Here is a 57671-nt window from a genome sequence, read left to right on the forward strand (position 1 = left end):
CATGCGCATGCGGCGCGCGCTTGGCGAAATACGCATCGAAGGCGTCTCTACCAACCTGCCGCTGCATCGGGAAATATTGGAAGACCCGGCCTTCTCCGAAGGCGGCACGGATATCCATTACCTCGAACATTGGCTTGCAGCGCGGAGTTCAAAATGAAGCGACAGTCCGTTTCGATATCCCGCTATAGCGAGCCCGGCATCATTGCCGATCTTGCCGCTCACCTTGAGCGCAACAACGTGTCCGCCATCGAAATAGAGACGCCGGATGGGTCACTGAAGATCGTCGCCATGACAGGGGGCCAGGCTCCTGCCGCGCCGCGGCCCGCTGAGACGGCCAGGGCGCCGGCAGAGACGGGGGAAATCCTTGCCCGCGCGCCGATTGCCGGCATCTTCACCCCAGCGCATCCGCAACGTGCCGACCGTCCGGTTCAGACAGGAAAATCGGTAGTGAAGGGAGAAATCGTTGCATTCGTGACAGTTGGACCGGTGATCGTTCCGGTAGTCGCCGACAGGGCCGGCACCGTCACCGAAGTGGTGGCAGAGGCCGGCGCGCTTGTCGGATATGGCTCCACCCTTCTCAAGACCGAAGCATGATGGTGACGTCGATGAGCAATACCTCGCTGAAAATGCCCCACCTTTCCCCCGCCCATCTCGGCCTGCCGAAAATCTCGATGATCGGCAACAAGACCTTTCTGATCGAAGCGCCCGGCGAACTGGATTTGCCCGCGCAGCGGCGCATATGGGCGCTGACGCGCGCGCTGAAGGACCGCCCTGACGTGCTGGAACTCATACCCGGCATGACCAACCTTCTGATCGTGCTACGTCGCACGCCGGAGGATGCCGGGCGTTTGCAGGACGAGCTTCTCGACATCTGGCAACGCACCAGCGAACTTGATCTTCTGGGCAAGACCATCGAGGTGCCGACCACCTATGGCGGTGAGCACGCCATCGACCTTGCCGCGATCTGCGATTATTCGGGCCTGCCGGACAGGGAAGTCGTGCGCCTGCATTTTGAGCAGACCTATACGGTTTTTGCCGTCGGCAGCGCGCCGGGCTTCGGTTATCTCGGCGGTCTCGATCCGCGCATTTTCATGCCGCGCAAGAAAGTTCCGTCGCTTCGCATGTTGAAGGGCATGGTGACGATTGGCGGCATGCAGTCCGGTATCTCGGTTCTGACCGGGCCGAATGGCTGGAATTCGCTGGGTTTCACCGAAATCACCATGTTCGACGCCACGGCCGAGCAGCCGGCGGTGCTTTCGCCCGGCGACAGGGTTCGTTTCCTTCCTGAAAGGATCGAACTATGATCCATATTCTTGCCTGCGGACCGCTGAACACCGTCCAGGATCTCGGCCGCGCGGGTTACCGCAATATCGGCATCACCGCCACGGGCGCGATGGACCCCATCGCGCTCAGGGTCGGCAATATCCTCGTCGGCAACGGCGAAGATGCCGCCGCGATTGAAATCCAGACCTTCCCTTTCCGCATCGAATTCGAAGAGGCCCTGACCTTCGCGGTCACCGGCGCGGATTGCGCGGCACGGCTCGATCGCGCGGATTTGCCGCCCTACTGGTGCCTTCGGGCCGAGAAGGGTCAAATCCTCGAGCTTTCGACACCGCTGAAGAATGCGCGCGCCTATCTCTGCCTTCAGGGCGGCATCGACGTTCCCGTGGTGATGGGATCGCGCAGCACCTCGCTTCGCGGCTCTTTCGGCGGCCATGAAGGACGCCATCTCGCCACCGGCGACAGGCTTGCGCTTCTGCCATCCGAGACCGCGCCGCTGCCCGCAAACGGCCTTGGCGTCATGCCGCTTGCTGATGCGATGCCGGATATGTTTCCGGTGTCCGACACTGGCGAATTGCTGCTGCGCGCCATTCCAGCGGCCGAACACGATCTTTTCGGCGAAGGTGCTGAACGTTTCTGGTCGGAAGCCTGGAAAATCACCTCGCAGAGCGACCGCACCGGCTACCGGCTTGCCGGCACGCCACTTATGCTTTCGGCTCCCGTCGAATTGCGTTCCTATGGCGTCATTCCGGGTGTGGTTCAGGTGCCGCCGGGCGGCGAGCCGATCATCCAGATGAGCGACGCCAATACGGCCGGCGGTTATCCGAAGATGGCTGGTATCATCGACAGCGATCTTTGGCGGCTCGGACAGGCGCGCATCGGCAGCCGCATCCGCTTCGTGCAGGCGACGGTGCGTGAGGCGCTGGAAGTCGAACAGGCGATCGACACCTATTTCGGAGATATCCGCAAGACGCTGCCGATGGTCACCGCCGCACTCGGCACGTTCACAAGACGATAATCCTGAAAAACAAGGAGAGGGAACCATGAAAATCGATGTTAATTCCGATATGGGCGAAGGTTTCGGCGTCTATAAGGTCTGCGACGACGAGAAACTTATGGAAGTCGTCTCTTCGGCAAATATCGCCTGCGGATTCCATGCGGGCGATCCGGAAATGATGGCGCGCATGGTGCGTCTCGCCAAACGGAACGGCGTCGGCATCGGCGCCCATCCGGGCCTTGCCGATCGCCTCGGCTTCGGCCGCCGAGAAATTCCCGTCGATGCGGAAGAAATGGAACAGCAGGTTCTCTACCAGCTCGGCGCGCTTTCGGCGATTGCCAGGGCGCAGGAGGTCGCGCTCTCCCATATCAGCTTCCATGCCGCCATGGGCAACATGATCAACCGCGATGCGGCGCTTGCCGAACGGATCATGAAAAAAATCAGGGCGGTCGATCCCAATCTCATCGTCTTTTCGATGCCGGACATGCTGATCGAAAAGGCGGCGCTGGATTGCGGGCTGAAAGTGCTCAACCTCTTTCTCGCCGACCGGGCCTATGATGTGAAGGGCCAGCTCGTGCCGCGCAAGCTGCCCAATTCCGTCATCAAGGAAGAGGGAAAAGTGCGCGCGCGCGTGCGCCAGTTTCTGGAAAAAGGCACCGTCACGACCATCGAGGGCGAGATCATTCCCGTTCGCGCCAGATCGATTCTCGTTCACAGCGATACGCCCGGCTCGCTGGAGCTTGCGCGCACGGTGCGCAGCGAGGTGGAAGCCTGCGGCGGTAGTGTCGTGCCGGCTCGCGAAGTCGTTGCCTGAAGCGGCATACGCCTCATATCCTGAAGCACAAAAAAGCACGGCACCGCATTCCATGTCAGGAGCGCGGTGCCGTAATTTTTGCCGACTATGGAATACGGCCCGGATTTCGATCCGCCGCCAGCCGAGCCGCCTGAGCGACCCGGCCACAGAAGCATCAATTCAGCTGGATCACGTGATTGCTGTCGCTCGTCCAGCTCAGTCTCACCCGATCACCCGCGGCGCTGACGGCATTGGTGAAACCTTCCGTCTGGGTCTGCCGGTAGGCGATCATCGGCTCGCCATTGTCCAGCCGCAGGTAATAATGCAGCATGAAACCGCGATAGACGACCTGCTCCACCCGCGCCGTAGTGGAATTGCTGGCGCTTTCACCCGCATCGACCGCAAGCGGTGAGACCGAGATTGCTTCGGGGCGAACGGTCACGACGACCTTGTCGCCCTGAACCGCCCCCATATCCTCGACATCGAGCCAAACGCCGGAACCAGTGACCAGCCGTGCGGAACGGCCATTGCGTTCCACCACGCTTGCCTCGAAGAAGTTCGAGGCGCCGATGAAACCGGCGACGAAGCGCGTCAGCGGCTTCTGGTAGATTTCGCCTGCCGGTGCGATCTGCTCGAGATTGCCGTCCCGCATCACGGCGATCTGGTCCGCCATGGTCAGGGCCTCGTCCTGATCATGCGTCACCATGATGGTGGTGAGGCCAAGCCGCTGCTGCAGGCTGCGGATTTCAACCTGCATGCTTTCCCTCAGGCCCTTGTCGAGTGCGCCAAGCGGCTCGTCCAGAAGCAGCATCGAAGGTTCTATCACCAGCGCACGCGCCAGCGCCACACGCTGCTGCTGGCCGCCGGAAAGCTGCGCCGGTAGCCGGTCGCCGAACGCGTGCAGCTGAACGAGATCGAGCGCCTGCTTGACGCGCCCTTGCCGATCAGCCTTGGAAACGCCCCGCATCTCGAGGCCGAAGGCAACGTTTTCGGCAACGGTCATATGGGGAAACAGGGCATAGTTTTGAAACAGCATGCCGACATTGCGGCGATGAACCGGGGTGCGCGTGGTCGGCTTGCCGCCGACCACGATTTCACCCGAGGTGGGATCGACAAGCCCCGCAATCATGCGAAGGCAGGTCGTTTTCCCGCATCCGCTTGGACCGAGAAGCGCCAGGATTTCCCCTGCCTTGACGGTAAGCGAAACATCATCGACGGCAACGACCTGACCGCTGTAGTGCTTGGTCAGTCTTTCCAGGCGGACTTCTACGGATTTCATCTCTATTCCTCAGCCGTTAAAGGTCTGGTTGTATTTTTCGAGCCACTGCGCGCGGCGCGGAATGATGTATTTCCAGTCCGGCGTGAAGAGGTTCAGCGATTCCATCTTCGCTTCCGGATAGGCCAAGAACTTCGCCGTATCCGCGCCGAACTCGATGCCCTTGACGGAGGGGGCGCTGAGCGTGGCTTCAGACAGCATCTTCTGCACACCGGGATCGAGGATGCGGTTGATATAGGCGAGCGCAAGATCGCGATGCGGCCCGCCCTTGACCAGCGCGATGGAGTTAATGCCGGTGAAAGCTCCTTCCTTCGGGAAGGTCATGTCCAGCGGCACGCCTTTTTTGGTGTGCGGATAAACGGCCTTGGAATATTCGATACCGCCGAAATCCGCCTGGCCCTGCGCGACCATCATCGTCTGGGCTTCCGCATCATAGATGGACAGGACATTCGGCTTCAGATCGGCAAGTTTCGCCCAGCCGGCATCCGTATCATATTGCGCTTCCTTCAGCGGCTTGCCGGTCGAAAGTGCGGCCGCCACCATCAGCATCAGAACGCTCTGGGTGTTCTTCGGCGTATTCAGAAGCATGCGGCGGGCATATTTCTTGTCGAACATCTGTTCGTAGCTTTCGAACGGCTTGCCCGTCGTCGGATTGTAGAACAGGCCGGCGATCGAAATTGCAAAACCAACACCGAAATTGTCTTCAAAAAGATAGCGGGAATAGACGTTCTTGAGGTTGGGGATTTCATCTGCCGGCAATTGCTCGATCAGGCCCTCCTCCTTGGCCTGGGGAACGCCGACATCGTCCATCGACATCACGCTATATTGCGGATTTTCGCGGGTGGCGCGCAGCGTCGCGATGTTGGCAAGCGTTGCGCCTTCGGTGGTCAAGACCCGGCACTTATATTCCTTTTCAAAGGCCGGGATCACTTCCTTCTTGATCAGCCCGCCCTGCGCCGAATTATAGACGCCGACATACATGGTGCGGTCCTGAGCGGAAGCCGCGGTATAAAAATAGGGTGTGGCGAGCGTAGCAGCGGTGACTGTCAGAAAACTGCGCCGTTTCATGATGATGGTCTTGTCTGTCATTTCCGGTACCCCTCTTGTTGTTGATTTACATAGCCATTGCCCGGCGCAGACCCACCAGCCTGTCGAGGACGAGCACGACGGTAACCGCCAGAACGATGATGATGGTGGACATGGTCGCGACCGAAGGATCAAAGACCGTGCCGATCTGGCGATAGAGAACGATGGGCACGGGCAGGTTCGCGGAATCGGCCAGCCACATCGAAACGGGATAATTGTCGAAAGAAACCATGAAGCAGAAGATCGAGCCGGAGGCGACGCCGGGCGCGATCTGCGGAAAGATCACCCGCGTGAAGGTTTTCCAGCGGGTGGCGCCAAGCGTGCGCGCCGCCTCCTCAAGGCTCGTATTGACGAGCTGGAGGCTGGTCAGAACCGTGCGGATCACATAGGGCGACGTCACCACTGTATGGGCGATCAGAAGCTTAAGCTTGGTATCCATCCAGCCGAAGCCGGAGAAGAGCTGCAGCAGCGCAAGGCCGGTCACCAGCACGGGGAAGATCAGCGGCGAAAGCAGCAGCCCCTTCATCAGCGAACGGCCGATGAACTTTCCGCGGGAGAGCGCGAAGGCAGCCGGAACGCCGAGCGCCAGCGAAAGAATGGTCGTCGCCACCGCCAGTGCCGCGCTGAACGTCAGGCCGGCGGTAAACTCCTCGTTCTGCATCACCATTGCATACCAGCGGAACGTGAAGCCCTGCGGCGGAAAGGTGACGAAGTAACTGTCGGAGAACGAGATGGCGACGACGAGGATGATCGGAGCCAGGATGAAGACCATCATGGCGGCGGTGATCGCGTAAAGTACGATGGCGGGAGTGCCTGTCAGCTTATTGTTCATGACGCGCTTGCCTTGATACGACGCCCGCCGAGCAGCCTCATCGAAACGGCGTTGATCAGAATGACGATGAAAACGAGGATGGTGGCGATGGTGGCGCCGAACGGCCAGTCATAGACCGCGAGAACCTGCTGTTCGACCATGTTTCCGAGCATTTGCGAGCCGGGACCGCCGATCAAAGCGGGAATGACGTAGGATGCGGAGGCGAGCGAGAACACCAGCGTGAAGCCTGCCAGCAGGCCGGGAAGGCTAAGGGGAAATGTGATCCGAAGGAACACCTTCCAAGCGGGCGCCCCCAGCGTGCGGGCGGCCTGCTGAAGATTGGGATCGATCTTGCCAAGAGCGGAAGACAGCGGCAGCACCATCATCGGGAAGAAGATGTGGAGAGAACCGATGATGACGGCGGCATCCGAAAACAGCAGCGTCAGCGGGCTCTCTATGATCCCGAGATTCATCAGGACGTAATTTAATAGCCCTGTCGGGCCGTTGCCGAGGATCAGTTGCCAGCCATAGGCACGGACCACGACGCTGACGGCCAATGGTGCGATCACGATCAAGGTGATGATACGTGTCGTGGCGATATTGCCGCGCACCAATACGGTCGCGACCGGATAGGCCAGTATCGCCGCTATAACCGAGGTGATCAGGCTGATGCGGATCGTCGCCCAGAGCACCTTCTGGTAAAGATCGACCTCGAAGAAGCGAATATAATGCGCAAGCGTGAAGGGCGAACCGATCAACCCTTGCGAATTCTGCGTCATGACGCTGAACGTCATCAGGCGAATGGCCGGAAGAAAGAAAAAGAACAGCAGAAAGATCAAAAGCGGCAATATGAGTATGCCGGGTGAAAACAGCCGGCGCTCGATGGCTTTCCAGCCGGAAACTCCACGGCGTGGCGGGGCATGTGGTTCCATAATCGCAATATCCGACATCTATACTCCCGTCGCGTTGAATACGGCACGAGGCATCGCGTTGAGCCGAACGACGACGTCGTCCCGGCCCTATGACTAGAATTTGCTGGGTGTGCTCCCTGTCGAGGTATCCGGTCTTTTTGCCGGCCCCTGTCGCATGTTTGTGCATTTTCGCGCCGGTTACCTCTCTGGGTAATATTGCCCGACACGTCGTTCCCGTGTTGTTGCATGAAGCTTAGGGGCTAAGCCGACGGGCTGCATAATAGTTTATTGCTCTGAGGTCATCGCATACGAGTATGGACCGGGCAGCCGTTTGAAACGGATGCATCAAAATCCCGTATGACGTCACATCGAAGTCGTATTGGGGAAACGGCGGCAATTTCCCGTAACCTCTTTGTCAGCACTGGCGCCACGAAGATGCCTGCCCTTCACCGTTACAATCGGAAATGATCCATGCCCACTATCGCCCAACGTCTCAACAACGTCACCGTTTCAGCCTCGCTCGCCATGACCCAGAAAGCCCGCGACCTTGCGGCGCAGGGCATCAAGGTCATCAGCCTGTCTTCCGGCGAGCCGGATTTCCCCACACCTGCGCATGCTGTCGAGGCGGCGCATGCGGCGGCCCTTGCCGGCGATACGAAATATCCGCCCGCCGACGGAACGCCTGCACTGCGGGCCGCGATCCAGCGGAAATTCAAACGCGATAACAATCTGGATTACGATCAGAGCCAGATTCTGGTGGCGGGCGGCGGCAAGCAGATCATCTTCAACGCCATCATGGCCACCTGCGACCCGGGCGATGAAGTCGTCATCCCCGCGCCGTCGTGGATCAGCTATGCCGATATCGTCAAGTTTGCGGGTGCCGTGCCGGTGCCGGTGGTCTGCCCCCAGAATAACGGTTTCCGCTTGCGGGCCGAAGATCTCGAAGCCGCCATTACCCCGAAAACCAAATGGCTGCTTTTCAACTTCCCCAACAACCCGACCGGTGCCGCCTGCTCCCGCGCGGAAATGAAGGCCATTGCCGAAGTCATGCTGCGGCATCCGCATGTCTGGATCATGACAGACGACATGTATGAGCATCTGATCTATGACGACTTCGAATTCTGCACCATCGCAGAAGTCGAACCGCGGCTTTACGACCGGGTTCTGACCGTCAACGGCGCATCCAAGGCCTATGCGATGACCGGCTGGCGCCTGGGTTTCTGTGGCGGCCCGAAGGATCTCATCAAGGCCATCAGCAACGTCAACACCCAGAACAGCGGGGGTGTGGCGACAATCGTGCAGGCGGCGGCCGTTGCGGTTCTCGATGGCCCGCAGGATCTCCTGAAAGAGCGCGCCGACATCTACAAGACGCGCCGTGACTTCGTGCTCGAAAGATTTGCGGAAATTGACGGCATTCGCTGCCACAAGCCGGAAGGCGCCTTCTACATCTTCCCGAATATCGGGGAGCTGATCGGCAAGACGACGAAGGCCGGCACAAAGATCGAGAATGATACCGATTTCGTCATGGCGCTGCTTGCCGAACATCACGTTGCGACAGTGCAGGGCGCGGCCTATGGCATGAGCCCTTTCTTCCGGCTTTCCTATGCCACCAGCATGGAGAATCTGGCCGAAGGATGCGCCCGCATCGCCGAATTCTGCAATGGAATGAAATAGGGAGAGCAGCATGTTGGGAGGAAGTGGCCGTGTCATCATGGTTTCCGGTGCATCGCGGGGTCTTGGCCTTGCGATCGCCAAAAGGCTTCACGAAGCCGGTTTCACCGTCGCGGCGGGAGCGCGAAATCCGGACGCCATTGACGTGAAGGACCGGCTTTCGGCCGATCGATACGATGCGGAAGAGGCAGGGTCGGCGGAGGCCTGGGTCGAGGCCGTCGCGGAAAGATACGGCCGGATCGACGGCCTGGTGAATTGCGCCGGCATAAATCCCAAAGTCCGGGTCATGGATGCGGGCGAGGACAGCCTCGACCAGATGTGGCGCATCAACGTTAAGGGGCCGCTGAGGGTAACCCGCGCCGCCATTCCCCATCTCGTAAAAACCGGGCAGGGCAGGGTCATCAATGTCGCCTCGCTGGCGGGACGCCGTGTAGGCTCCAATGTCGGTTATGCGATGACGAAATTTGCCGTCGTCGCCCTCACCCACGGCATCCGGCAGGAACTGTGGGACAGCGGCGTGCGGGCGACAGCACTTTGCCCCGGTTATATCGCAACGGATATGACAGCCGGCGAAACGGAGGTCACCCGCGAGGATATGACCCAGCCGGAAGATCTCGCCGAAATGGTGGAAACCCTCCTTCGCCTGCCGAACAATCTTTCGGTGGCCGAACTGCTGGTGAACTGCCGCAGGGAATCGATGCTTTAGAGCGTTTTCCACGCGCGGGACCGAAAAACTGGTCCGGCGCGTGGTTTAAGAATTGCCTTGGGGCCTTTTATTTCAGGGTCTCCGCCAGCTGCAGCAATATCTCCTTCACCGCGAGCGCAGGCTCCGAGAGCGGCGTGTTGTCCGATACGCAGAAGGACAGGGTTTCCTCGATCATCGGGCTTGCAATCTGCCTGACGACGATCTGCTGGTTGGATTCCGCCACGATGCGGTTAGCGATAGCCTTGGGCGTAATCGTCGCGCCAAGCCCGGCATCCACACCGCGCGCAATGGTCCTGACCGATTCCAGCTCCGCCATCACAATCAGATCCTTGCGGCTGCGGGTGAAGGCAAGGTTGATGGCGCGGCGCACGAAATTATAGGTCGGCGGCAGAAGGAAGGGCAAAAATGCCAGTTCTGCAACCGTGATCGGTGCATCGCCCGGTTCCACCCCGAAGCTGTTATGGACGACGAGCACAAATTCCTCGCGAAACAGGGGCGTGAACTTGACGCCCCGGATCGGCCCGACGCCGTGGATCAACCCCATTTCCAGACGGCCATTCATGATCATCTGACTATAGGGCTGGCTGACGCTTTCCGTGATGTGCAGCAGAATGCCGGGATGAAGCCGCTTGGTTTCCTCCATCAGGCCCAATGCCAGTGTGGCGGCACTGCTGAAAGGCGCAAGCCCCACCGAAACCTTGCCGGACAGGACCGCGCCCGCTTCGAGTGCCTCCGCCTGCGCCTGTTCCATCTGCCGCAGAATAACCTGCGCATGCCTGTAGACGACCTTGCCGGCATCGGTCATGACGACGCCCTGCTGGCTTCGGGTCAACAGTTTCTGGCGGAAATGTTCCTCAATGCTTGCCAGCTGCTGGCTGAGCGCCGGTTGGGCAATGTGCAGCACATCGGCCGCTCTTGTTATGCTACCCATGTCGACAATCGTGATAAACGATTTCAGGCGCCTGATATCCATCTGCTGCTGATTATCCCATTACTGCTTGCAGGAATAAGATGCTCAATTTGCCAACAAAGTCCATCTTCCATTTCCCAGCCCAGACCTCTCCAAGTGGCGCGCTTGGGCGCGCCACGGGGGACCTAGGTGAAAACGACTATCCCTCCTGTAGACGCAGGGCGTTCCAGAAACCGCGCAACTGGTCCGTGAGTTGGGCATAAAGCCCATAGCGCCGCCGGTAGTGCATGACCTGGCTCGCATTCGGCTCATAGGAATTCGCCACCCGCGTCATGGCCGCGACCGCCTCTTCGTAGTCCGGATAGAGACCGATCGCCACCGCCGCACCAATTGCCGCACCGAGCGCGCCGGTCTCACGGGCCTCCGCGACACGCAGGGGAATTTCCAGAACATCCGCCATGATCTGCGGCCAGTGCTGGCTGCGGGAACCGCCGCCGGACATCACGGCGCCCTCGACAGCCAGGCCCGCTTCACGCAGCACGCCGATATGGCGACGGTGTTCGAAACACACACCCTCGAACAACGCCCTCAACATATGGCCTTCGCCATGCCAGCCCGCGAGGCCGTAAAAACCACCACGGAATTCCGCACCCAGCCGCGAGCCGAAGATGAAGGGGTGAAAGAACGGATCATCAGCGCGTTGCGTGACGGAACCGACCAATTCGTTGCAGCGCTCGAAGGCATGGTCGCCATGGTCGGCGCGAACGCGATGCACGTACCATTCGAGATTGGCCGCGGAGGTGGCGCTGGATTCGATATTGACGTAACGGTTGCGGCCAAAGGTCGTGACCATGAAGACATCCGGACTGATGACCGGTTTATCCGCGAAAACCTGATTGATGCTCCAGGTGCCGGCGATGATGGAGGCCTCCCCGGCATTGATGACGCCCGACCCCATGGCGCTGGAGACGACATCGAAGAAACCGCCAATAACGGGGGTACCTATGGAAAGCCCCGTCAGACCCGATGCCTCAGCTGTCACATGGCCGACGATATCCGCCGATTCCACGAGGCGTGGAAAAAAGGCAACGGCATCATCAAGCCCATAGAGCGACAGGAGTTCCCGGTCGAGCTTTGTTTCGGGGAAAGCAAGCAGTCCCGCACCGCTAAGATCGGAAATATCATTCGCAAGGCAACCCGTCAGGCGAAAATTGACGAAATCCTTGCAGAACAGCACCGCTCCGGTCTGGGCATACATATCGGGCGCATGCCGTTTTACCCAAGCCAACAGGCTCGGCGTTTGCGCGGGCCATGGCCGTTGCAGGCAACGGGCCTGCAACTGCGCTCCGCTTTTCCGATCAAGCTCGGCCGCCACATCGGCGGCACGGCTGTCAAGCGACTGGATGCCGATCAGGGGCTGCTGATCCTTGTCCAGCAGGTAGAGACCGTTACCGTGACCGGCGCAGCCAACCGCAAGAATGCTTGCGGGATCGACAGACGATTTTGCCAGAAGCTGGCGGATCGCTTCGCATCCGTTGCGCCATAATTCTTCAAGATCACGCTCGACGTAACCGGGCTGCGGAAATGTCGAATGGCCGTCGATGGCGTGTTGCGCGACCTGTCGGCCGGCCGTGTCGAACAACACGGCCTTGATCACCGTGTTGCCGACATCCAGACCCAATATGTGATTTTTGTCAGCCACGATTATAGATGTCCCATGCTTCCTCGCCACTCGCACCCTGATGGATGATCGCCATCAAGGCCGCAACGACGGCCTTCGGGTTGTCATGCTGATAGATGTTGCGCCCATACACCATCCCGTTCGCACCTTCGGCCACCAGAGCCGCCGATTTCGCCAGCACATTGCGCAAGTCCTCACGCCCCCCGCCCCGCACCAGCACCGGGCAACGCGCAGCCTCGATCACCTTGTGAAAATCCAGCGGATTGCTGGTGGGATCGGCCTTGATGATATCGGCTCCCATTTCCGAGGCAAGACGCACCAGCGTGACGATCTTTTCCGCGTCGCCATCCACCTGATAACCGCCACGCACATCATTCGGCAGCATCACCAGCGGCTCAATCATCAGCGGCATGCCGAAACGATGGCAATCGGCGCGCACCCGGCTGATGTTCTCGACACATTGGCGAAACAGTTCCGGCTCGTCCGGCAGCATGAACAGGTTCACGACGACGCAGGCGGCATCCATTTCCAGCGCACCGATGATCGGATCGTGGTAGTTCTGGAGTTGTGACCACATGGTTCTGTGGCGCGTTGAATTATAGGGGTTGCCCATATCGATGCGCATGACGAGCGCCGGCTTGTCGCGCTCCGGCCTTTGCTGCAGCAGGTCCGCCTGCCCGTAGGCCATCTGGATGGCGTCGGGAGCCGCTTCCACCAGCCTGTCCACGGTTTGGGCCATGTCCTCCAGCCCGACGAGGAAGCTCGGCTCGTTGCAAACCCCATGATCGATGGCAACGTCCAGGCATCCGCCATTGCGGAACAGCCGGTTCATGCGCGCCTTTTTTGAAATCCGCATCATCATGCATTCTCCTTGCATCTGTGTTCAAGCATTGCTGTCGTGACCCCGTAAAAGATCTCCAGTTCGTCAATCAGCCGCTGCCGTTCCTCTGCCGCCTGGCTCGGCGCCCAGCCCAGTTCGCGCGCTGCGACGTTCAGGATCGCATCGATCATATCGGCATCGATGACGCCGGTAATGGCCAGTGTCGTGCGCCGCAGGACGAGATCGGTCAGGTGCAGGACATGTTCGGAACGGATCAGCCAGACCACCTCTGCGGCCGTGATCGGCAGATTTTCACAAAGCGGGATGTCATCCGGGCGGCCCCGGCAAAAGCCCATCAATTCGAGCGCGCGTGAACCATAGGCCGATGCCAGATGCTGGGCCCTGTCCCTACCAATCGAAAACTCCTCCGACAGCAGCGCCGGCAGGCGTCCGGCACCGGTGGGGAAATTTCTGCCGCCGCCGATCGGGCGGTTCATGGTGCCGGCCAGCCGCTTTCGCCCGAGAAAGGCCAGAACCTCATCGGTCACCTGTTCGCCAAAGGCTCTGAACGTCGTCCACTTGCCGCCGATCATGCAAAGCTGCGGCGGATCGCCCTCAACGCGGTGGATGAAATGGCTGCGGGATATTCTTCCGGTAAAGGCCGCATCGCTGCGCGGCAGCGGACGTATGCCGCTGAAACTGAAGACGATGTCGGAATGGTCGATGACAATCTGCGGAAAGACCTGACGGATCGCCTCGAGAATATAATCGCGTTCCTCTGGTTCGCATCGCACCCGCTCGGGACGATCCACCTTGATATCCGTCGAGCCCGCGAGAACCCGGCCAAGATAGGGAAAGAGAATACAGACGCGGTTGTCGGCATTTTCGAAAAAAATCATATGGCCGTTCAGGGCCTTGAGAAGCGCCTCATTGGCGAGGATCAGATGCGATCCCTTGGTGCCGGAGACGGTCGGTTTTGTTTTTTCCGCAGTCGGGGCGGCAGTCAGCGTGCCAATCGTCTCGTCGATCCAGGCGCCCGTCGCATTGACGATGATCCGCGGGCGGATGGACATGGTTTCATCCGTACCCTCGATCCGAAGACGATACTCCTCACCAGAACGGACCAGTTCGGCATAGTTGAGCGCAATGCTTTGCGGTGCATCGGTGCGGGTGTCGATCAGAAGTTCAAGCGCAAGCCGTTCGGGCTGGCTGATCCAGGCATCGTAATAAGTTGCCGAATATCTGATGTCAGGCGTCAGGCCCGGCCAGCGCTGCAGAGTCTTGCCCGCGCTGCGAAACTCATGGCGGGGGAGGATGCGGTTTTTGCGGGTGACGAAGTCATAGAGCATGAGGCCCGCCTTGATGGCCAGCGCCCCCCGGCTGGCGGGTTTTCCGCCGGACCCGACAAAGGTCGCAGCCGCGTTGAACAGGCCGCTAAAAGTCGAGAAGATGGGGATCGTGGTCGGCAACGGATGAACCATATGTGGTGCTAGCGTCAGAAGCGCATCGCGTTCCCGCAGCGATTCCGCAACGAGGCCGAATTCGCCATTTTCCAGGTAACGAAGACCACCATGGATCATACGCGAAGGGGCGGCGCTGCAACCGGAGGAAAAATCATTGCGCTCGACCAGAAGCACCCGCAGCCCCTGCAGGGAAAGATCGCGATAGGCGGCAATTCCGTTGATGCCGCCGCCGATGACGACGGCATCGAAATCACCGTCGAGCCGGATGCGGCGCAGAGCGTCCTCGCGAAAACTGGGCATAGAAATACCGTTCGCTGGCTGATGACCAGCGTCCCAATGTTGTTGACCGTTTAAAGCGACGAGAGAAAAGGGTGGCGAAAATTATGCCGTATTCGCCGGAAACCCCGCCTCAGCTACATGTTTCAGGCATCGAGCCCCACGAGATGCTCCGCGACCCCGGCGCTGATGAGAGCCAGTTCACCATCCGTCAGTCGCAGGCGTGCCGCAGCGGCGTTTTCAACCGCCTGAGCCGGATCGCGCGCACCACACAATGAGAACGTTATGCTAGGCTGGGCGATCGTCCAGGCAATCACCACCTGCGCAATCGACGCTCCATGCGCCTCGGCCACGGGTTCCAGCGCGTGCATCAGCCGCGCGATCTTCTCGCGATTTGCCTGGCTGAAGCGCGGGTTGCCGTTGCGCTGATCGTCTTGCGCAAAAACCCGCTCAGGCCCGACCTTGCCGGACAGAAGCCCCAGCGCCAGCGACGAATAGCTGAGGACCGAGACCGCATTCTTTCGGCAAAGCGGCAGCAGCGTCGTCTCGATGTCTCGCCGCACCATGGAATATTCTTCCTGAATGGCATCCAGCGCGCCGGTGGCGATATAGGCCGCAAGATCCTCGGGCGAGACGTTGCTGGCGCCAATCGAGCGGATCTTGCCTTCGTCCTTCAGGCGCACAAGCGTTTCCACCGTCTCGGCAATCGGCGTTGTCGCATCCTGCCAGTGGGTGACGTAATGGTCGATATAGTCAGTTCCGAGCCGCTTCAGGCTCTCTTCGACCTCGTACCGGATCGAAGCGGCACCGAGATAACGGTGAACGGGCTTGCCGTCCTGATGGAAGAAATAGGCGCCCTCGTTCACATGCCAGACGAGGCCGCATTTGGTGACCAGCACCACCTTGTCGCGCCTGCCGGCAATCGCCTTGCCGACAATGGTTTCCGCAAGCCCCATGCCATAGGCCGGTGCGGTATCGATCAGGGAAATGCCGGCGTCGATGGAGGCCTGGATGGCGGCGATGGACTGCCGCTCGTCGGTGCCGCCCCACATCCAGCCGCCGATGGCCCATGTACCCAGTCCCACGGCTGATGCGCTGATACCGCTGCCGCCAATCGTCCGGGTCAATATTGAATTGTCCGTCACGAGGTTTCCCCTTCTTCCTGATCCAGTAAATAGCCGGCGATCGCCTCGTCCACGACGAGCGAGGTCAGATAGCGGCCGGCAAGCGTGGCCGCCACCGGTCCAGCCTTGATGGCACCTGCCGCCACGCCGATGATGTTCGGGCACCGGGCGAGCTGCCCGGGATGCAGCGCCACCACGCGCGAGTTGAGATCGATCCGCGCCAGCTGCCCGTCCGCCATGGTGAGATGGGCAAGGAATTCCCCGGCAATGCCGGCATCCACCAGCGCCTGCCCGCCACGGGCCACATCCGGCAGCAGATCGTAGTAACCGGAGCCGGGCGCCTCCACCGAACCGATGCCAACCAGCGCCACCTGCGCCTGCCGCGCCAAGTCGAAAACCTCGCGGATCGATGCGACATTCATCAGGAGATCACGCTGTTCCTCATCCTCGGCAAACAGCGGCGCATGAATGAGCGAGGCGCTGCCGCCGAGCTTTTCCGCCAGTTGCGTGGCCAGATGATTGACATCCGTATAGTGCTTGCCCTGCACACCGCCGGTCAGCGGCACCACCCGCACATCGAAGCGGCGCTCCGCCTCCAGATTGTCGACAACTGCACTTACCGCCTTGCCGCCGGTAATCGCAATCACGTCGCCGTCGCGGATGGTTTCCAGCAAATGGTTGGCGGCAACCCGCCCGACCATCTGCAGCGCTGTCTCGGGATTATCGGAGACCGTTGGCGTCACCACCGACTGCCTTAGGCCGAAACGGCGGGTGATCTCATTTTCGAGATCCACCAGTCTCTGATAGGGACTGGCGATGGTGATCTTCACCATGCCCGCCTTGCGGCCCGCCGCAATCATCCGGTTCACCTTGGTATGGGAAAGATTGAGCCGCTCGGCGATCTCCGACTGCTTCACACCCTCGATGAAATGCAGCACCAGGACGGAGTACATCTGCCGCTGTTGATCGAAGTCGTCCTTGGTGTCCAGCATGATCGTCTCTCTCCAGTTACCCATGGCCGCCCAATGGGCGCTCAGCGGCGACGCCTGACCAGATAGTGGTCGAACAGAACCGCCGTCAGCAATATGCTTCCCCTGATGATGTCCTGCCAGTAGACAGACACATTGAGCAAGGCAAGCGAACTGGAGACGACCGACAGAAGGATCGCCCCGAGGATTGCGCCAAGAATGGTGCCCGAGCCGCCCGAAAGGCTGGCGCCGCCGATGACCGCCGCCGCAATCACGTTAAGCTCCATGCCGACGCCGAAGCTCGGCTGGGCTGATCCGAAACGCGCCATATAGATGACGCCTGCGACACCGCACAGCATCGAACAAAGCGTGGTGGTGGCAAACATCACCCGGCCGACGCGGATGCCGGAATAGGCCGCGGCCTTCGGATTGCTGCCGGTATAGAAAACCTTGCGGAATGCGGTCGTGCGCCGCAGCAGCAGATCGGAGGAAACGACAACCACCGCGAAGATGATCAGCACCAGCGGAACGCCGCCTAGTGCGCCCTGACCGATGAACTTGAATTCCGGCGGCAGCGTGTAGAGACCGAGCGGCCGGCCGCCCGTTGCCAGCAGGCAAACGCCGCGCGCAATCACCATGACGCCGAGCGACACGATGAAATGATGCAGGCCGATGACCGTCGTCAGAAATCCCATGGCCATGCCGACCAATGTCGTCAGGCAGATCGCGAGCCCCGCCGCGACCCAGGGGTCAACGCCGTTGAGGAACAGCCAGCCCGCCGCCACCATCGCAAGCGCCGTGACGGAACCGACGGAAAGATCGATACCGCCGGAGATCAACAGGATCGTCATGCCCACCACGACGATGCTTTCGATGGCGAAAACCATCGCCATGGCCCGCAGATTGTCCACGGTCAGGAAATACGGGGATATGAAGGACATCACCGCGAAAAGCGCGAGGATGATGACGATGAGCCCGGTTTCCCGCGCTTTGAGCGCCGGTTCCCACCAGCCGGTACGGCGAACCGCCACTTCTGCAATGCCCGAAGGTGTTTCCGATGTTGCCATTTTCCCGCTCCCTCAGGCCCCTGCCGGGCTCTCTGCAATATTGATCGATGCAAGCTGCATGATCTTTTCTTCCGTCATGTCCTCACCCGCGACCTCGCCAGTGATGCGCCCCTCGCGCACGACCAGCACTCGGTCGCTGACACCGATGAGTTCCGGCAGCTCCGAGGATATGACGACCACACCGACACCTTCGCGCGCCAACTCCCGGATCTGGCGGTGGATTTCGGCTTTCGCACCCACATCCACCCCACGGGTCGGCTCATCGAGAAAGACGACCTGCGGTTCCACCGACAGCATCTTCGCCAGCGCCACCTTCTGCTGGTTGCCGCCGCTCAGGGTAGAGACGGCGTCACCGACACTGTTCGCGCGCAATTTCAACCTGCGTCCGAGCTCGTCGGCGCGCTTCATTTCCTTGCGCCGTTCGATGAAGCCCATGCCGTTCGATATCCTTCCGACATCAAGCGCGGAAACATTCGCAGCGATGGACATGTTGAGGAACAGTCCGTCGCCCTTGCGGTCCTCCGACAGATAGACCAGCCCCTCGCGAATGCTGTCGCGATAATCTTTCAGCCGCAGCGGCCGGCCGCGCAGCGCGACCTCGCCTCTGGGTTTCCCCTCCAGCCGGCAGACCGCCCGCGCGATCTCGCTTCGGCCAGCGCCGATCAGGCCGGCAAGTCCGAGGATTTCGCCGCGGCGCAGATCGAAATCGACATCAAAAACGCGCTTTCCTTCGTTCAGCCCCCGAACCGAAAGAATGACCTCGTCCGATTTTTCGTTTTCCGATAGTTTCGGTGGGTAGAGCTTGTCGAGAACGCGCCCCACCATGCTGTTGACGACTTCCTCCGGGGAAATCTCCGAGATATTCTCCGTCCTGATGTGGCAACCGTCGCGCATGACCGTGATGCGGTCGCAATGTTCGAAAATCTCCGCCATCCGGTGCGAGATATAGATGATCGCAATCCCGCGCTCCGCCAGCCGGTGCATGATCCTGAAAAGGGTCTGTGCCTCGGTCTCGGTCAGGGCCGCCGTCGGCTCGTCCAGGATCAGGATACGGCAGTCAAGCGTCAGCGCCTTGGCGATCTCGACGATCTGCTGCTGGGAAATCGACAGATCTCCGGCACGGCTGGCGGGATCGATATCGCCGATTTCCCTGAGGATGGTTGCCGCCCGTTTGCCGAGGTCGCGATAATTCATGAACCAGGAGCGGCTCTGGCCTGTCTCCGACATGAACATGTTTTCGGCGACCGAAATCTCCGGGCAGAGCGCGATCTCCTGATGGACGAAGCCGATACCGAGCCGGTTCGCCGCATTGGGCGAAGATATCTTGACCGGTTTGCCATCCAGCAGGATTTCACCGCCATCGGGCTGCAGAATGCCATCGATAATATGCATCAGCGTCGACTTGCCGGCGCCGTTTTCACCGGCCAGCGCGTGGATTTCGCCACGCCGCAACTCAAGTGCAGCACTGCGCAACGCCCGCACGGGGCCGAACGCCTTGTGAATATTCGTCATGCTGAGGATGACCTCGCCCATAACGCCCCTCCCGAACATGGCTTCCCTTTTGCCGGCGAGGCGCAAACCTCGCCGGTTTCAGGGCGGCGCCTTAGCGCCCCTTCATATAGTCGTTGAGATCAAAGGAAGCGGCGTTCGCCTTGGTGATCACGGCGAAACCATTGTCCATCGAAGGAACCTGCATCGGGTTGAAACCGGACACCTTGTAGTCGTTGAACGGGTCGATCAGGTCCGAATGGGCACCCAGGAAGGTGTTCATGAAACCCATGAAACCCTGAACGCCCTGATTGGGATTGACGGACATGTAGATATTGCCCTGCTTGATATGCTCCAGCGTCGCCGGGGTGATATCGGCATGCAAAATCAGGACCTTCTTCTTTGCCTCGAGAACCGCAGCCGTCGCGCCTTCGGCAGAGCCGGCCTCGGGTATCCACAGGGCGCCCAGATTGGGGTTGGCCTGCAACATGGCGCCGACCGCCTGATAGGCGAGGTTCGAATCCTGATTGGTCGCCTGACGGCCGACCAGCTTCATCTCCGGATAGGTGCGTCCCATATAGTCGATGAGCGCGGTGACGCGCAGATCGTGATTGCTCTGTCCCGGATTTTCAAGGACAGCATATTCACCTTTTGCGCCGAGCTTCTTGACGATCTCGTCGGCCGCGAATTTCGCCTCGGCAACATTGTCCGAAGTAATATAGGCGGTGCGTTTCGACTTCGGCGAATCCGCCGCAAAAGTCGTCACCGAAACACCTGAGCCGATCGCCTTGTTGATGGGCTCGATGAACGGATCGGCCTGCATCGGATGCAGCAATATGCCCTTCGGCTTCTTCACCAGCTCCTGCTCGAAGGACGCGATCTGCTTGGTGATGTCATATTCCGGCGTGCCGGTGAAAACCGCTTCACAGCCGAGCGACTTGGCGGCCTGCTTGAAACCCTCGAAGACCGGCACCCAATAGGGGTGGCTGGAAACCATGACATTCATCACATAGGTCTCGCCCGGTTCGCAGGCGAATTTGCCCGCGGCAGCGGCCGGAGAACCGGCAACAGTGGAAATGGCCACGGCAAAAACACCCGCGGCAACGGTCGATTTCAGAAAAGCCAACATATTCCCCTCCCAAGGACAATGACTTAGTCCGCAATAAATTTTATTAGATGTAATTTATTGCATGTGACTTGAGATATCCGGAAACCGAGCGCACGTCAATGCGGTTGAATTTTATTTTTTATGGTGAAATTTATTGCGGTCCGCATGAGAAATTGTAGGACGCGCCGGCAGGATAAGCTGTCGCTCGCAGATTTCCGCGCGTCGAATGAGCCTACCTGAAGGTTCGAAAGGGAAAGAGAGGAACCTTGGCCAAAAGCCGGCCGGAAACGAGAAAAGGGTCTCTGATTGCTCAGAAACCCTTTTCAAAAATTCGGATGGTGGGCGTGACAGGGATTGAACCTGTGACCCCTACGATGTCAACGTAGTGCTCTCCCGCTGAGCTACACGCCCTCCGTGGCGGCGGATAGACCACAAAACCGGTTCATGCGTCAACTGCTTTTTTTCGGTTTTATGAAGGTTTTTTGAGACCCCTTACGCCACAAGGAGTTTGTTCACCTCGTCCACCAGATCGCGCAGATGGAAAGGCTTGGAAAGCACCTTGGCGTCCTTCGGTGCCTTCGAATCGGCGTTCAGCGCAACGGCCGCAAAGCCGGTGATGAACATCACTTTCAGGTCGGGATCGAGTTCGGTCGCACGACGGGCCAGTTCGATACCGTCCATTTCGGGCATGACGATATCGGTCAGCAACAGCGAAAAAGGCTCTTCGCGAAGCCGGTCGTAGGCGCTGGCGCCGTTGTCGAAGGAAGAAACCTTGTAACCGGCTTTTTCCAGCGCCTTGACGAGAAAGCGGCGCATGTCGTTGTCGTCTTCAGCGAGAAGAATTTTCTGATTCATCATAAGTGACCGTAACTGCTCAATGTTTGAGATACCCTAGCCCGATTATAGGATTTTCACGGTAAATATCATGTGAAGACGAGAATCGGTATAGCGCTATATGGGCGATAGTATGGACTTGCCGCACTGTAACTGGCAACATGATCATCCTGATTGTTTGCGACATGGTAAATGGGTCTGAATGGACTGGGTAACGGGTGAGTATGAGCTGTTTGAAGTAACGGAACCTGCCGTTCAAACCCTGCCATTTGTCTATAATTCACCCCATAGCGGTCGCTGTTACCCGATCTCCTTCCTGGAATCGGCGCGGCTCGATTCGCACGAGATCCGGCGCTCGGAAGACCACTTCGTCGACGAGCTGTTTGCCGCAGCGCCCGATATCGGCGCGCCGCTGTTGAAAGCGAATTTTCCGCGCGCCTATCTCGACGTCAATCGCGAGCCCTACGAGCTTGATCCGCGCATGTTCGAAGGCACCCTGCCGCCCTATGCCAATATCGGCTCCATGCGGGTGGCCGGAGGCCTCGGAACGGTACCGCGCATCGTCGCCGAGAACATGGACATCTATGCCCACCGTTTGCCGGTCGATGAAGCGCTGTCGCGCATCGAGACGATTTACAAACCCTACCATGCCTGCCTGCGCAGGCTCCTCTCCCGCACCCACGCCAATTTCGGCATGGCGGTCCTGATCGATTGTCATTCGATGCCGGGCAATATCCGGGTCGCCGGCTCGAACCTGCGGCCGGACGTGATTATTGGCGACCGGTACGGCACCAGCGCTTCCCAGGAAGTTTCCCGCGCTGCCCTGCATTTTCTCGAGGAACTGGGTTTCATCGCGGTCTGCAACAAGCCCTATGCCGGCGGTTTCATCACCGAACATTACGGGCGGCCGATCCGCTCTCTCCACGCGCTGCAGATCGAGGTCAACCGGGCGCTTTACGTTGATGAAAAGACGCTTTCGAAGAAAGCCGATTTCCCGGCCATCCAGGCATCGCTTGAAATCTTCATGCGCCAGCTCGGCGCCTTCGTTTCCGATTACGCGATCGAGACCTCGCTCGCCGCCGAATAACGCCGAATTCCCCGATATTTCAGATCTCTGTTCAAGACATCCTGGCCGCGTGCCGGGCAAAAAAAACCGCGCCTTGGCGCGGTCAAGTCTAGGGAGGAAACACCCAAGGAGGGTATTTACAGTCAAAGACTGTGGCCTGACGCTACCCACTAGATGCACAATTGTCAATCATTTTATTTTATGCATATTTTTTAGGCTTATGCCGAAAATATGGAAACCGCCGTTCCGGCATCCGTACGAGTGGACGGCGGATGTGATTCCGGTCTATGCATCTTGCCACACAGTTCAGGCTCAATCGTTCAGGTAATGAGGTTTCGCATGCTTCCCGACCGGGATTTCTTCTTCAAACTTGCCGATGCAGCCAGCGCTGAAACGCTTCCCCGCTTCCGTATGGGCATTGCCGTCACCAACAAGCAAGATGGTGGTTATGATCCCGTGACGGAAGGTGACCAGGCGGCCGAAAGCGCCATTCGTGCCCTTATCGAGGCGCGTTTCCCGCAGCACGGCATTCTGGGCGAAGAACACGGCAATGTCGGCCTCGACCGCGAGCATATCTGGGTTATCGATCCGATTGACGGCACGCGCGCGTTCATTTCCGGCGTGCCCGTCTGGGGTACCCTGATCGGGTTCCAGTCGGCCGGCCGCGCCACAATGGGCATCATGGAGCAGCCCTTCACCCGCGAGCGTTATTTTGCCGATGGCGAAGCGACCTGGTATTTCGGGCCTGACGGCGAACGCAAGATCCGCACGCGTGACTGTGCTTCGCTCTCGGATGCGGTGCTGTTCACCACGACCCCCCATATCTTCACTGCAGAAGAAAAGCCTTTTTATGAAAAGGTGGAGGAACAGGTCCGCCTCTTCCGTTACGGCGTGGATTGTTACGCCTATTGCCTGCTCGCCGCCGGTCATGTCGATCTGGTGATCGAATCCGGCCTGAAGCCCTATGATGTCGGTGCGCTCATTCCCGTGGTTGAGCAGGCTGGCGGCATCATGACCACCTGGGATGGCGGGCGTCCGGAAAATGGCGGGCGCATTCTGGCCGCTGGCTCGAAAGCCGTGCACGAACAGGCACTCGCCATTCTCTCGAAGCTATAGCCACATCATTCCGGCGCGAAAAAAGCGTCGATGGCGGCCAGCGCCTGTTTGCGGAAAACGTCGCGCTCATGCAGCAATTCGTGGCGCGCACCGGTTATGGGAAGAAGCTGCGCCGCGCGGAAATTGCGCGATAGCTCTTCCTGCGCCTTATAAGGCGTGATCGTATCCAGCATCGGCGCGAGAATAAGAGTTGGAATGGCTATGTTCGTCAGATGCTCCTGACGGGTCACCCGCCCCATGGCCTTCAGCGCCTCATAGACCCATCGCGCCGTCGGCGCGCCGATGAACAGTTCCGGAAATTGACGGTGCAGTGCAAGGTTTCTCGCAAAACGTCTGGCGTCAGAGGTCAGCGGGTTGCCGTCGAAATCCCGTTCACGCTGATCCCTGCCCAGCTGAATCTTTCCAAGACCCAAAAGGCTTAAGAACGTTGCGACCAGGCGGATAACGGGCGAAGGAATGGATTGCTGGCTGTCCAGCTCGATAAAGGGTGAACAGAGGGCCAGCCGGTCGATACGGTTAGAGAGATTCGGCGCAGAGGCAAGCGCTGCGAGCGCACCGGTGGAGTGCGCGATCATGAAAAACGGCAACCGCGTATCCGGCAGCACCACGTGCTCGAGGAAAAGGCTTATGTCCCGCTGATAGTCGGAAAACCGCCGCACATGCCCCGCACCCGGCTTCTTCAACAGCCTTTCGGAGCCGCCCTGCCCGCGTGTGTCGAAGGTCGCGACCCAGAAACCCATGGCGGTCAGATCGCCGATCGTTTCGAAATATTTCTCGATGCATTCGTTCCGGCCATGCAGCAGAACGACGGTTCCGCGCGCAATGTGCCGGCTGGCGCGGAAGATCGCATATCGAAGCTGTTTGCCGCCATGGCCGGTAAAATAACCGACGGTATGGTTGCCGGGAACCGGGTTGTCTTCGCTCTCGCGCAATGTGGCTTCGATCATCGGTCTTTTCCGGCTGTCATGCCTTTTCGGGATAGGTCCACCGCGAGCGAAGGTCAAAGAAAAAATTGCCGGAACCGTCGGTTAAAGCAGTCGCGGTTCCGGCCAGTAAGACAGAAGAAGAAGGGACGTTATTGCTTCTGTCCACGGAGAATGTCTCCGATGACCGAAGTTTTATGGCTCCCAAACTGAACGATGCCGGAACCCGACGTTCAGCCATGGTTCATCTTGCCATTCGCCTTTTCGCCCTTGATGCACCCCCTTGACGCGGCGGCAAGCCATTCCCATCTCATTCATGCGGTCGCCAGAACGGGACCGCGCCATATGTCCGGCCGTCGCCAGAACGGGACGCCGGGCTCAACCGCAAACAGTCGCTTCATAAGGAGGACACCATGCGTCACGTCGATTTTTCCCCCCTCTATCGCTCCACCGTCGGTTTCGACCGTCTCTTCTCGATGCTCGACGGCCTCGGCCAGCCCGAACAGGCCCAGTCCTATCCGCCGTATAATATCGAGCGGACAGGTGAAAACGCCTATCGCATCACCATGGCCGTTGCCGGCTTCGATGAAACCGAACTCAGCATCGAATCCCGTGCCAATACGCTGACGGTGAAGGCCGAGAAGGCCGCAGATGAGAAGTCGTCCGAGGGCGAGTTCCTGTATCGCGGCATTGCCACACGCGCTTTCGAGCGCCGCTTCCAGCTGGCCGATCACGTCGAAGTCCAGACCGCTTCCCTGAAGAATGGCCTGCTTCACATTGATCTCGTCCGCAACATCCCGGAAGCCATGAAACCGCGCCGTATCGCGATCTCGTCCGACAGCGCCGATGCGCCAAAGACGATCGAAGCACAGATCACGCCGGCCCAGGTCAACTAAGCCGATCCGGATATCAAACGAACGGCCCCGTCATGGGGCCGTTTTTATTTGGTGAAGATTTGCCCTTCAGCGAGTGGAGACGACCACGCCTTCTGTAGCCGCCGCCTCCGATATGGCCGCTTTTTCATGGGCCTTGCGAGCGTAACGCTGGGCCAGCACCGCGCAGACCATCAGCTGGATCTGGTGGAAAAGCATGATCGGCAGGACGATTGCGCCGATGCTCTGGCCCGCAAAGATGGCGCCCGCCATGGGCACGCCGCTGGCAAGGCTCTTCTTTGATCCGCAGAAGGTGATGGTGATTTCATCCGCCTTGTCGAAACCGAGCGCCCGGCTGCCGAACATCGTGACACAGAGAACAAGCGCCAGAAGCACGATATTGATGACGATGACCACGCCGATATCACGCAGGGAAAACGTCTGCCAGATGCCTTCGATCACGGCGTCCGAGAAGGCAAGATAGACGACCATCAGGATGGAACCGCGATCGACAGGGGACAGCAACTTCTTGCGCGCCCTGATCCAGTCACCGATCCATGGCTGCAGCACCTGACCGGCAATGAACGGCAACAGAAGTTGCAGGAAGATCTGCAGGAAAGCATCCAGCGAGAATCCGCCGCCATGGCCGCCCACCGTAAACAGCAGGCCGACCAGCAGCGGGGTCAGGAACATGCCGAAAATATTCGATGCGGAAGCCGAACAGATCGCAGCCGGCACGTTTCCTCCAGCCATGGAGGTGAAAGCGATGGAAGATTGCACGGTGGATGGCAGAACGCAGAGAAACAGCACACCCATATAGAGCGGCGCAGGCAGAATATTTTCGGGAATGAAACCGATCGCCACGCCGAGCACCGGGAAAAGGCCGAAGGTGACGAGAAGGATCGCCAGATGCAGGCGCCAGTGCAGGATACCGGCAATCACCACATCCCGCGAAAGCCGGGCACCGTGCAGAAAGAACAGCAATGCGATCGCCAGCTTCGTCGCAAGCCCGAAATAGTCCGCAGGCTCTCCGCTGATCGGCAGAAACGAGGCCAAAATCACGGTGGCAACCAGCATCATGGTGAAGCGGTCGGGCAGGAAGCGGGTCATGGGAAGTCTTTCCGGCATATCGGTTTTGCTTGAAACGCGCGCTACTATCGCTCATCATGAATTCGGATGCAAAGATTAACAGTTATCGCGATTTGAGATAAATGCTGAACCTTCAACATCTTGCCAGCTTCGTCATGCTTCAGCAAACCGGCAGTTTCACGCTGGCTGCAGAGCGGCTGAGTATCGGCCAGTCCACCGTCAGCCAGCATATCCAGCGGCTGGAGGCGGCACTTGGCCGCCGGCTGATTGCGCGCAGCACCCATCAGGTAAAGCTGACGGGCGAAGGCGAGGCGCTCCTCGGTTACGCCCGCAATATGCTGGAGATCGACAGCAAGGTCTCATCGCTGTTCAGCGAAAACCGCCTGCGCGGGCGCTTAAGGCTCGGCGTATCGGAGGATTTCGTCGCCAGCCGGCTGACGGCCATTCTGGAAGAATTCATCCGCCTTTATCCTCTGGTGGATCTGGAACTGACGGTTTCGCTGAGCGGCGTGCTTTACCAGATGCAGGATAATGGCGAATTGGATGTCGTGCTCGCCAAGCGTCGCCTTGGCGACAAGCTCGGCCACTTCCTTTACCGCGAACCGCTGGTCTGGCTGGCCCGCGACCCGGAGCGGATGCTGAACCAGCCCGACGCCCTGCCGCTGATCGCCTTTCCGCCGCCGAGCATTACGAGAAAGGCGGCGCAGGAGGCGCTGGACCGGGCCGGTCTTGCGTGGCGCATCGTCTGCACCTGCGGCAGTCTCAGTGGGTTGACCGCCGCCGCAAGGGCGGGCATGGGCATTCTGGTGCAGCCGCGCAGCATGGCGCCCGCCGGTCTCAAGGAGATTGCGGCGGACGTGCTGCCGATGCTCGAAGACGTGGAATTTGTGCTTCAGCCCAGCAAGGGCACAGACACGAAACTGGTGCGCGCTCTTTCCGATCTCGTTTCCAGCAAGAGCATCGCACCGGGCAGTTTCGTTTAAATTCTGTCAGTCTTCCCGCCGCGACAGGCAGCGGCCGACGCTATCCCGCCAGCCGGCGATGGCATTTTTCCGTTCTGTCTCGTCCATATCGGGATTGAAACGGCGGTCGCGTTTCCAATGGGCGGCGAAGGCTTCACGGTCCGGCCAGATGCCGGCGCGTGAGGCAGCGAGCCATGCCGCACCCAGAATGGTGGTTTCCAGAAATACCGGACGATCCACTGGTGCGGCGAGAACGTCGGCCAGCCGCTGCATGGTCCAGTCGGAGGCGACCATACCGCCATCGACCCTCAGCACCGTCTTGCCATTGTCGCCCGCCCAGTCCTTGCGCATGGCGTCCAGCAGATCAAAAGTCTGATAGGCAACGCTTTCCAGCGCCGCGCGGGCAAATTCCGCAGGTCCGGTGCCGCGCGTCAGGCCGAAAATTGCGCCCCGCGCCTCCGCATCCCAATAGGGAGCGCCGAGGCCGGTGAAAGCCGGCACCAGATAGACCCGCTGCTTGGGATCGGCTTTTTCGGCAAGCGCGCTGACTTCGGAGGCAACCGAAATGAAGCCCAGCTCGTCACGCAGCCATTGCACCGCCGCACCCGCAATGAAGATCGAGCCTTCAAGCGCATAGGTCGTCACACCGTCGAGACGGTAGGCAATCGTCGTGAGCAGCCGGTTCGTGGAAGTCACCCGGTCGGTGCCGGTGTTAAGAAGCGCAAAGCAGCCGGTGCCGTAGGTCGATTTCATCATGCCCGGTTCGAAGCAGGCATTACCGATCACGGCCGCCTGCTGGTCGCCCGCCACACCGAGTATCGGGATTTCCGCGCCCAGAAGCGACTTGTCGGTTACACCGAAATCGGCGGCGCAATCCAGCACCTCCGGCAGCATGGCGCGAGGAATATCGAGGATCGACAGCAACTCGTCATCCCAGGCATTGTCTTCGATATTGTAGATCAGGGTCCGCGAAGCATTGGTTGCGTCGGTCACATGGCGGCGACCGCCGGTGAGGCGATAGATCAGGAAACTGTCGACTGTGCCGAAGCAGATTTCGCCCTTCACGGCTTTCTCGCGAAGGCCGCTGACGCTATCCAGAAGCCATTTCAGCTTGGTGCCGGAAAAGTAGGGGTCGAGCAGCAGACCGGTCTTTTTCGAAAAGAGCGGCTCCAGCCCCCTTCGTTTCAGATCCTCGCAAATCGGAGCGGCACGGCGATCCTGCCAGACGACCGCCCGGTGTACCGCCTCGCCCGTGTTGCGATCCCAAAGCACGGTCGTTTCGCGCTGGTTGGTGATGCCGATCGCCTCGATATCGGAAGCGGCGATACCGGCATCGGCAAGCGCTAGCCGGATCGTTTCGAGCACGCTTTTCCAGATATCCTCGGCATCATGTTCGACCCAGCCGGAGGCCGGGAAATGCTGCGGAAATTCTCGCTGTCCGACACCGATGACCCGCATGTCGCGATCAAAGACCATCGACCTTGTCGATGTCGTCCCCTGATCGATCGCCAGAATATAACCGCCCATTATGTCACTCCCTTTCAAACGCAATGACGGGGCGGCAGAGCCGCCCCGGCTTAAGATTTCACGCAGACATTACTTCTGCCAGCTTTTGACCAGTTCGTCGTAATTGACGGTGACCGGCTTTTCCTTTTCGTTGGCGATCTTCAGCTGCGGCGCCAGATTGCCCTTCGAAACGGCGTCCTTGTTCCAGTAGTCGATATCATGTTCTTCCGCCAGTTTCGGGCCGATATCGCCCTGCACACCGGCGCGCTCGATACGGGCCATGACCTTTTCCTGCTCGGCGCAGAGCGAGTCCATCGCAGCCTGAGCGGTTTTCGCACCCGACGACGCATCGCCGATTGCCTGCCACCAGAGCTGTGCCAGCTTCGGATAATCAGGAACGTTGGTGCCGGTCGGCGACCATTGCACGCGGGCCGGCGAGCGATAGAACTCAATGAGACCACCCAGCTTGGAAGCCCGATCCGTGAAGCTCTGGTGATGAATGGTAGAGTCACGGATGAAGGTAAGACCCACATGGCTCTTCTTCACGTCAACGGTTTTCGAAGTCACGAACTGCGCATAAAGCCAAGCGGCCTTGGCACGGTCGTCGGGGGTGGATTTCATCAGCGTCCAGGAGCCCACGTCCTGATAACCGAGCTTCATGCCGTCCTTCCAGTAGACGCCATGCGGCGAAGGCGCGACGCGCCATTTAGGCGAACCGTCCTCGTTCACGACAGGCAGGCCGGGCTTGGCCATGTCGGCGGTAAAGGCCGTGTACCAGAAGATCTGCTGGGCGATGTTGCCCTGCGCCGGCACCGGACCGGATTCGGAGAAGGTCATGCCCTGCGCTTCCGGCGGCGCATATTTCTTCAGCCATTCGAGATATTTCTCGATGGAATAGACCGACGCCGGGCCGTTGGTATCACCACCGCGCGCCACGCAGGAGCCGACCGGCTGCGACTTGTCGTTGACCTTGATGCCCCACTCATCGACCGGCAGACCGTTCGGCAGGCCCTTGTCGCCGTTGCCGGCCATGGAAAGCCAGGCATCGGTGAAGCGCCAGCCGAGTGACGGGTCCTTCTTGCCGTAGTCCATATGGCCGAAGACCTTCTTGCCGCCAACATCGCGGCCGGTGAAGAATTCGGCGATATCCTCATAGGCCGACCAGTTGACGGGAACACCGAGGTCATAACCATACTTGGCCTTGAAATCGGCCTTGTTCTTGTCGTCGTTGAACCAGTCGTAACGGAACCAGTAAAGGTTCGCGAACTGCTGGTCGGGAAGCTGGTAGAGCTTCTTGTCCGGCGCCGTCGTAAAGGCGCTGCCGATGAAATCCTTGAGGTCGAGGCCGGGATTGGTGACGTCCTTGCCCTCATTGGCCATGAAGTCGGTCAGGTTGCGCACCTGCTGATAACGCCAATGCGTTCCGATAAGGTCGCTGTCATTCACCCAGCCGTCGTAAAGGTTCTGGCCGGTCTGCATCTGGGTCTGGATTTTTTCGACGACGTCACCTTCCTGGATGATGTCATGCGTGACCTTGATGCCGGTAATGGCGGTAAAGGCCGGTGCCAGAACCTTCGATTCATATTCATGCGTGGTCAGGGATTCGGAAACCACCTTGATGTCCATGCCGGCGAAAGGTTTCGCGGCATCGATAAACCATTGCAGTTCCTTTTCCTGATCTGCACGCGAAAGCGACGACATATCGCCGATTTCCTTGTCCAGAAACTGCTTTGCTTCCTCCATTCCGGCGAAAGCGGAACCCGTCATTGCCAGCAGCATGGCCGCCGTCGTCGTCATCAGATGCCGTCGCATGTCAGTCCTCCCAAGGGTTTGCGATTGCATGAAGTCTGCGGGTGCGGTTTCCTCCGCCGCACCGTTTTCCTGCTCTAGACAAAACGGAAAACGCCGACGGCGTAGACCAAGGATAGAGCGAGAGCCCACCACAGGTTCGGGCCGACCAGCCCGAGCCATGCGAGATGAATGAAGGCGCTGCCGAGCAGCGAAATGAACAGCCGATCGCCGCGCGTGGTCTCGAAACGCAGCAGGCCGAAGCGGGGGTTGCCGCCGGGTGAGAAATATTCCCAGAACCACATGCCGACGAGCAGCACGGCAATGGCGCCGAAAAACGCCGCCGTCTGCCAGGTCCAGGCCATCCAGGTAAAATCGGGCATCTTCGTCATGGTCAAACCCTCCCCAGCGCAAAGCCCTTGGCGATGTAATTGCGCACGAACCAGATCACCAGCGCGCCCGGAATGAGCGTCAGCACCCCGGCGGCGGCAAGCAGCCCCCAGTCCATGCCGGCGGCGGAAACGGTTCGCGTCATGGTCGCGGCGATCGGCTTGGCGTCGGTCGTCGTCAACGTGCGGGCGATCAGAAGCTCGACCCATGAGAACATGAAGCTGAAGAAACAGGCGACACCGATGCCGGAGGCGATGAGCGGCATGAAGATCTTCACGAAGAATTTCGGGAAGGAGTAGCCGTCGATATAGGCCGTCTCGTCGATCTCCTTCGGCACGCCCGACATGAAGCCTTCGAGGATCCACACCGCCAGCGGCACGTTGAACAGGCAATGCGCCAGTGCCACGGCAATATGCGTGTCGATCAGGCCGAAGGCCGAATAGAGCTGGAAGAAGGGAAGCGCGAAGACGGCGGGCGGCGCCATACGGTTGGTCAGCAGCCAGAAGAACAGGTGCTTGTCGCCCAGAAAGCGATAACGGGAGAAGGCGTAAGCCGCTGGAAGCGCTGCCGCGACCGAAATCACCATGTTCATCACGACGTAGGTAATCGAATTGATGTAACCCGAATACCAGGATGAATCCGTGAAGATCGTCCTGTAGTTCTGCAATGTTGGCTGGTGCGGATAAAGCGTCATGGATGAGACGATTTCCGAATTCGTCTTGAAGCTCATATTGATGAGCCAGTAGATCGGAACGAGTAGAAGGATAATGTAGATCGTCGGCACCAGCCAGGAAAAGCGCGATGGCCCATGGCGGCGGCGCGAGCGCGAATTCGCGGCAAGGCTGGCTAGGGCCGCCGCTGACGCTCTCGCCGACGGATTGCCGATGCCGTTGCGTTCCACGCTTGTGGTGACATCAGAGGCGCTCATGTCTCAAGTCTCCGCGTCGTGGCTGGTCATTACGGTGTAGAACACCCAGGACAGCAGCAGGATGATGAGGAAGTAGATCAGCGACATGGCTGCCGCAGGCCCGAGGTCAAACTGGCCGAGCGCGACCTTCACGAGATCTATGGACAGGAAGGTTGTGGAATTGCCGGGGCCGCCGCCGGTAACCACGAAAGGCTCGGTATAGATCATGAAGCTGTCCATGAAGCGCAGCAGGAAGGCGATCAGCAGCACCCGCTTCATCTTCGGCAGCTGGATGTACCGGAACACCGCAAACCGTGACGCGCCATCGATCCTTGCCGCCTGATAGTAGGCGTCCGGAATGGAGACGAGGCTAGCGTAGCACAACAGCACGACAAGGCTTGTCCAGTGCCACACATCCATGATGATGACCGTAATCCACGCGTCGACCGGATCGTTGACGTAGTTATAGTCGAGCCCAAGCTGATTGGCGTAATAACCGAGCAGTCCGATATCGCTGCGGCCGAACACCTGCCAGATCGTGCCGACAACATTCCAAGGCACCAGCAGCGGCAGCGCCATCGTGACGAGGCAGACCGGAACGCCGATGCCGGATTTCGGCATCTTGAGTGCGATGAATATGCCGAGCGGAATTTCGATCGCCAATATGATGCCGGAAAACACCAGGTTGCGCCCCAGAGCATTCCAGAAGCGATCGGAACTAAGGATTTCCTCGAACCATTGCGTTCCCGCCCAGAAGAACTGGTTGTTGCCGAAGGTGTCCTGTACCGAATAGTTCACGACGGTCATCAGCGGAATGACGGCGGAAAAGGCAACCAGCACCAGCACCGGCAGCACCAAGAACCATGCCCTGTTGTTCCAGCTCTTTTCCATGGTCAGGCTCCCATCTTCACGCGCCAGGAATCGGCAAAGACACCGATGGCGGCCGGATCGAAGCGAACACCCCCCTCCGCCGGAATTTCGTCCTCTTCCGGCACGACGATCGCAAGCTTCTGGCCCGCAAACCGGGCGCGAACGATCTTTTGCCGGCCGATGTCCTCCACCTTGTCGACGGTGATGGGCATGCCGCCCCGCTCCAGCCGTACAAATTCCGGGCGGATACCGATCTCGATCCGCTGTTTCCCGTCAAGCTTCGGCACACCGGCAAGCGGCACGCCAAGGCCACCAACCATTGCCGTTGCGCCATCGATGCTGGCGGGCAGCACGTTCATGCCCGGAGAGCCAATGAAATAACCAACGAAAGTGTGTCCCGGCCGCTCGAAGAGTTCCGCAGGCGTGCCGATCTGAACGATCTGCCCGTCATACATGACCACCACCTTGTCGGCGAAGGTCAGCGCTTCGGTCTGATCGTGGGTGACATAGACCATGGTGAAACCGGACTGGCGGTGCAGGCGTTTCAGCTGCGAGCGCAGCACCCATTTCATGTGCGGATCGATCACCGTCAGCGGCTCATCGAAAAGAATGGCGTTGACGTCGGATCGCACCAGTCCCCGCGCCAGCGAAATCTTCTGCTTCTGGTCCGCCGTCAGTCCCCGCGCGCGGCGTTTGGCCATGCCGGAAAGATCGGTCATCTCCAGGATTTCCTGCACGCGGCGGTCGACCTCGGCTTCCGGCACATGCCGGTTGCGCAGCGGAAAGGCCAGATTGTCGTAAACCGTCATCGTGTCGTAAACGACCGGGAACTGGAAAACCTGGGCAATGTTGCGGTCTTCGGTCGCAAGATCGGTAACGTCAGTTCCGTCAAAGGCGATGCGGCCCTCAGAGGGGCGCAGCAGCCCGGAAATGATGTTGAGCAAGGTGGTCTTGCCACAACCGGAAGGACCGAGCAGCGCATAGGCGCCGCCATCCTCCCATTCGTGATGCACTTCCTTCAGGGCGTAGTCGCCTGCCGCCTGCGCCTTGGCATTGTAAGCGTGGCGAATATGATCGAGCGTGATGCGTGCCATGATCGATCTCCCTCAAGCCGCTTCGCCGATGGCGTGGCCGTTTTCATCGAAAGCCATCAGGTGCCGCGTATCGAGAAAAAGCTCGATCTCCGTATCCGGCTCGATGTCGTGAATGCCCTGCGCCAGCATGACCCAGCGCTGGCCTGAAAATTCGACGTGGACGAAGCTTTCCGACCCGGCAATCTCCGAAATCAGTGTCCGCGCCCGGATGGATTGCGCCGCCTGCCCTTTGCGATGCGGGAAGAGATGATGCGGCTGGAAGGCGATAGTCAACGGCCCGTCCGGCAAGGTGGCAAGATGCTGCGGAACCATGACGACGGCCCGGTCCACCCGGGTAAAGGCATCACCGGTCTTGATGACCTCGATGGTGTTGAGCGGCGGATCGGCGAAGATTTTGGCAGTCACGATATCAACCGGCTGCCGGTAAACCTCGATCGTGCGGTTGAATTGCGTCACCCGCCCTTCGTTGAGCGTCGCCGTATTGCCACCAAGCAGCAGCGCCTCGGAGGGTTCGGTGGTGGCATAAACGAAGATCGCGCCGGATTCCGCAAAGATGCGCGGCAATTCCTCACGCAATTCCTCGCGCAGCTTGTAATCGAGATTGGCCAGCGGCTCGTCGAGCAGCACCAGATTGGCATTCTTGACGATGGCGCGGGCAAGCGCCGTGCGCTGTTGCTGGCCACCCGAAAGATTGAGCGGTGTGCGATCAAGATAAGGCGTCAGCTTTAAAAGCTCGGCGGCTTTTCTGACCTCCCTGTCGATTGTCGCCTGATCCTTGCCGGCGACACGCATCGGCGAGGCGATGTTTTCGTAAACGCTGAGCGCCGGATAATTGATGAACTGCTGATAGACCATGGCGACGTTACGTTTCTGCACCGGCCAGCCCGTCACATCTTCGCCGTTGAAAAAGATCGCACCGCCGCTTGGCTTGTCCAGCCCGGCCATCAGCCGCATGAGCGTCGTCTTGCCCGAAAGTGTCGGTCCAAGCAGGACGTTCAGGCTTCCGCGCTGCAACGTCAGATCGGTCGGGTGAATGTGATATTCACCGCCGGCCATCTTCGAGACGTTTCGCAATTCAAGCATGGTGATCCAAAGCCTCCTCCGCTTTTCGTCCGGATCGTCAGATTGCCTTCAAGCGTTCACCTGCAATGTCTTCGATATAATCCTCCAGCCCGCGCACCTCTTCGGGGGTTAAAAAGAGCCCCTGCTTGGTGCGGCGCCACAGAATGTCCTCCACCGTCAGCGCCCACTCCCGCGCCATCAGCCAGCGCACCTCGGTCTCATAAAGCGTACCGCCGAAATGCCTACCCAGTGCCGCCTTCTCGCTGGCATTGCCGATCATCGCTGCCGCGTCCGTCCCGTAGCAGCGGACAAGCCGCTGGGCGTGACGCTCATCGAGGAAAGGATAATGCGACCGCAGTGCCGTAACTTCTTTGGCATAGGCTTCGGCACCGAAGTTCCCGCCTGGCAAATGCGAACCTGCCGTCCATGGCGAGCCCTTTTCATCCAGCGCCTCGCCGATTTTTTCAAGAGCATGTTCGGCAAGCCGCCGATAGGTGGTGAGCTTGCCGCCGAAGATATTGAGGAGCGGCGCTTCGCCTTCAGCCCCTTCGGTTTTCAGCACATAATCGCGGGTCGCTTCCTGCGCTTTCGATGCGCCGTCGTCAAACAGCGGCCGCACGCCGGAATAGGTCCAGACGATATCGGCCGGCGTCACCGGCTCAGCGAAATATTCGCTCGCCGCGCTGCAAAGATAGCTGATCTCCTCATCGCTGATCTTAACAGCACGGGGGTCGGCGGTATAGTCGCGATCCGTCGTACCGATCAGCGTAAAGTCCTGTTCATAGGGGATGGCGAAGATGATGCGGCCGTCCGGATTCTGGAAAAAATAGGCACGCGGATCGGAAAACTTCCTGCGCACGATGATGTGGCTGCCCTGCACGAGGCGAACATTGTGGACATTGTTCTTGCCGAATGTCGACGCCAGAACCTTGTCCACCCAAGGGCCGGCGGCATTCACCAGCATGCGCGCCCGATAGGTAGCGGTTTCTCCGGCCGCACTTTTTGTTTCGACCCGCCAGAAGGCGCCTTCGCGCCGCGCCGAAACGACCTGCGTGCGGTTGAGGATCAGGGCGCCGCGATCGGCCGCATCCCGGGCGTTCAGCACCACCAGCCGGGCATCGTCCACCCAGCCGTCGGAATATTCGAAAGCCTTGGCAAAAACCGGTTTTAGCGGTTTTCCGGCCGGATCACGGCGCAGATCGAGTGAGCGGGTGGCAGGCAGAAGCTTGCGGCCGCCGAGATGGTCGTAAAGAAAAAGCCCGAGACGAACGAGCCAGGCCGGGCGCACGCCGCCCTTCTGGAACGGCAGCACGAAGCGCATCGGCCAGATGATGTGCGGCGCCATGGCCCACAGCACCTCACGCTCCATCAGCGCTTCGCGCACCAGACGAAACTCGTAATGTTCGAGATAACGCAAACCGCCATGGATGAGCTTGGTGGCGGCGGAAGAGGTGCCGGAGGCAAAATCGTTCATTTCCGCAAGTGCGACGGAATAGCCCCTGCCGACGGCGTCACGCGCAATGCCGCAGCCATTGATGCCGCCGCCGATCACGAAAATATCGTGGATTGCCTCGTCAGACATGGACCCTCCCGCGCTTTCATCAACGCTCTCCCCATCGACATATTGAAAGCATGGCCATCTAATTCGAAGATAAAACGAATGTCAAACGAAATTCCGGTGGCGGCAGATCAGGGCTCACGCGTCTCTGTTTCGATCAGCCGGACATCGTGATCGGCACAGATGGATCGGATCGAATCGACCGGACAATGATCCGTGATAAAGGTGTGCACCTGCGACAGATGGCCGATGCGCACCGGTGCCGTGCGCTCGAATTTCAGCGAATCCGACACCAGAATGACGTGGCGGGCGTTGGAGATGATCGCCTGCGCGACCTTGACCTCGCGAAAGTCGAAATCCAGCAGGGCGCCATCCTCATCAATCGCCGACACGCCGATAACGGCGAAATCGACCTTGAACTGGCGGATGAAATCCACCGCCGCCTCGCCGACGATACCACCATCGGAACCACGCACAACGCCGCCGGCGATCACCACTTCAATGCCCGGAAAAACCCGCAACCTGTTGGCAACATTAATGTTGTTGGTGATGACCATCAGCTCGTGATGGTCCGCCAGCGCTTCACCCACCGCCTCGGTCGTCGTGCCGATATTGATGAAGAGGGAAGAGTTGTTGGGGATGAGGGCAGCGGCAGCGGCCCCGATCGCCTGCTTTTCCGAAGAGGCGATAGCGCGCCTCGCCTCGTATTTGACGTTCTCATTGCCGCTCGGGAAAAGCGCCCCGCCATGGATGCGCGTCAGCACGCGCGTGTCGCACAGATCGTTGAGGTCCTTGCGGATTGTCTGGGGGGTCACCGAAAACCGCGCGGCCAATTCATCGACCAGCACCCGCCCGTTCGCTTTTGCCAGTGCGACGATTTCATCCTGACGCGGTGTAAGCAGCATTTCACCCTCCCTCCTCTTTCAATTTTTTCGTTTCATTGAAGAGCGAACGAAAAACCAATGTCAAGGGACGGTTTTATAGGGGGCGATAGCGACCGACTTGTGGGCATACGCAAACGGCGCACCCGCATTACCCGGCAAGCTTGTTAGCCGGCTTTTGAATTGGCGCAGATACCGGCTCCTGCGTGCTGGCACCGGAAAACATTGAGGACACGGCACCAAACGCATCGCCGATGCCGATCAGCACCGGTTCGTTCACGCCCAGCCTCGTAATTGCCGCAGCCAGTTGCGCAAGCGAACCGCACCAGCGCTGTTCGTTTGAACGGCTAACAGAAATCATGACGGCAACGGGCGTTGAGGCAGGCATGCCGTGCGCAAGCAAGGAAGACTGGATCTCGGTCGCGGTTCGCCCGCCCATATAAAAGACAGTGGTTATCGAGGGATCTGAAAGCGTTTTCCAGTCGATATTGTCCGGCAGCTTTCCCTGTCGGGAATGTCCGGTGACGAAGCGGACCGACTGCGCGTGGTCGCGATGCGTCAGTGATACACCGAGGCGCGAAGCCATGGCGCTTGCGGCGGTGATGCCTGGCACGACTTCGACCGGGATGTTTTCGGCTTCCAGCGCCGCGATCTCCTCGCCGGCGCGCCCGAAAATCATCGGATCGCCGGATTTCAGCCGAACCACCCGTTTGCCGGCTTTGGCGAGGCGGATCATCATCTCGTTGATATCCTCCTGCCTGCAGCTTTCCCGGCCGCCGCGCTTGCCGACAAGCATGCGCTTGGCCTCGCGCCGCGCTAGCTCCAGTACTTCCGTTGAAACGAGATCATCGAACAGGATGACATCAGCCGCCTGTAGGGCGCGCACCGCTTTTAGTGTCAACAGTTCTGCATCGCCCGGTCCAGCACCAACAAGCGTCACAAGGCCAAGCGCCGATCCTGCCCGGCTGGCCGGCATTCCGATATCTGCGAGCAGCCGTTCTTCGCTGCTCTCGCCCAGCCTTTCGGTAAACGCCCGGTCGACAAATTTTTCCCAGAAAAACCGTCGCGCCGGACCGGGGGCGAGTCGCAGATTGACGCGATCACGGATCGTCTGGGCAAGCGAGCCCCAATCCTTCAGCGAAAGTGGCAGTAATGTCTCAATGCGCCGGCGGATGGCCTGCGCTAGAATCGGCGCTGCCCCATCGGTAGAGATCGACACCACCACCGGCGATCGATTGACGATTGAGCCAAACTGGAACTGGCAGAATTCCGTCTTGTCGATGACGTTGACTGGAACGCCGGCCGCACGCGCGGCATCGTAAAATCTTCCGGCTTCCGCATCGGTTTCGCAATCCGCCAGCGCCAGTTCCGCACCTTTGAAAATATCCGGAGCCCACGAACGGTCATGCCATGTCAGCATCGTGCTTTTTGCGAAGACCGCCGCAAAGCTTTCCGCAAGCTCGCTTTCCTCGCAATAGAGATGAAGTTCCGCCCCGCAGGCCAGCAGCAGTTCAGCCTTCCACGCGGCACCGTCCGATCCACCCGCTAACACCACGCGCTTGCCCTCGAGCCCCCAGAAGACTGGCAACTTGGCGAGCTTCTCCATGCGGGCCGGTTCATTCCGCTGCGGTTTTAAGGCATCCATCGATGATCCCCCTGATTTCAGCGCGGCAGGAGCCGCAATTGGTCCCGGCATTCAGCGCCCCGCCGATGGCTTCGACGCTGTGGCACCCGTCGCGGATCGCAGCTGTGATCTGGTTCACCCCGACATTGAAGCAGGAGCAGACAGTCGCGCCCGGATCGGCCCGGCCGGCTCCCGGACGACCGGCGACCAGCGCAAAACGCATGCGCAAATCCTCATGGCGTTCGTTCAGTTGCGATATCGCCCAGTTGCGGGCAACGGCCACCGGCTCTCTGGCGACGAACAGCGCCGCCAGCAACGTTTCGCCGTCGAAGAAGGCAAGGCGCAAATCGCCGGTCTGCCGGTCGCTGTAACCCAGCGGCTCGATCCGGGCATCTATGCCGAAGACCTGCCGCGCCCAGAGCGTCCAGTCCTGCGGTTCTTCTTCGAAAGCAAGCTCCATGCGATAGCCGCCATCTGCCTTGGCAATGGCCCAGTACGCACAATCCGGCGCAACGGGCCGCGTGCGGGAGATGGCGAAACCATAGGCCTTGGCCTCGAACCGTGTTGCCTTCACGCCCATGTTTTTCGAGGCTGGCTGGCCGGAATGCGGGTCCGTTACCGGAGCCACAACCATATCGATCCGCGCCCGCGAGGCGAACTGATCGTTCCAGTGCATCGGCGCAAAGACCGAGCCGCGCGCCTGCCTTTCGCTGACCAGCGCACGCAGCAGAACCTTGCCATGCGGGCTTTCCAGCTCCACCAGATCGGCGCTTTCAATTCCCAATGCCTTCGCATCGTGGGGGTGAAGTTCGGCGAAGGGTTCGGCGATATGGGCGGTAAGCCGGGCGCTTTTGCCCGTGCGGGTCATGGTGTGCCATTGATCGCGAATGCGGCCGGTATTCAGCGTCAGCGGATAATCCGGCGATGTTCTGCCGGTCTGCGGCAAAGCGGTGGCGATGAACCGCGCCTTGCCATCGGCATGATAAAAACGGCCATCCGCGAAAAAACGGGTAACGGCGGCCTCGCCGGGTCCTGCCTTCGGCCATTGAAAGGGTGCCATCGTATCGTATGAATCCCGGTCGATCCCGCTGATATCGAAATCGCGGCTTCCGGCATTCTCGAAACCGGAAAGGGCAGCATGTTCGGCAAAAATCTCGGATGGTTGCCGGTAAGTGAAAGCGGCGTCGAAACCCATGCGCCTCCCCACTTCAGCCAATTGCCACCAGTCGGCCTTTGCTTGGCCGGGTGCGTCGAGAAAGCCGCGCTGGCGGGAAATCCGCCGTTCCGAATTGGTAACCGTACCGTTTTTCTCCCCCCAGCCGAGTGACGGCAACAGCACATGGGCATGACGGGCCGTGTCTGTACCGGCCATGACATCGGATACCACGACAAAGGGACAGGCCTTGATCGCCGCCTCGACGGCGCCGGCATCCGGCATGGAAACGACCGGGTTGGTGGCCATGATCCACAGCGCCTTGATGCGGCCTTCGGCCACCGCCCTGAACATATCAACCGCTTTCAGGCCGGGCTTTTGCGCAATGGCGGGTGAAGCCCAGAAGCGCTGCACACGATCACGGTCTTCGGCGCTTTCGATGGCCATATGGGCGGCCAGCATGTTGGCCAGCCCGCCGACTTCTCGTCCACCCATGGCATTCGGCTGACCGGTTAGCGAAAACGGCCCCATGCCCGGCCTGCCGATGCGGCCGGTGGCAAGGTGGCAATTGATGATGGCGTTGACCTTGTCCGTGCCGCTCTGCGACTGGTTGACGCCCTGACTGTAACAGGTGACGGTTTTTTCGGTGCGTTTGAACAATTCGTAAAAGGAAATCAGTGCGGCAATCGTCAGGCCCGTGGCTTCGGCGATCTCCGACAGACTGTGTCCGGTTGCTGCCTGTATCGCTGCATCAAAACCGACCGTGTGGTTTTCCACATAACCGCGATCGATTGCAGGACTATCGGAAAGATGCGCCAGCAAGCCGGTAAACAGCGCCACATCTCCATCCGGGCGAATGGCGAGGTGCATGTCGGCAATATCGGCGCTCATCGTCCGGCGCGGATCGATAACGACGACTTTCATTTCCGGCCGCGCGACCTTTGCCGCCGCAAGCCTTTGGTAAAGCACCGGATGGCACCAGGCGAGATTGGAACCGGTGAGGATCACCAGATCGGCAAGCTCCATATCCTCATAGGTGCCCGGCACCGTATCGGCCCCGAAGGCACGGCGATGGCCGGCGACGGAAGACGACATGCAGAGCCTTGAATTGGTATCGATATTGGCCGAGCCGATGAAACCCTTCATCAGCTTGTTGGCGAGGTAATAATCCTCGGTCAGCAATTGGCCGGAGACGTAAAAGGCAACGGAATCCGTGCCGTGTTCGGCGATGGCTTGAGAAAACCGGGAGGCGACGAGGTCAAGCGCTTCGTCCCATGCCGCCCGCCTGCCGCTGATTTCAGGGTGGAGCAGGCGACCGTCGAGATCGATGGTCTCAGCCAGAGCCGAACCTTTGGAACATAGTCTTCCGAAATTGGCGGGGTGGTCCTGATCGCCTCTGACGGAAACGACGCCATTATCATTGACGGTGGCGATGACGCCGCAGCCGACGCCGCAATAAGGACAGGTGGTTTTTGTTTCAGTGGGCATGGGTTTGCCCTCTCAGTGCGTGGCGGTTACCCCCCTCTGTCCTGCCGGACATCTCCCCCTCAAGGGGGGAGATCAATCGCGGCACAAACTTCCATTCACAACTGGCGTCGTCGCCGGTGGAGAGGGAACGAGTAGCTTTCCGCTTGTCGATCTCCCCCCCTGAGGGGGAGATGTCCGGCAGGACAGAGGGGGGTAACGCCACCGCCATCGCAATTCACTCCGCCGCGATCATCAAGGTTTCAAGCGCGATGGAAAGCCGACCATCCAGATTACGCACCGGAATGGTCCTTACCTCACCCTCATCCGCCCCTAGCGCCTTGCCGGTTTCCAGCGAAATCACCCAATTGTGCAGCGGACACGTCACCGATGCGCCATGCACGATGCCCTGGCTCAGCGGCCCGCCCTTGTGCGGGCAATGGTCCTCGATGGCGAAGACGTGATTTTCCGCCGTGCGGAACACGGCGATCTTGCCCATCGGCGTTTTGACGCAACGCGCGCCGCGCAGCGGAATGTCGGAGATATCGCCAATATCGATCCAGTTGCTGTCCATCGTTATCACTCCGCCGCTTCACTGAAACCGATTGCCGCCATGGGCCTGAATTCGTGCTTGTCGTGGCCGGATACGCGTTCCGACCAGGGATCGACCTGCGCGAATTTCTGGCTGAAGACGAAGCGATCGAAATAGGCCTTGCGCTTTTCCGCATCGTCCATGATCTGGCGGCGGATTTCGTCGTAACCGATGCGCTTGGCCCATTTGTAGATGCGCTCGAGATAGCGCGCCTGTTCGCGATACATCTGCGTCAGCGCCACGATATGCTCCAGCGCGTCATCCTCGGTTTTGACGAGACCCAGAACTTCCGTGCCCTTGATATCGAGACCGGCGGCACCGGCAAAATGGATCTCGAAACCGGAATCGACGCAGATGACGCCGATATCCTTGCAGGTGGCCTCCGCGCAGTTGCGCGGACAGCCGGAGACGGCGAGTTTCAACTTGGCGGGCGTCCATGAGCCCCACATGAATTTTTCGATGCGGATGCCAAGGCCGGTGGAATCCTGCGTGCCGAAGCGGCACCATTGTTCGCCCACGCAGGTCTTTACGGTGCGGAGCCCCTTGGCATAGGCCTGACCGGAAATGAAACCGGCCTTGCCGAGATCGGCCCAGACCGCCGGCAAATCCTCCTTCTCGATGCCGAGGAGGTCGATACGCTGGCCGCCGGTCACCTTCACCATCGGGATTTCGAACTTGTCGACCACATCCGCAATTGCCCGGAGTTCGGAGGAGGATGTGACGCCGCCCCACATGCGCGGCACGACGGAATAGGTGCCGTCCTTCTGGATATTGGCGTGAACACGCTCATTGATATAACGCGACTGATAATCGTCGGCATATTCATCCGGAAAATCGCAGACGAGGTAATAATTGAGCGCCGGCCGGCATTTGGCGCAGCCGCAGGAGGTTTTCCATTCCAGTTCCTGCATCACGGCGGGAATGGTCTTCAGCCCCTTGGCCTTGATGAGACGGCGCACATCGTCATGGCCGAGATCGGTGCATTTGCACATGGGCTGCACGGCAGCGGGGTTGTAGCTGTCGCCAAGCGTCAGCGTCATAAGCTGCTCGACAAGGCCGGTGCAATTGCCGCAGGAGGCGGACGCCTTGGTGTGGGCGCGCACATCGTCGAGAGAAGCCAGCCCCTTGGAGGTGATGGCCGAGGTGATCTTGCCCTTGCAGACGCCGTTGCAGCCGCAGATTTCCGCATCATCCGGCAAGGCTGCAACGGCCGCCATAGGGTCCAGCGGCGACCCTCCCTGATAGGCCTGGCCGAAGATCAGGGTTTCACGCATGGCGGAAATATCGGTCGATTTCTTCATCAGGTCGAAGAACCACGACCCATCTGCCGTCTCGCCGTAAAGCACCGTGCCAATGATGCGGTTTTCCTTGAGGATCAGACGCTTGTAGACGCCGGCGGTGGCATCACGCAGCACGATCTCCTCCCGGTCGTCGCCCTCCGCGAAATCGCCGGCGGAAAACAGGTTGATGCCGGTGACCTTCAGCTTGGTATTGGTGACGGAGCCGTGATATTCGGCCGAACCGCCGCACAGCCGGTCCGCCAGCACGCGGGCCGATTCATAAAGCGGCGCAACGAGGCCATAGCACATGCCGCGATGTTCGGCGCATTCGCCGAGCGCATAGATCGAGGCGTCCGACGTCATCATGCCGTCATCCACCACGATGCCGCGATTGACGGCGATGCCGGCTTCCTTGGCAAGACCCGAGGCAGGACGGATGCCGACCGCCATCACAACCATATCACCCTTGATGACGCGCCCGTCTTCCAGCTCGATGCCTTCGACCTTCTCCTCACCCAGAATGCACTTGGTGTTGGCCTTGGTGATGATGTCGATGCCGCGCTCGTTCAGCGCCTTTTCTAAGAGATAAGCCGCTGCCGGATCGAGCTGGCGCTCCATGATCGTTGGCATCAGGTGGATGACGGTGACATCCATGCCCTGACGCTTGAGGCCGTAAGCCGCTTCCAGTCCGAGAAGACCCGCGCCGATGACGATGGCGCGGCCTTTGCCCTCGGCGATTTCCAGCATCTTCGTCACATCGTCGAGATCGCGATAGGCAAGCACACCAGGCAACTGATGGCCGGGAACGGGTATGATGAAGGGCAGGGAACCGGTGGCGATCACCAGTCTGTCGTAAGAGGCCGTGATGCCGTTTTCGCTGGTCACGGTCTTCCTGTCGCGGTCGATACCGGTGACCTTCGCGCCCTTGTGCAGCGTGACATTGTTAGCCGCATACCATTCGTCATTGTGGATGACGATGTCTTCATAGCTCTTTTCGCCTGAGAGCACCGGCGAGAGCATGATGCGGTCGTAATTGACGCGCGGCTCGGCGTTGAAAATGGTGACGTCGTAAAGGCCGGGAGCGGTTTCGAACAGGTTTTCCAGCATGCGCCCCGGCGCCATGCCATTGCCGATGATGACGAGTTTTTGCGTCATGGGCGTTACTCCGCAGCTTCGACGAAGCGGTGACGTTCGTAAAGGAACTTCAGCACGGCCTCGCGGCATTTGAGGTAGGTTTTGTCGGATGCGAGCTCGATGCGGTTGCGCGGGCGCGGCAGCGGCACCTCCAGCACTTCGCCGATATGGGCGGCGGGTCCGTTGGTCATCATCACGATACGGTCGGAAAGCAGCACCGCCTCGTCCACATCATGGGTGATCATGACCATGGTGTTGCCGAGACGGGCGTGGATTTCCATCACCGCGTCCTGAAGATGGGCGCGGGTCAGCGCGTCCAGCGCGCCGAAGGGCTCGTCCAGCAGCAGGATTTTCGGCTCCATGGCGAGCGCGCGGGCAATGCCGACGCGCTGTTTCATGCCGCCGGAAATTTCAGACGGTTTCTTGTCTTTTGCATGGGCCATCTGCACGAGATCGAGATTGCGCATGACCCAGTCGTGCCGCTCGGCCCGTGTCTTGGTGTTGCGGAACACTTTTTCCACGGCGAGATTGACGTTTTCATAGACCGAAAGCCAGGGCAGCAGGCTGTGGTTCTGGAACACGACGGCGCGTTCCGGGCCAGGTTCGTTGACCTCCCGGTTTTCGAGAAGCACCGCACCGGCGGAAACTTTCGTCAGCCCGGCGATGAGGTTGAGCATGGTGGATTTGCCGCAGCCGGAATGGCCGATGACGGAGACGAATTCGCCTTTTTCGATGGTGAGGTTGATGCCTTTCAGCACCTCGGCGCGCGAACCGCCCTTGTCGAAATATTTGTCGATGTGATCGAGCTTGAGATAAGCGTTCATGATCGTCGCCCTCTTAATTTGCCGCAGCGCCGCGGGTGATGACCTTGCCGAGCGCTGCCACCAGCTTGTCGAGCACAAAGCCGACGACGCCGATGTAGACGAGCGCCACGATGATGTCGGGCAGGCGCGAGGAGTTCCACGCATCCCAGATGAAGAAGCCGATGCCGACGCCGCCGGTCAGCATTTCCGCCGCGACGATTGCGAGCCACGAAAGGCCGACACCGATACGCAGACCGGTGAAGATGTAGGGTGCCGCCGAAGGCAGCATGATCTTGAAGAAGAATTCGATCTGGTTGAGCCGCAGCACCTGCGCGACATTTCGGTAATCCTGCGGAATATTGCGCACGCCGACTGCGGTATTGATGATGACCGGCCAGATGGAGGTGATGAAGATCACGAAAATGGCCGACGGGTTGCTGTCCTGAAAGGCAGCGAGCGAAAGCGGCAACCATGCCAGCGGCGGCACCGTGCGCAGCACCTGAAAGATAGGGTCTAGACCGCGCATGGCCCAGACCGACTGGCCTATCACTGCACCGAGGATGATGCCGGCAATGGCGGCGAGGCCGAAACCGTAAGCTACACGCTCCAGCGAGACCAACACACGCAGGCCGAGGCCGATATCCTGCGAACCGTTATGGAAGAACGGCGATACGATGAGATCGTAGCTCTCCTCGAAGACTTGGCTCGGGGGCGGCAGCGATGAGCCGGGGGCGGAACAGAGAAGCTGCCAGATACCGAGCAGCACGGCGAGGACGATGAACGGCGGTATGATGTTACGGGCCGCCGCCGCGCCCCATTTGCGCAGATCGATCCGCGAGACGGATTTCGGCGCCAGTGCCACGACGTTTGCCTTCTGTGCCACCGGTTGCTGCGGCTCTTCTTTGAATTTTCGGGCCAATGCGGACATGGACGTTTCCTCTTGATTTCGGTTGCGGTCTGGGGCTCGCCCCTCATCCGGTCTTCAGTCGCGCCGGTTGGGCAGCGCATCTGGCGGATGAGGGGCGATACCCCGGGTCTCCTCCTCAGGAGGCCGCCTTGATGGACAGGCTTTCGAGATAGGCCGACGGATTTTCCGGGTCGAAGACCTTGCCGTCGAAGAAGGTTTCCTTGCCGCGCGAAGTGGAGGCGGGAAGATCGGCAACGCCGAGATCCTTGGCCGCCGCGCGCCAGATATCCTCACGGTTCACCTTTTCCACCAGCGCCTTCACATCCGTATCGGATGCGAATTTGCCCCAGCGGATGTTTTCCGCGATGAACCAGCTGTCATGGCTGCGGAAGGGATAGGAGGCATGGTCCTGCCAGAACTTCATCTGCAGGCCGGTATTTTCCAGCACGCGGCCGTTGCCGTAATTGATATTGCCCTTCAGGCGGCCAAGCACATCCTTCGGCGGCACGTTGAACCATTGGCGTTTGCCGAGGATGGTGGACATTTCTTCCTTGTTCGCCATCTCATCGCACCATTGCTGCGCCTCCATCACGGCCATCAGCAGCGCCTTGGTGGCGTTGGGGTTCTTTTCCACCCAGTCGGCGCGCATGCCGAGCGCCTTTTCCGGATGGCCTTTCCAGAGCTCTCCGGTGGTACAGGCGGTGAAACCGATACCCTGGTTGACGAGCTGCTCGTTCCACGGTTCGCCCACACAGAAGACGTCCATATTGCCGACCTTCATGTTGGCGACCATCTGCGGCGGCGGAACGACGATGGTCGAGACGTCCTTGTCCGGATCGATGCCGCCGGCGGCAAGCCAGTAGCGGATCCACAGATCATGCGTGCCGCCGGGGAAGGTCATCGCGGCCTTGATTTCCTTGCCCTCGGCCTTCTTTTTCTCGAAAGCCACCTTCAATTTGGAAGCATCGAGCTGAACGCCGGTTTCGGCATATTCCCTGGCGACGGAAATGCCCTGGCTGTCGAGGTTGAGGCGGGCGAGGATGGTCATCGGCACCGGCACATTGTTCTGGGTCACCTTGCCGGTGTGCATGAGATAGGGCATCGGCGTCAGGATGTGTGCGCCATCGATGCCGTTCGATGCGCCGCCGAGCACGAGATTGTCGCGCGTCGCACCCCAGGAGGCCTGTTTCAGAACCTCGACGTCAGGCATGCCATGTTTGGCGAACAGGCCCTTTTCCGCCGCAATGATGAGCGGGGCGGCATCGGTAAGCGCGATAAAGCCGATTTTTGCGCCTTTCACCTCGGGCTCAGCGGTGGCTGCGAAAGCACCTGACGGAAAGGCCGCGCGCACGGCGCTGACAAGGGCGGCGGTGGCTGTCGTCTTCAGTATCGTGCGGCGGCTGACATCGCCCGAGAATATCTTTTTCATTCGCATCTTCCCCTATTGGGTCACCTTTTCGGTGACGCTTTCGCTTGCGAAAAAACCTGAAAATAAAAAAACGCCGCTCGGTGTTTGCGCCTGCGGAACGGGAGGTGTTCCGGGCAGCAAAACCTTGCGACGTCTATGTCTTTGAAAGCGCCTATGCCGCGCCCTGCTCGCACCGATCGCCGTTGACCGGAGCAAATAGTAAGACGCAAAAGGCATGCCAGTTTATGGATTCAAGAATATACTATTGAAAAACAATGATAATTCTTGCAATTCAGGCGGTTGATCAAATTTTGATCACCGCCTTTTTTGTCTACGGTTTATGCAAAATAAAAAGTTTCGCGCTTGAAATTTGCGCAGCCTGCAAGGCCTGACGCCAATCACGTCTCTCCGGCAGGCGGTGAAAACGGCGCGGATGTTCGCACGGAAAAGCCGTTTACATATCCCGCAATGTCGGCAGGATCGAAAACGAGGCCGTCCACGAAACGGTCCCCCTCTTCCTGCCCTTCAATGCGGATATCGGCATCGCCGGGCGCATTGGTGTCTCCCAGTGCTGCCCGATAAATATCCGGCCGATAGGCGGACAGCGCGGCTTCCACGCCCGCCTGCGAGAACTCCGCCTGCCCCCAGCGGATCATCTGGCTGTAAATCCACAACGCCTGGCTCCGGCGCGGATAGTTGGCATGGCCGCCGTGGAAGATGAAATATTTGTCGATCACCCGGCGGTTGCCCTGGCTGTCGATTGAGAATTGGCCGGCGAGCACATGGCGGATGATGCTTTGCGGCGCGCCGATATAACGGGGATCGGCGAGCGCCCGGCTCAGTTCGTCGTGATTTTCCGAAAGGTCACACCAGCGCGCTGCCGCATCAAGCGCCGTCAGCAGCCGGCCGACCGTTTCCTGCTGGCTTTCGGCCCATTCGGGCCGCATGCCAATGACTTTTTCGGGCGCGGAAGGCCATAGATCCTGCTTGGCCGCAACGATCCTGCCGACACCACGCTCGGCGGCGACGATGTTCCACGGCGCGCCGACGCAGAAACCGTCGATGGCTCCTGCGGCGAGCGCATCCGACGTTAATGGCGGCGGCACGACCACCAGCTTGACGTCATGATCGGGGTGAATGCCGCCAGCAGCGAGCCAATAGCGAAATTCGTAATTGTGAGACGAAAACGGATAGGTCATGCCAAGTGTCGGCGGTGCTTCGCCCCGCGCCCGCATATCATCGAGCACCTGCTTCAACGCCTTGGCATTTTCGAGCGCTCCCGCCGTTTCAGACAGACCCGTCAACGCCTTCATTCGCGCAAAAAGCCGGGTCGAAAGCGTGATGGCATTGCCGCCGCGCCCGAGTGAAAAGGGCGTGATCGTCGGCGAGGGGTTGGAGCCGAGCCCCAGCATGGAAGCAACGGGCATTGGCGAGAGCATATGAGCGATATCGAATTGCCGGAAGGCCAGCCGGTCACGCACATTCGCCCAGGACACATCCTTGACGAGATCGAGCGTCAGGCCTTCGCGGGCGGCGAAACCGAATTCGGCCGCCGCGATCAGCACGGACGCATCGACAAGGGGAATAAAACCGGCGCGCAGGACCTTCTGCCGGTCGCTGCCCACGATTGCGGGTGCACCTGCAGCTTGTGTCATTCCACTTTTTGATCCGGCCGTTTTTTCCGGTGCCGCCATATCATGCACTCCTCGACTGTCCGACCGGCGGGTTCGTCACATCAACAGACCGGCCGCGGTGACCACGCTTTGCGCGATCTCGGATATTTTCTTTTTCTCGTTCATTGCCGTTTGCCGCAAAAGCGCAAAGGCCTGCTCTTCGGAAAGGCCGCGCATCTTCATCAGGATGCCCTTGGCGCGCTCGATGACCTTGCGTTCCTCCAGCGCCGATTTGGCGTCGGCAAGTTCCCGCTGCAGACGGCTGAAAGCGTTGAAGCGGCTGACCGCCATATCGAGAATGGGTTTGACCCGCTCTTTCTTCAGCCCGTCGACGACATAGGCGGAAACCCCCGCCTCGACAGCTGCCTCGATGGAGGCCGTGTCGGAGCGATCAACGAACATGGCGATCGGCCGGCCGACCGTACGAGTGAGCTGGAACAGATGCTCCATCATGTCGCGGTTGGGATTTTCAAGATCGATGAAGATGACGTCGGGCTGCAGCGTCTCGATGGTGCGCGCCACGCCCTGCACCTCATGGATGACCGTCACCCGTTGATATCCGGCCTCGCGCAGCCCCTCCTCGATGATCGAGGCGCGGATCGCGTTTTCGTCAATAACGAGAATGGTGAGGTCGCGAAGCGTCATGGCAGCATTGATGACGCAGCGCAGCAAACTTGGCAATCGGCAGCGGATGCAAAAATGAGGCGGAGCAACAATGGAGGCTGTTGCCCTCCCCGCCAGAGATGTCAGGAAGCGTGTTCTACCGCGCGTTCAAGCGCCTTCAAAACCGTGCGCTCGGAAAGATTGAGATAGATTTCCATCTCGTCGCTCGCCTCAACCGCCTTGCCCTCTTCCATCAGAGACAGGATCTTGCTGTTCATATCGACGAAGGGAGAATGGAGCTGTTCGGGATCTTTCAGCAGGCCGAAACAAAGCCGGAGTTCGGCGGCGATGCGCTCGTAAAAATCGCTGAGACGGGCGCTGTCGAGAAGATCGACCACGGCGGCGTGGAACTTCATGTTGGCGCTGCCCACACCCAGCCAGTCCGCCTCTTCACGCTTGACCTTTGCATCCTCGACCGCCGCGCGCATTACCCGAATCGCCGAATGCTTGTGCCATGCCTGGCGCAGAGCACCGCATTCCACCATACGTCGCACGCGGTAAATATCGATTACGGAGGACATGGTGGGAACGGCGACAAAAACGCCGCGATTGGCCTCATGACGCAACAGGCCATCCTTCGTCAGAAGACGGAAGGCTTCGCGCAGGGAATTGCGGGAGACATCGAAACGTTCGCTGAAGGCTGCTTCCGAAAGGCGTTGCCCCGGCATCAGCTCACCGGAGATCAGCAGGGTGCGTATACCCTTCGCCAATCGATCCGCAAGCGGAAGACCTTCTATCGTTTCCGTCATGGCGCTTCTTTCCTTAAGGCAATGCAGCATCGGGAATTCCGTGACAGGCAAGTTCGGACACGGCATGATTGCCCATAGCACAAAGCTTTAGCAAAGCACGAAAAAAACATGATTAAATCCTGCCCACGACGTCCAACAAATAGACAAAATGAAAGAACGATAACTTTATATTGTTGAACAAAGTTGACAATTTCGCAGAACACGACAAGATCGGGGGCATAAAGCATCCGCGAGGGGCGGATTGTGACAGGAGCGGAGAAAATCCATGGAGCAAAAAAAGCTCACCCCGACTGCCGATATGAAAATGTCAAAACGCGCATCCCTGGTGGGAGCGATCTTCCTGATGGCGACATCCGCCATCGGTCCCGGCTTCATCACCCAGACGGCGACATTCACCACCCAGCTTGGCGCAGCCTTCGCCTTCGGCATTCTTGCCTCCATCGTCATCGACTTCGTCGTCCAGCTTAACATCTGGCGTATCGTGACGCTGACGCGCATGCGTGCATCCGATATTGCGAATGCCGCCATTCCCGGCGCCGGCTATCTGCTCGCCATTCTCGTCATCATCGGCGGGCTGTTCTTCAATATCGGTAATATCGGCGGCACCGGCCTTGGCCTGAACGCCATTTTCGGGCTCGATCCGAAAATCGGCGGCGCCATCAGCGCGATATTTTCCATCGCCATCTTCGTTTCCAAGCGCGCAGGTCTCGCTGTCGATCGGTTCATCATTTTCGCCGGCATTCTGATGATTGTGCTGACGCTGTATGTGGCCTTCGTCTCCGCTCCGCCGGTGGGCGATGCCTTCCGCCAGACCTTCCTGCCCGACACGATCAATTTCGCAACCATCACCACCATCGTCGGCGGCACCGTTGGCGGTTACATCACCTATTCCGGCGCACACCGCCTGCTGGATCGGGGAATGGTCGGCATTGAAAATCTGCCGGCCGTCAACCGCGCCGCTCTGACCGGCATCGCCGTCACGGGCATCATGCGTTACGTGCTGTTTCTCGCGATTCTCGGCGTTGTCGCCAGCGGCGTCATCATCGATACGTCGGGCCAGGCCGCAAACCCCGCCGCGCAGGCCTTCCGTTCGGCTGCCGGCGATCTCGGCTTCCGCCTCTTCGGCATCATCTTCTGGGCAGCGGCCATCACCAGCGTCATCGGCGCAGCCTATACCTCCGTTTCATTCCTGCCCGTCTTCAAGCAGGATATGAGCGAGCGTGCCCGCAATATGGCGACGGTCATTTTCATCGCAGTCTCGCTCGTCTGCTACCTGCTGATCACCACGCCGCCCGCCGCCATGCTGGTCTTCGTCGGCGGCCTCAACGGCCTCATCCTGCCGATCGGCCTCAGCATCTTCCTGTTTGCGGCGTGGAAACGCGAAGACCTGATGGGTGGCTACCGCTATCCGCGCGTCCTGCTGTTGCTCGGCGTTCTGACTTGCGCATTGACCTGGTACATGGGCTACAAGTCCGCTGGCACCATCTTCGGCCTGCTCGGCCTGTAATAAACTAGTGTTTTTACGCATTTTCCGGACGCAAAACCGCTACGCACTTTTGCTGGAAATGCTCTAAAGGGAGGCAAACATGGCCGCTATCGATCTCAACAGCGATCTTGGCGAAAGTTACGGTGCGTGGAGCATGGGAGACGATGAGGCGATGCTCGCCATCGTTTCCAGCGCCAACATCGCCTGCGGATTTCATGCCGGCGACCCGGCCGGCATCTACCGCACCGTCAAGGCCGCCGCCGAAAAAGGCGTGGTCGTCGGCGCCCATGTCTCCTATCCGGACCGCGTCGGCTTTGGCCGCCGCGATCTGGACGTCACCTCCGAAGAGCTGATCGCCGATGTCATCTACCAGATCGGCGCGCTGAAAGGCGTTGCCGCCGCTGCGGGAACCACGGTGCGCTACGTCAAGCCGCACGGCGCGCTTTACAACCGCATCGCCAACGACGCAAAACAGGGGCAGGCGGTCATCGACGGCATCAAGGCCGTTGATCCCTCGCTGGTACTGATGGGTCTTGCCAATGCGCCCATCCTGGATCTTGCCCGCAAGGCAGGCCTTGCCGTCGTTGCCGAAGCCTTCGCGGATCGCGCCTATACGCCGCAAGGCCAGCTCGTCTCACGCAGGGAAGCCGGCGCCGTTCTTCACGACGCCGCCAAAATCGCTGACAGGATGGTGCGGCTTGCCCGCGAAGGAACGCTGGAAGCGATCGACGGCAGCATCGTAAAAATCGAGGCGCAATCCATCTGCGTGCATGGCGACAGCCCCGGTGCAGTCGCCATTGCCCAGGAAATCCGCCGTCGTTTCGAAGCCGAAGGTATCGATATCCGCTCTTTTGCCTCCATTCTCTAAAGGAGCGGCCAGTGACCATACCGACATCCTTTCTCAATCACACCGACGCGGAAGCCGCGCGAAAGGCCCGCGCCACCTATCGCGGCGGCCTCGTCGCGCCCACCTCCGGCGTCGCGCCCGGCTTCACGCAGGCCAACATGATCGTGCTGCCGCGCGACTGGGCCTTCGATTTCCTGCTTTATGCGCAGCGCAATCCCAAACCCTGCCCGGTACTCGATGTTTCCGATCCCGGCTCGCCCACCACGCTTCTGGCTCCCGGTGCCGATCTCAGGACCGACCTGCCGCTCTACCGCATCTGGCGAGACGGCAAGCTTGCCGAGGAAACGCCGGATGCAACCGCGGCCTGGGCGGAGCGCGACGATCTCGTCGCCTTTCTGATCGGCTGCAGCTTCACCTTCGAAACGCCGATGGTCGAAGCGGGTATCGAAATCCGCCACATGACCGACAAGAGTAATGTTCCGATGTATCTGACTAACCGGCCATGCCGTCCGGCGGGTCGGTTGAAAGGCAATATGGTCGTTTCCATGCGGCCGATCCCGGCTTCGCGGGTCGCCGATGCCGCGACCATTTCGGGGCGTTTTCCGGCCGTTCACGGGTCGCCCGTGCACGTCGGCGCGCCGGAAGAGATCGGCATCACCGATCTTGCGAAACCCGACTTCGGTGACGCGGTACGGATCGAGCCCGGCGAGGTTCCGGTGTTCTGGGCCTGCGGCGTCACTCCACAGGCCGCCGTCATGGCGTCCGGTGTGCCTTTTGCGATCACCCATGCGCCCGGACACATGTTCATCACCGACATTCCCGATTCAGCCTATCACGCGTGAGGATATGATGCGTTTTCTCCCCGTCAGCCTCACAACCATTCTCGTTGAACTTGCCGATCTTGACGAAACGCTGGCGCTTTTCGCCTCGCTTCAGAACGATCCGGTCGAGGGCATCGAAGAGACGGTTCCGGCTGCCCGCACCCTGATGATCCGATTCCGCCCCGAGAAGATCGGCGCGCAAGCACTGGTCGCACGGCTTTCCAGCCGCGATCTTTCGGCAAAAATCGCGCCTTCGGACAATCTCGTGGAAATCCCCGTCCACTATAATGGCGAAGATCTCACCGACGTTGCCGAACTGACCGGCATGAGCGTCGATGAGGTCATCCGTCGCCACACCGAAAGTGAATTCACCGTGGCCTTTTGCGGTTTCGCGCCCGGCTTCGGTTATCTGGTCGGCGGCGATCCGGCCCTTCACGTGCCGCGCCGGCAAAGCCCGCGCACCCGCATTCCGGCGGGTTCGGTGGCGCTCGCCGGCGCCTTCAGCGGCGTCTATCCGCAAAACAGCCCGGGCGGCTGGCAGATCATCGGCACCACGCCGGTGAAGATGTGGGATATCGACCGCGATCCCGGCGCGCTTTTCCAGCCGGGTTATCGGGTGCGCTTCTTCGATATGGCCAAGTCCGGCAGGACAGTCGATATTTCTGCCTCGGCACCGCGAACCTCCCAGCCGGATGCAGCAAGGGAAGGCCCGCATTTCGAGGTGCTCGCAGCACCCATGCCAGCAATATTTCAGGATCTCGGCCGCTTCGGCCAGACCGGACAGGGCGTATCGGCCTCCGGCGCGCTGGATCGCGGCGCTTTTAACGCCGCAAACCGCATTGTCGGCAATCCGGTCAACACGCCGTGTCTCGAACTCACGCTTGGCGGTTTTTCCTTCAAGAGCACAAGCCGCGCGGTCATTGGCATTGCCGGTGCACCCTGCCCCGTCACCATCAAGACGGCGGATGGCAGTTTCACAGTGCAGACCCATGTTCCCGTCTCCCTGGAACCCGGCGATGTCGTCACCTTTGGTCAGCCGCAAAAGGGCATGCGCTGTTATCTTTCCGTCCGCGGCGGGTTCGATGTCGAACCCGTGCTCGGCAGCTTCGCGACGGACACGCTCGCCATCGTCGGGCCAGAAAGCGTGGCCGCGGGCACGATACTGCCGCTGAAAGGCGAAAAGACGGGCCTCTCCAGCGTGTCGATCGACGAGGTTCCGGCCTTCGAAGCGCCGGCAACCGGCGAGGTCGTCACGTTGGACGTCGTTCTCGGACCGCGAACGGACTGGTTCACGCAGAAGGGTATCGAGACCCTGACGGGCCAGCTCTGGCAGGTCACCCCGCAATCGAACCGCGTCGGCATCCGCCTTGCCGGCGAAGTGCCGGTGGAACGTAAGGACAGCGCCGAATTGCCGAGCGAGGGCACCGCAACAGGGGCGATCCAGATTCCCCATAGCGGCCAGCCCGTCCTCTTCCTTGCCGACCATCCACTGACCGGCGGTTATCCCGTCATCGGCGCGGTTGCCGAATATCATCTCGATCTTGCCGGGCAAATCCCCGTCAATGCCAAAATCAAATTCCGCCCGATCGGCCCCTTCGCCGAAATCGCGGCCAAAAACAAATAATTCCGAGGAGAAGAGCGATGAAAAAAGTGCTGATTGCCAATCGTGGCGAGATCGCGGTGCGGATCATCCGCGCATGCCGCGATTACGGCCTGCAATCGGTCGCCGTTTATGCCGACCCCGATCAGGATGCTCTTTTCGTACGGCTGGCGGATGAGGCCTTTGCGCTGGAGGGCGTGCGCCCCGCCGAGACCTATCTCGATATCGCCAAGCTGATCGCGATTGCCAAACGCGCCGGTGCGGATGCCGTGCATCCCGGTTACGGTTTTTTGTCCGAACGCGCCGAATTTGCGCGAGCCGTTATCGATGCCGGCCTTAGCTGGATCGGCCCAGACCCCCATGTCATCGAAGCATTGGGCGACAAGGTCGAAGCGCGGCGTATCGCCACCGGTGTTGGCGCGCCGCTGGTCGCCGGCAGTGACGGCCCGGTCTCTACCGCTGCCGAAGTCACCGCCTTTGCCGAAAAACACGGCCTGCCCGTCGCCATCAAGGCGGCGCATGGTGGCGGTGGACGTGGCCTGAAGGTTGCGTGGAAGATGGAAGAGATCGCCGATCTCTACGAATCCGCCGTTCGCGAGGCGACAGCCGCTTTCGGCCGTGGCGAGTGTTTTCTCGAACGGTTCCTCGACCGGCCCCGCCACATCGAGGCGCAGGTTCTGGCGGACAAGCATGGCAATGTGCTCGTGCTAGGCACCCGCGACTGCTCGCTGCAGCGCCGTAACCAGAAGCTGATCGAGGAGGCTCCGGCCCCGTTCCTGTCTGCCGAACAGCGGCAGAAAATTCACGATGCCGCAAAGGCTATCTGTGCTGCGGCAGGTTATTCCGGTGCCGGCACCGTCGAATTCCTGCTCGGTGTCGATGGCACGATTTCCTTCCTGGAGGTTAATACGCGCCTGCAGGTGGAACATCCCGTCACCGAAGAAACCACCGGCATCGATCTCGTTGTCGAGCAGTTCCGCATCGCCGAAGGCCACAAGCTGCGGGTTCTTGAAACGCCGGAACCGCGCGGCCACTCGATGGAATTCCGCATCAATGCCGAAGATCCCGGCCGGGGTTTCCTGCCCACACCCGGCTCGATCTCGGTCTTCGACGCGCCCTCCGGTCCGGGTATTCGCATGGATAGCGGCGTCGTCAGCGGCTCCAGCGTGCCGGGCGTGTTCGACTCGCTGATGGCGAAGCTCATCGTCACGGGTACCGACCGCGATCAGGTCCTGCGCCGCGCCCGCCGCGCGCTTAAGGAATTCCGTATCGAAGGCATCGCCACCGTCCTGCCGTTCCATCGCGCCGCAATCGAGACGGATGACTTCATCGGCACTGACGGATTCAAGGTTCACACCCGCTGGATCGAGACCGATTTCGCCGCCATGCCGGATGCGATGGAGCGCCCGGCACCGGTCGAGGACCCTTCCATCACAAGGACCTTTCTGGAAATCGACGGCAAGCGCGTCTCAGTCGGTCTGCCGAGCCTGCTGCTATCCGGTCTTGGCGCCGCCAGCGGCGGCAACGCTTCTGCGCCCGGCGCTGCGGTCAAAGAGAAGGAAGGCGAAATCACCGCCCCGGTTTCCGGCACCCTGCAATCCTTCAAGATAAAGGATGGTGAAACCGTTTCCGAAGGCGATCTGCTGGCGGTCATGGAAGCCATGAAGATGGAGACGCAAATCGTCGCCACCAGGGCCGGCAAGGTGCGCCTGATCGTCAAGGAAGGCGATTATCTGCAGGCTGGCGCAGCACTTCTGGAAATCACCGGCTAACGCGAAGACAGCCGAACCGCCAACCACTCAGGGAAGGCGGCACCCACAATGGATGCTCGGTCGGCACCGGCGGCGGAACCCTTTCGCCGCCGGTCCGTTTATGGCGCGACCTGCTAACCATCGTGAGGGAAATATGGCCGGACGCACCTTGCTTCAATTCTTCCATTGGTATTATCCGGACGGAGGGAAATTATGGAGCGAGGTGGGCGAAAAAGCCGAAAGCCTTGCGAAAATGGGAATCACCGACGTTTGGCTGCCGCCCGCCTACAAGGGCGCCGCCGGCGGTTATTCGGTGGGTTACGACACCTACGATCTCTTTGACCTCGGCGAGTTCGACCAG

52 protein-coding genes and 1 tRNA gene (2 of these 53 running past the window's edge) are annotated in these 57671 nt (G+C 59.9%); 17 read left to right on the forward strand and 36 right to left on the reverse strand.

The genetic code is table 11. The annotated features are described in order from the left end of the window. The 5 genes in view from accC to OK142_RS10015 are tightly spaced (at most 25 nt apart) and all read left to right on the forward strand, a layout consistent with a single transcriptional unit that may run on beyond the window. Positions 1 to 157: the final stretch of an acetyl-CoA carboxylase biotin carboxylase subunit gene (accC, locus tag OK142_RS09995; protein WP_498682466.1), read on the forward strand. It extends 1238 nt beyond the left edge of the window; 157 of the gene's 1395 nt are visible here — the last part of the coding sequence; the start codon falls outside the window, past its left edge; the stop codon is at positions 155 to 157. Then, positions 154 to 594, forward strand: coding sequence for an acetyl-CoA carboxylase biotin carboxyl carrier protein (locus tag OK142_RS10000; RefSeq protein ID WP_498682468.1), 441 nt, complete (start codon positions 154 to 156; stop codon positions 592 to 594). The genes accC and OK142_RS10000 overlap by 4 nt, the downstream gene beginning before the upstream one ends. Beyond that, positions 591 to 1304, forward strand: a complete 714-nt coding sequence (pxpB, locus tag OK142_RS10005; RefSeq protein WP_498682471.1) for a 5-oxoprolinase subunit PxpB — start codon at positions 591 to 593, stop codon at positions 1302 to 1304. The genes OK142_RS10000 and pxpB overlap by 4 nt, the downstream gene beginning before the upstream one ends. Beyond that, complete coding sequence (locus tag OK142_RS10010) at positions 1301 to 2299, forward strand: 5-oxoprolinase subunit C family protein (RefSeq protein WP_498682473.1); 999 nt, start codon at positions 1301 to 1303, stop codon at positions 2297 to 2299. The genes pxpB and OK142_RS10010 overlap by 4 nt, the downstream gene beginning before the upstream one ends. Before the next feature lie 25 nt (positions 2300 to 2324). Next, complete coding sequence (locus OK142_RS10015) at positions 2325 to 3092, forward strand: 5-oxoprolinase subunit PxpA (protein WP_498682475.1); 768 nt, start codon at positions 2325 to 2327, stop codon at positions 3090 to 3092. 154 nt (positions 3093 to 3246) lie between these two features. Here OK142_RS10015 and OK142_RS10020 read toward each other — a convergent pair whose 3' ends face one another. From OK142_RS10020 to OK142_RS10035, 4 genes are read right to left on the reverse strand one after another with little or no spacing between them, the layout of a single operon-like run. After that, positions 3247 to 4350: an ABC transporter ATP-binding protein gene (locus tag OK142_RS10020; protein ID WP_498682477.1), complete on the reverse strand. Its 1104-nt coding sequence runs from the start codon at positions 4348 to 4350 to the stop codon at positions 3247 to 3249. A 9-nt stretch (positions 4351 to 4359) separates the two neighbouring features. After that, the gene (locus tag OK142_RS10025; RefSeq protein WP_498682478.1) at positions 4360 to 5436 is read right to left on the reverse strand and encodes an ABC transporter substrate-binding protein; all 1077 of its coding nucleotides are present in this window, start codon (positions 5434 to 5436) and stop codon (positions 4360 to 4362) included. Between the two features lie 25 nt (positions 5437 to 5461). Continuing rightward, positions 5462 to 6265 (reverse strand): ABC transporter permease, encoded by an 804-nt coding sequence (locus tag OK142_RS10030; protein WP_313614140.1) that lies wholly within the window; start codon positions 6263 to 6265, stop codon positions 5462 to 5464. Next, positions 6262 to 7194 carry an ABC transporter permease gene (locus OK142_RS10035; RefSeq protein ID WP_498682480.1) on the reverse strand — a complete coding sequence of 311 codons (933 nt, stop codon included), beginning with the start codon at positions 7192 to 7194 and terminating at the stop codon, positions 6262 to 6264. The genes OK142_RS10030 and OK142_RS10035 overlap by 4 nt, the downstream gene beginning before the upstream one ends. Positions 7195 to 7626: 432 nt before the next feature. On the opposite strand from OK142_RS10035, the gene OK142_RS10040 reads away from it, so the two are divergent. Both OK142_RS10040 and OK142_RS10045 read left to right on the forward strand, forming a co-directional pair. After that, positions 7627 to 8829, forward strand: a complete 1203-nt coding sequence (locus tag OK142_RS10040) for a pyridoxal phosphate-dependent aminotransferase (protein ID WP_498682482.1) — start codon at positions 7627 to 7629, stop codon at positions 8827 to 8829. A 10-nt stretch (positions 8830 to 8839) separates the two neighbouring features. Continuing rightward, positions 8840 to 9532: an SDR family NAD(P)-dependent oxidoreductase gene (locus OK142_RS10045; RefSeq protein WP_216333314.1), complete on the forward strand. Its 693-nt coding sequence runs from the start codon at positions 8840 to 8842 to the stop codon at positions 9530 to 9532. A gap of 67 nt (positions 9533 to 9599) precedes the next feature. On the opposite strand, the gene OK142_RS10050 is transcribed toward OK142_RS10045, so the two are convergent. The 11 genes from OK142_RS10050 to cpdR all read right to left on the reverse strand — a co-directional run bounded on the left by OK142_RS10050 (position 9600) and on the right by cpdR (position 21292). Then, positions 9600 to 10505, reverse strand: coding sequence for a LysR substrate-binding domain-containing protein (locus tag OK142_RS10050; protein ID WP_003497883.1), 906 nt, complete (start codon positions 10503 to 10505; stop codon positions 9600 to 9602). A gap of 136 nt (positions 10506 to 10641) precedes the next feature. Next, the gene (locus OK142_RS10055; protein WP_498682485.1) at positions 10642 to 12144 is read right to left on the reverse strand and encodes an FGGY-family carbohydrate kinase; all 1503 of its coding nucleotides are present in this window, start codon (positions 12142 to 12144) and stop codon (positions 10642 to 10644) included. Further along, positions 12137 to 12979: a class I fructose-bisphosphate aldolase gene (locus tag OK142_RS10060; protein ID WP_498682566.1), complete on the reverse strand. Its 843-nt coding sequence runs from the start codon at positions 12977 to 12979 to the stop codon at positions 12137 to 12139. The genes OK142_RS10055 and OK142_RS10060 overlap by 8 nt, the downstream gene beginning before the upstream one ends. A 2-nt stretch (positions 12980 to 12981) precedes the next feature. Next, positions 12982 to 14706 (reverse strand): glycerol-3-phosphate dehydrogenase/oxidase, encoded by a 1725-nt coding sequence (locus OK142_RS10065; protein ID WP_498682487.1) that lies wholly within the window; start codon positions 14704 to 14706, stop codon positions 12982 to 12984. A gap of 122 nt (positions 14707 to 14828) precedes the next feature. After that, positions 14829 to 15827, reverse strand: coding sequence for an aldo/keto reductase (locus OK142_RS10070; protein ID WP_498682488.1), 999 nt, complete (start codon positions 15825 to 15827; stop codon positions 14829 to 14831). Then, a complete protein-coding gene (locus OK142_RS10075) occupies positions 15824 to 16798 on the reverse strand; it encodes a sugar-binding transcriptional regulator (RefSeq protein ID WP_035242936.1) in 975 nt (324 codons plus the stop codon). The genes OK142_RS10070 and OK142_RS10075 overlap by 4 nt, the downstream gene beginning before the upstream one ends. Positions 16799 to 16839: 41 nt before the next feature. Beyond that, positions 16840 to 17841 (reverse strand): ABC transporter permease, encoded by a 1002-nt coding sequence (locus OK142_RS10080; protein WP_498682489.1) that lies wholly within the window; start codon positions 17839 to 17841, stop codon positions 16840 to 16842. A 12-nt stretch (positions 17842 to 17853) separates the two neighbouring features. After that, complete coding sequence (locus tag OK142_RS10085) at positions 17854 to 19374, reverse strand: sugar ABC transporter ATP-binding protein (protein WP_498682490.1); 1521 nt, start codon at positions 19372 to 19374, stop codon at positions 17854 to 17856. A gap of 70 nt (positions 19375 to 19444) precedes the next feature. Beyond that, the gene (locus tag OK142_RS10090; protein ID WP_003497899.1) at positions 19445 to 20458 is read right to left on the reverse strand and encodes a substrate-binding domain-containing protein; all 1014 of its coding nucleotides are present in this window, start codon (positions 20456 to 20458) and stop codon (positions 19445 to 19447) included. A gap of 315 nt (positions 20459 to 20773) precedes the next feature. After that, positions 20774 to 20848 (reverse strand) — tRNA-Val (locus OK142_RS10095). Positions 20849 to 20929: 81 nt separating this feature from the next. Then, positions 20930 to 21292 carry a cell cycle two-component system response regulator CpdR gene (gene cpdR / locus OK142_RS10100; RefSeq protein ID WP_003497910.1) on the reverse strand — a complete coding sequence of 121 codons (363 nt, stop codon included), beginning with the start codon at positions 21290 to 21292 and terminating at the stop codon, positions 20930 to 20932. 181 nt (positions 21293 to 21473) lie between these two features. On the opposite strand from cpdR, the gene OK142_RS10105 reads away from it, so the two are divergent. Beyond that, positions 21474 to 22358, forward strand: coding sequence for an N-formylglutamate amidohydrolase (locus tag OK142_RS10105; protein WP_003497913.1), 885 nt, complete (start codon positions 21474 to 21476; stop codon positions 22356 to 22358). A gap of 318 nt (positions 22359 to 22676) precedes the next feature. Then, positions 22677 to 23453, forward strand: coding sequence for a histidinol-phosphatase (gene hisN / locus OK142_RS10110; RefSeq protein WP_498682492.1), 777 nt, complete (start codon positions 22677 to 22679; stop codon positions 23451 to 23453). Between the two features lie 5 nt (positions 23454 to 23458). On the opposite strand, the gene OK142_RS10115 is transcribed toward hisN, so the two are convergent. Beyond that, complete coding sequence (locus OK142_RS10115) at positions 23459 to 24400, reverse strand: alpha/beta fold hydrolase (protein ID WP_498682493.1); 942 nt, start codon at positions 24398 to 24400, stop codon at positions 23459 to 23461. A gap of 389 nt (positions 24401 to 24789) precedes the next feature. Here OK142_RS10115 and hspL point away from each other — a divergent pair, with 389 nt between their 5' ends. Further along, positions 24790 to 25272 carry a heat shock protein HspL gene (gene hspL, locus OK142_RS10120; RefSeq protein ID WP_082185241.1) on the forward strand — a complete coding sequence of 161 codons (483 nt, stop codon included), beginning with the start codon at positions 24790 to 24792 and terminating at the stop codon, positions 25270 to 25272. A 66-nt stretch (positions 25273 to 25338) separates the two neighbouring features. Here the strand turns inward: hspL and OK142_RS10125 are convergent, their stop codons facing one another. Next, positions 25339 to 26358 (reverse strand): bile acid:sodium symporter family protein, encoded by a 1020-nt coding sequence (locus OK142_RS10125; RefSeq protein WP_498682494.1) that lies wholly within the window; start codon positions 26356 to 26358, stop codon positions 25339 to 25341. A gap of 101 nt (positions 26359 to 26459) precedes the next feature. Between OK142_RS10125 and OK142_RS10130 the strand changes: the two genes are divergently transcribed. After that, positions 26460 to 27320, forward strand: a complete 861-nt coding sequence (locus tag OK142_RS10130; RefSeq protein ID WP_498682496.1) for a LysR substrate-binding domain-containing protein — start codon at positions 26460 to 26462, stop codon at positions 27318 to 27320. A 6-nt stretch (positions 27321 to 27326) separates the two neighbouring features. Here OK142_RS10130 and glpK read toward each other — a convergent pair whose 3' ends face one another. The 19 genes from glpK to OK142_RS10225 all read right to left on the reverse strand — a co-directional run bounded on the left by glpK (position 27327) and on the right by OK142_RS10225 (position 50805). After that, positions 27327 to 28826, reverse strand: coding sequence for a glycerol kinase GlpK (glpK, locus tag OK142_RS10135; RefSeq protein WP_498682497.1), 1500 nt, complete (start codon positions 28824 to 28826; stop codon positions 27327 to 27329). 69 nt (positions 28827 to 28895) lie between these two features. Continuing rightward, on the reverse strand, positions 28896 to 30617 hold the full coding sequence (locus tag OK142_RS10140) for an ABC transporter substrate-binding protein (RefSeq protein WP_020009199.1): 1722 nt from the start codon (positions 30615 to 30617) through the stop codon (positions 28896 to 28898). Positions 30618 to 30691: 74 nt separating this feature from the next. Beyond that, a complete protein-coding gene (locus tag OK142_RS10145) occupies positions 30692 to 30985 on the reverse strand; it encodes a DUF2160 domain-containing protein (RefSeq protein WP_082185239.1) in 294 nt (97 codons plus the stop codon). Positions 30986 to 30987: 2 nt separating this feature from the next. Next, positions 30988 to 31911, reverse strand: coding sequence for a carbohydrate ABC transporter permease (locus OK142_RS10150; RefSeq protein ID WP_082185238.1), 924 nt, complete (start codon positions 31909 to 31911; stop codon positions 30988 to 30990). 3 nt (positions 31912 to 31914) lie between these two features. Continuing rightward, on the reverse strand, positions 31915 to 32781 hold the full coding sequence (locus OK142_RS10155) for a carbohydrate ABC transporter permease (protein ID WP_003497951.1): 867 nt from the start codon (positions 32779 to 32781) through the stop codon (positions 31915 to 31917). Between the two features lie 2 nt (positions 32782 to 32783). Next, a complete protein-coding gene (locus tag OK142_RS10160) occupies positions 32784 to 33854 on the reverse strand; it encodes an ABC transporter ATP-binding protein (protein WP_498682499.1) in 1071 nt (356 codons plus the stop codon). A 12-nt stretch (positions 33855 to 33866) separates the two neighbouring features. After that, the gene (locus OK142_RS10165; protein WP_003497953.1) at positions 33867 to 34937 is read right to left on the reverse strand and encodes an ABC transporter ATP-binding protein; all 1071 of its coding nucleotides are present in this window, start codon (positions 34935 to 34937) and stop codon (positions 33867 to 33869) included. A gap of 37 nt (positions 34938 to 34974) precedes the next feature. After that, positions 34975 to 36498, reverse strand: coding sequence for a glycerol-3-phosphate dehydrogenase (gene glpD / locus OK142_RS10170; RefSeq protein ID WP_498682501.1), 1524 nt, complete (start codon positions 36496 to 36498; stop codon positions 34975 to 34977). Positions 36499 to 36605: 107 nt separating this feature from the next. Then, a complete protein-coding gene (locus tag OK142_RS10175) occupies positions 36606 to 37379 on the reverse strand; it encodes a DeoR/GlpR family DNA-binding transcription regulator (RefSeq protein ID WP_003497957.1) in 774 nt (257 codons plus the stop codon). A gap of 127 nt (positions 37380 to 37506) precedes the next feature. Further along, positions 37507 to 39000 (reverse strand): siroheme synthase CysG, encoded by a 1494-nt coding sequence (cysG, locus tag OK142_RS10180; protein WP_498682503.1) that lies wholly within the window; start codon positions 38998 to 39000, stop codon positions 37507 to 37509. Continuing rightward, the gene (locus tag OK142_RS10185) at positions 38972 to 41620 is read right to left on the reverse strand and encodes a nitrate reductase (protein WP_498682505.1); all 2649 of its coding nucleotides are present in this window, start codon (positions 41618 to 41620) and stop codon (positions 38972 to 38974) included. Before OK142_RS10185 ends, cysG begins: the two co-directional genes overlap by 29 nt. A 214-nt stretch (positions 41621 to 41834) precedes the next feature. Further along, complete coding sequence (gene nirD, locus OK142_RS10190; RefSeq protein WP_220331703.1) at positions 41835 to 42170, reverse strand: nitrite reductase small subunit NirD; 336 nt, start codon at positions 42168 to 42170, stop codon at positions 41835 to 41837. 5 nt (positions 42171 to 42175) lie between these two features. Beyond that, complete coding sequence (gene nirB / locus OK142_RS10195; RefSeq protein ID WP_498682507.1) at positions 42176 to 44623, reverse strand: nitrite reductase large subunit NirB; 2448 nt, start codon at positions 44621 to 44623, stop codon at positions 42176 to 42178. Positions 44624 to 44628: 5 nt separating this feature from the next. Beyond that, positions 44629 to 45426 (reverse strand): ABC transporter ATP-binding protein, encoded by a 798-nt coding sequence (locus OK142_RS10200; protein ID WP_444759706.1) that lies wholly within the window; start codon positions 45424 to 45426, stop codon positions 44629 to 44631. 13 nt (positions 45427 to 45439) lie between these two features. Continuing rightward, a complete protein-coding gene (gene ntrB, locus OK142_RS10205) occupies positions 45440 to 46333 on the reverse strand; it encodes a nitrate ABC transporter permease (protein ID WP_313613969.1) in 894 nt (297 codons plus the stop codon). A 115-nt stretch (positions 46334 to 46448) separates the two neighbouring features. Beyond that, on the reverse strand, positions 46449 to 47741 hold the full coding sequence (locus OK142_RS10210; RefSeq protein ID WP_498682510.1) for a CmpA/NrtA family ABC transporter substrate-binding protein: 1293 nt from the start codon (positions 47739 to 47741) through the stop codon (positions 46449 to 46451). Positions 47742 to 48118: 377 nt separating this feature from the next. Next, the gene (locus OK142_RS10215; protein WP_498682511.1) at positions 48119 to 49414 is read right to left on the reverse strand and encodes a CmpA/NrtA family ABC transporter substrate-binding protein; all 1296 of its coding nucleotides are present in this window, start codon (positions 49412 to 49414) and stop codon (positions 48119 to 48121) included. A 36-nt stretch (positions 49415 to 49450) separates the two neighbouring features. Next, entirely contained in the window at positions 49451 to 50038 is a 588-nt protein-coding gene (locus OK142_RS10220; RefSeq protein ID WP_035243269.1) for an ANTAR domain-containing response regulator, read from the reverse strand. Between the two features lie 101 nt (positions 50039 to 50139). Further along, positions 50140 to 50805 (reverse strand): GntR family transcriptional regulator, encoded by a 666-nt coding sequence (locus tag OK142_RS10225; protein WP_035242942.1) that lies wholly within the window; start codon positions 50803 to 50805, stop codon positions 50140 to 50142. Between the two features lie 265 nt (positions 50806 to 51070). Between OK142_RS10225 and OK142_RS10230 the strand changes: the two genes are divergently transcribed. The 6 genes from OK142_RS10230 to amyA all read left to right on the forward strand — a co-directional run. Then, positions 51071 to 52312 (forward strand): NRAMP family divalent metal transporter, encoded by a 1242-nt coding sequence (locus OK142_RS10230; protein ID WP_003497976.1) that lies wholly within the window; start codon positions 51071 to 51073, stop codon positions 52310 to 52312. A gap of 79 nt (positions 52313 to 52391) precedes the next feature. Then, positions 52392 to 53159, forward strand: coding sequence for a LamB/YcsF family protein (locus OK142_RS10235; RefSeq protein ID WP_003497977.1), 768 nt, complete (start codon positions 52392 to 52394; stop codon positions 53157 to 53159). 11 nt (positions 53160 to 53170) lie between these two features. Continuing rightward, positions 53171 to 53980 (forward strand): putative hydro-lyase, encoded by an 810-nt coding sequence (locus OK142_RS10240; RefSeq protein ID WP_216333347.1) that lies wholly within the window; start codon positions 53171 to 53173, stop codon positions 53978 to 53980. 7 nt (positions 53981 to 53987) lie between these two features. After that, positions 53988 to 55583 (forward strand): 5-oxoprolinase subunit B/C family protein, encoded by a 1596-nt coding sequence (locus tag OK142_RS10245; RefSeq protein WP_498682568.1) that lies wholly within the window; start codon positions 53988 to 53990, stop codon positions 55581 to 55583. A 17-nt stretch (positions 55584 to 55600) separates the two neighbouring features. Continuing rightward, complete coding sequence (locus OK142_RS10250) at positions 55601 to 57331, forward strand: acetyl/propionyl/methylcrotonyl-CoA carboxylase subunit alpha (protein WP_498682515.1); 1731 nt, start codon at positions 55601 to 55603, stop codon at positions 57329 to 57331. Positions 57332 to 57464: 133 nt separating this feature from the next. Then, on the forward strand, positions 57465 to 57671 hold the start of the coding sequence (amyA, locus tag OK142_RS10255; protein WP_498682517.1) for an alpha-amylase. It continues 1281 nt past the right edge of the window; only the first 207 of its 1488 coding nucleotides appear in the window; its start codon is at positions 57465 to 57467; its stop codon lies off the right edge, out of view.

The sequence above is a fragment of the Agrobacterium sp. BT-220-3 genome, from assembly GCF_025910175.1.
Lineage (GTDB): Bacteria > Pseudomonadota > Alphaproteobacteria > Rhizobiales > Rhizobiaceae > Agrobacterium > Agrobacterium oryzihabitans.

Bases quoted from the DNA above. Each gene is read 5' to 3' on its own strand.
- OK142_RS10000 (WP_498682468.1), top strand. From the start codon at position 154: ATGAAGCGACAGTCCGTTTCGATATCCCGCTATAGCGAGCCCGGCATC.
- pxpB (WP_498682471.1), top strand. From the start codon at position 591: ATGATGGTGACGTCGATGAGCAATACCTCGCTGAAAATGCCCCACCTT.
- OK142_RS10010 (WP_498682473.1), top strand. From the start codon at position 1,301: ATGATCCATATTCTTGCCTGCGGACCGCTGAACACCGTCCAGGATCTC.
- OK142_RS10015 (WP_498682475.1), top strand. From the start codon at position 2,325: ATGAAAATCGATGTTAATTCCGATATGGGCGAAGGTTTCGGCGTCTAT.
- OK142_RS10020 (WP_498682477.1), bottom strand. From the start codon at position 4,350: ATGAAATCCGTAGAAGTCCGCCTGGAAAGACTGACCAAGCACTACAGC.
- OK142_RS10025 (WP_498682478.1), bottom strand. From the start codon at position 5,436: ATGACAGACAAGACCATCATCATGAAACGGCGCAGTTTTCTGACAGTC.
- OK142_RS10030 (WP_313614140.1), bottom strand. From the start codon at position 6,265: ATGAACAATAAGCTGACAGGCACTCCCGCCATCGTACTTTACGCGATC.
- OK142_RS10035 (WP_498682480.1), bottom strand. From the start codon at position 7,194: ATGTCGGATATTGCGATTATGGAACCACATGCCCCGCCACGCCGTGGA.
- OK142_RS10040 (WP_498682482.1), top strand. From the start codon at position 7,627: ATGCCCACTATCGCCCAACGTCTCAACAACGTCACCGTTTCAGCCTCG.
- OK142_RS10045 (WP_216333314.1), top strand. From the start codon at position 8,840: ATGTTGGGAGGAAGTGGCCGTGTCATCATGGTTTCCGGTGCATCGCGG.
- OK142_RS10050 (WP_003497883.1), bottom strand. From the start codon at position 10,505: ATGGATATCAGGCGCCTGAAATCGTTTATCACGATTGTCGACATGGGT.
- OK142_RS10060 (WP_498682566.1), bottom strand. From the start codon at position 12,979: ATGCGGATTTCAAAAAAGGCGCGCATGAACCGGCTGTTCCGCAATGGC.
- OK142_RS10065 (WP_498682487.1), bottom strand. From the start codon at position 14,706: ATGCCCAGTTTTCGCGAGGACGCTCTGCGCCGCATCCGGCTCGACGGT.
- OK142_RS10075 (WP_035242936.1), bottom strand. From the start codon at position 16,798: ATGCTGGACACCAAGGACGACTTCGATCAACAGCGGCAGATGTACTCC.
- OK142_RS10080 (WP_498682489.1), bottom strand. From the start codon at position 17,841: ATGGCAACATCGGAAACACCTTCGGGCATTGCAGAAGTGGCGGTTCGC.
- OK142_RS10085 (WP_498682490.1), bottom strand. From the start codon at position 19,374: ATGGGCGAGGTCATCCTCAGCATGACGAATATTCACAAGGCGTTCGGC.
- OK142_RS10090 (WP_003497899.1), bottom strand. From the start codon at position 20,458: ATGTTGGCTTTTCTGAAATCGACCGTTGCCGCGGGTGTTTTTGCCGTG.
- cpdR (WP_003497910.1), bottom strand. From the start codon at position 21,292: ATGAATCAGAAAATTCTTCTCGCTGAAGACGACAACGACATGCGCCGC.
- OK142_RS10105 (WP_003497913.1), top strand. From the start codon at position 21,474: ATGGACTGGGTAACGGGTGAGTATGAGCTGTTTGAAGTAACGGAACCT.
- hisN (WP_498682492.1), top strand. From the start codon at position 22,677: ATGCTTCCCGACCGGGATTTCTTCTTCAAACTTGCCGATGCAGCCAGC.
- OK142_RS10115 (WP_498682493.1), bottom strand. From the start codon at position 24,400: ATGATCGAAGCCACATTGCGCGAGAGCGAAGACAACCCGGTTCCCGGC.
- hspL (WP_082185241.1), top strand. From the start codon at position 24,790: ATGCGTCACGTCGATTTTTCCCCCCTCTATCGCTCCACCGTCGGTTTC.
- OK142_RS10125 (WP_498682494.1), bottom strand. From the start codon at position 26,358: ATGACCCGCTTCCTGCCCGACCGCTTCACCATGATGCTGGTTGCCACC.
- OK142_RS10130 (WP_498682496.1), top strand. From the start codon at position 26,460: ATGCTGAACCTTCAACATCTTGCCAGCTTCGTCATGCTTCAGCAAACC.
- glpK (WP_498682497.1), bottom strand. From the start codon at position 28,826: ATGGGCGGTTATATTCTGGCGATCGATCAGGGGACGACATCGACAAGG.
- OK142_RS10140 (WP_020009199.1), bottom strand. From the start codon at position 30,617: ATGCGACGGCATCTGATGACGACGACGGCGGCCATGCTGCTGGCAATG.
- OK142_RS10145 (WP_082185239.1), bottom strand. From the start codon at position 30,985: ATGACGAAGATGCCCGATTTTACCTGGATGGCCTGGACCTGGCAGACG.
- OK142_RS10150 (WP_082185238.1), bottom strand. From the start codon at position 31,911: ATGAGCGCCTCTGATGTCACCACAAGCGTGGAACGCAACGGCATCGGC.
- OK142_RS10155 (WP_003497951.1), bottom strand. From the start codon at position 32,781: ATGGAAAAGAGCTGGAACAACAGGGCATGGTTCTTGGTGCTGCCGGTG.
- OK142_RS10160 (WP_498682499.1), bottom strand. From the start codon at position 33,854: ATGGCACGCATCACGCTCGATCATATTCGCCACGCTTACAATGCCAAG.
- OK142_RS10165 (WP_003497953.1), bottom strand. From the start codon at position 34,937: ATGCTTGAATTGCGAAACGTCTCGAAGATGGCCGGCGGTGAATATCAC.
- glpD (WP_498682501.1), bottom strand. From the start codon at position 36,498: ATGTCTGACGAGGCAATCCACGATATTTTCGTGATCGGCGGCGGCATC.
- OK142_RS10175 (WP_003497957.1), bottom strand. From the start codon at position 37,379: ATGCTGCTTACACCGCGTCAGGATGAAATCGTCGCACTGGCAAAAGCG.
- cysG (WP_498682503.1), bottom strand. From the start codon at position 39,000: ATGGATGCCTTAAAACCGCAGCGGAATGAACCGGCCCGCATGGAGAAG.
- OK142_RS10185 (WP_498682505.1), bottom strand. From the start codon at position 41,620: ATGCCCACTGAAACAAAAACCACCTGTCCTTATTGCGGCGTCGGCTGC.
- nirD (WP_220331703.1), bottom strand. From the start codon at position 42,170: ATGGACAGCAACTGGATCGATATTGGCGATATCTCCGACATTCCGCTG.
- nirB (WP_498682507.1), bottom strand. From the start codon at position 44,623: ATGACGCAAAAACTCGTCATCATCGGCAATGGCATGGCGCCGGGGCGC.
- OK142_RS10200 (WP_444759706.1), bottom strand. From the start codon at position 45,426: ATGAACGCTTATCTCAAGCTCGATCACATCGACAAATATTTCGACAAG.
- ntrB (WP_313613969.1), bottom strand. From the start codon at position 46,333: ATGTCCGCATTGGCCCGAAAATTCAAAGAAGAGCCGCAGCAACCGGTG.
- OK142_RS10210 (WP_498682510.1), bottom strand. From the start codon at position 47,741: ATGAAAAAGATATTCTCGGGCGATGTCAGCCGCCGCACGATACTGAAG.
- OK142_RS10215 (WP_498682511.1), bottom strand. From the start codon at position 49,414: ATGGCGGCACCGGAAAAAACGGCCGGATCAAAAAGTGGAATGACACAA.
- OK142_RS10220 (WP_035243269.1), bottom strand. From the start codon at position 50,038: ATGACGCTTCGCGACCTCACCATTCTCGTTATTGACGAAAACGCGATC.
- OK142_RS10225 (WP_035242942.1), bottom strand. From the start codon at position 50,805: ATGACGGAAACGATAGAAGGTCTTCCGCTTGCGGATCGATTGGCGAAG.
- OK142_RS10230 (WP_003497976.1), top strand. From the start codon at position 51,071: ATGGAGCAAAAAAAGCTCACCCCGACTGCCGATATGAAAATGTCAAAA.
- OK142_RS10235 (WP_003497977.1), top strand. From the start codon at position 52,392: ATGGCCGCTATCGATCTCAACAGCGATCTTGGCGAAAGTTACGGTGCG.
- OK142_RS10245 (WP_498682568.1), top strand. From the start codon at position 53,988: ATGCGTTTTCTCCCCGTCAGCCTCACAACCATTCTCGTTGAACTTGCC.
- OK142_RS10250 (WP_498682515.1), top strand. From the start codon at position 55,601: ATGAAAAAAGTGCTGATTGCCAATCGTGGCGAGATCGCGGTGCGGATC.